Raw genomic sequence first — 57,671 nt, 5'->3', positions numbered from 1 at the left:
GTGGAGCTGAAGGGCTATCGCCTGGGGCTGCTGATCTGCGAAGATCTGTGGTTCTCGGAACCGGTCGATGCGGCGAAAGCGGCGGGAGCAGAGATCCTGCTGTCGATCAACGCTTCCCCGTATAACCGTGAAAAGCCGTATATCCGCAAAACCCTGATGTCCGGCCACTGCCAGCGTACCGGTCTGCCGTTGGTCTATCTGAATCAGATCGGCGGGCAGGACGAACTGATTTTCGACGGCTGTTCAAAAGTCTTTGATGCCGCTGGCAATATGACTCACCGCCTGGCGGCTTTCGCCGAGCAGGTGACTCTGCTTGAGTTCAAAGGCCTGGAAGTGGTACCGATGACGGCTCCGGCGGCAGAGTTGCCACAGCTGGCGCAGGTGTATGAAGCGCTGGTGCTGGCCGTACGCGACTATGTGACCAAGAACGGTTTCAAAGGCGCGGTGTTGGGCTTGTCTGGCGGGATCGACTCGGCGCTGACCCTGGCGATCGCCGTGGATGCGTTGGGCAAAGACAAGGTTCAGGCCTTGATGATGCCGTTCCGCTACACGGCAGATATCAGCATTGCCGATGCCAAGGAAGAGGCCGAAATTCTCGGCATCGAATTTGACGTCGTCTCGATTGAACCGATGTTCGACGCCTTTATGGGTCAGCTCGCCCCGATGTTTGCTGATACCGCACGGGATACCACCGAAGAAAACCTGCAGGCCCGCTGCCGTGGCGTGGTGCTGATGGCGCTGTCCAACAAACGCGGCAGCATCGTGTTAACCACGGGTAACAAAAGCGAGGTGGCTGTCGGTTATTGCACGCTGTATGGTGATATGGCCGGTGGCTTCGACGTATTGAAAGATGTGCCGAAAACCCTGGTGTTCAAGCTTTCCGAATACCGTAATACCGTCTCCTACGTGATCCCTCAACGGGTGATCGATCGTCCACCGTCTGCCGAGTTGGCGCCGGATCAGCTCGATCAGGACAGCCTGCCGCCGTATGACATTCTGGATGCTATTCTGGAAGGTTATGTCGAGCGCGATAAATCGGTCGCCGATCTGGTTGCTGAGGGCTTTGAAGAAGCCATGGTGCGCAAGGTGATCCGCCTGGTGGACATCAACGAGTACAAACGCCGTCAGGCCGCCGTCGGGCCGCGCATTACCGCCCGTAACTTTGGCAAAGACCGCCGCTACCCGATCACCTCCGGCTTTGGCCGTAAAAATTGGTAATTAAGGAATAAAAATGAAAAAAATTGACGCGATTATCAAGCCCTTCAAACTGGATGACGTGCGTGAAGCACTGGCCGAAGTAGGTATCACCGGCATGACGGTGACCGAAGTGAAAGGCTTTGGTCGCCAGAAGGGCCATACCGAGCTGTACCGTGGTGCTGAGTATATGGTCGACTTCCTGCCAAAGGTTAAAATCGAGATCGTAGTGGCTGACGATATCGTGGATACCTGTGTGGAAACCATCATGCAGACGGCGCAGACCGGTAAAATCGGCGACGGTAAAATCTTTGTCTTCGACGTGGCCCGTGTGGTGCGTATCCGTACCGGCGAGCAGGACGAAGAAGCAATTTAATCGCAGACTGTGGAACGGGCGCAGCATGCGGCGCCCCTACGGTCAAACACTTGCGACTCCTACCCAACAATATTCCCATCCCCAGGCTCACCATGCTACGTCCGTTTGGTTGCGTCTGGTGGTTTTTGTGCAACTTGCGACTCCCCTATTCGGCGACATTGTCATCCCCTGGCTCAAAGCGTAGGGGCGCTGCATGCTGCGCCCATTTGGTTACGTCTGGCGGTTTTTGTGCACACCCTCCCTTTTTGCGTTCTAAAAAAGCGAACGATATCGCGTTTTTCACACATTTCCTGATGGCTTACCGGTGAGCATCTACACTCAAACCAACTGTTTTGTTTGAGGTTGCTACCATGATGACGTTACGCCAAATCCGCCATTTTATTGCCGTGGCCGAAACCGGGTCGATCTCGGCGGCGGCGCAGGCGGTGTTTGTGTCACAGTCTTCGCTCACGCTAGCGATCCAGCAGTTGGAAACCGACATTGGCGTCCGGTTGTTCGAGCGCCACGCCAAGGGAATGAACCTGACCCACCAGGGGCACCAGTTCCTGCGCCAGTCCTACCTGATCCTGGCAACGGTGGATAATGCCAAGCGCAGCCTGCAGCTGGGCACCGAAAGCCTGAGTGGAAAATTGACCATCGGCGTCACCAGCTTGGTGGCGGGGTATTTCCTGGTGGAGCTGCTCAAGCGCTTCAAGTCTGCCTATCCCAATGTAACCATCCAGGTGGTTGAGGACGAACGGCCCTATATCGAGCATTTGCTGGTGAGCGGTGAAATTGATATCGGGGTGCTGATCCTGTCGAACATTGAAGACCGCGATGCCTTACAGACCGAAGTGCTGATGCACTCCCCGTATCGCCTGTGGCTGCCGCCGCTGCACCCGCTGCTGGAGCACGAAAGCATCGGTTTGGCAGACGTGGTCAAACAGCCGCTGATCCAACTCAACGTTGATGAAATGGACGTTCATGCCCGGCGCATCTGGGGGCGAGCGGGCCTGAAGCCGGAGATCGCCATGAAAACCGCCTCCACCGAAGCGGTGCGCAGCCTGGTGGCAGCGGGCATGGGCATTGCCATCCTGCCGGATATGGCTTACCGCGCCTGGTCATTGGAGGGCAATATGATCGAAGCGCGCAAACTGGTGGATTTGCTGGAACCGCTGGATATCGGCCTGGCCTGGCGGCGTGGCAGCGCACGGCCTGAATTGGTGACGCCATTCCTCACCATTGCGCGTGAGAACAGCAAAACGAACATGACCGGCCTCAAGCCTTCGATTTAATCGAACGCTGCCTTCAGTATTTAGAATTTGTTGTCCGCAGTGCGCTCGCTTAGTCTGATTAAAACTAACTTATCACATTTGGTTAACGTTTTTGTCACATGAGGCGGCGCAATGGCAGAGTTACAGTTGGTTTCAGGTTTGTCCTGTCGGCAATTCATTAACGGCGAGTCGGTCGAGGGTGAAGGCCATCAGGAGACCATTGTTAACCCTGCCAACGGTGAAACCCTGGTTTCCATTGCTGAGGCAACGCCAACCCAGGTGGGGCAAGCAGTTGCCGCCGCGCAGCAGGCATTTTCCCACTGGTCACGGACCACTCCCGCTTTCCGAGCAACAATCCTGCTGCGTATTGCCGATGCCATCGAACGGCAGGCAGAACATCTGGCGCGCCTTGAAGCGCTGAACTGCGGTAAACCTTTCCATCAGGCACTGAACGACGATCTCCCTGCAGCCATTGACGTATTCCGTTTCTTCGCCGGTGCCGTGCGCACCCAGCAAGGTCAGTTGGCCGGTGAATATGTTGAGGGCCATACCTCAATGATCCGGCGTGACCCGATCGGCGTGGTGGCCTCCATCGCGCCATGGAACTATCCGTTGATGATGGCGGCCTGGAAGATTGCTCCGGCGCTGGCTGCGGGCAACACCGTAGTATTCAAACCCTCCGAACATACCCCATTGACCATTCTGGCCTTGGTGCCTGCGTTGCAGGAAATCCTGCCGCCAGGCGTGTTGAACATTGTCTACGGCGGTGGCGAAGGCGTGGGCAGCCATCTGGTTGGTCATCCGCAGGTTCGTTTGGTTTCCGTTACCGGCGATATCGTTACCGGGCAAAAAATCCTGCAGGCGGCGGTCAAAAGCGTCAAGCGCACCCATCTGGAGCTGGGTGGTAAAGCCCCGGTGATCGTCTGCGACGATGCCGATCTGGATGAGGTCGTCAGCAGCATCCGCACCTTCGGTTACTACAATGCCGGGCAGGATTGCACCGCGGCCTGCCGCATTTACGCCCAGGCAGGCATCTATCCGAAGCTGGTGGAAGCCTTGGGGGAAGCGGTCTCTAGCCTGCGCTTTGCCCGCAAGCGCGACGAAGATAATGAAATCGGCCCACTTATTAGCAGCCGCCAGCGTGACCGGGTGGCCAGCTTTGTCGAACGGGCTCTCAGCCAGCCACATATCGAATTGATCACTGGCGCGGCGGCGCACTCTGGCCCCGGCTTTTACTACCAGCCCACGCTATTGGCTGGCTGCCTGCAAACCGATGAAATCGTCCAGCGTGAAGTGTTTGGCCCGGTGGTCAGCGTGACGCGTTTCGACACCCTGGAGCAGGCGGTGACCTGGGCCAACGACTCCGAATACGGTTTGGCCTCCTCTGTGTGGACACAGAATATCGACCGCGCGCTGCACATCGCGGCGCATTTGCAATATGGCAGCACCTGGATCAATACCCACTTTACGCTGGCGAGCGAAATGCCCCACGGTGGCTTAAAGCGCTCCGGCTACGGCAAAGATCTCTCCAGCGATTCATTACAGGATTACAGCGTTGTCCGGCACGTGATGGCGAAGTTCAAGGCTTCCTTCTAGCCACTCGGCCGATAAAAAATCGGCGGCAACCGTTTCTTGCCGCACTTTAAACATACGCAACACCGAGGTAATTACGATGGGAAAAACACACGCAATCACCACAGTCACCGCGCTCTGTATGACGATCCTTTGCGGTATGGCTCAGGCCGCCGATGCGCCGCAGCAGTTGGGCAAAGGGGAAGGGCGGTTGGACATCATCGCCTGGCCCGGTTACATCGAACGTGGTCAGTCCGACAAGAATTACGACTGGGTGACCCAGTTTGAGAAACAGACCGGCTGTGCGGTGAATGTGAAAACCGCTGCGACCTCTGATGAAATGGTCAGCCTGATGGCGAAAGGCGGTTACGATCTGGTGACCGCTTCCGGCGATGCCTCGTTGCGCCTGATCTTCGGCAAGCGCGTGCAGCCAATCAATACCGCGCTGATCCCTAACTGGAAGAATATCGACCCACGCCTGTTGAACGGCCCTTGGTACAACGTGGCGGGCAAAACCTATGGTACGCCGTATCAGTGGGGGCCAAACCTGCTGATGTATAACACCAAAACCTTCCCGACGCCGCCAGACAGCTGGGCCGTGGTGTTCCAGCAACAAAACCTGCCGGATGGCAAGACCAATCAGGGTCGGGTGCAGGCTTACGACGGTCCAATCTATATCGCCGATGCGGCTCTGTTCCTGAAGGCGACTCAACCTCAGCTCGGTATCACCGATCCTTACCAACTGAACGAAGAGCAGTATCAGGCGGCACTGAAACTGCTGCGCAGCCAGCATGCGTTGATCCACCGCTACTGGCATGACACCTCGGTACAGATGAGCGATTTCAAAAACGAAGGCGTGGTGGCCTCCAGCGCCTGGCCATACCAGGCCAACGCCCTGAAAGGCGAAGGCCAGCCTATCGCTACCGTATTCCCGAAAGAAGGGGTTACCGGCTGGGCGGATACCACCATGTTGCACGCCGAGGCTAAGCATCCAAGCTGCGCCTACCAGTGGATGAACTGGTCGCTGGAACCGAAGGTACAGGGTGACGTTGCGGCCTGGTTTGGTTCGTTACCAGCAGTTCCAGCCGGTTGCAAAGCCAGCACCCTGCTCGGTGACAAAGGGTGTGAAACCAACGGCTTCAACCAGTTCGACAAGATTGCCTTCTGGAAAACGCCACAGGCTGAGGGCGGCAAGTTCGTCCCTTATAGCCGTTGGACCCAGGACTACATCGCCATCATGGGCGGTAGATAACCCTCATTGTTCTCACCTGAGAGCGCCAGACGGCTGCCTCTCCCTTTGGGAGCGTTGGGGTGAACAACTGGACTACATCGCCATTACGGGCGGTAGATAACCACCACCGTTCTCACCTACGAGTGCCTGACGGCCCCCTCTCCCTGTGGGAGAGGGTTGGGGTGAGGGGCAACATTTTGGAGCGTACATCATGACCATTGCAGTGCAATTTATCGATGTCTCGCGCATTTTCGGCGATGTTCGCGCCGTAGATCGGGTTTCTGTTGAAATACAGGACGGCGAGTTTTTCTCCATGCTTGGGCCTTCTGGCTCGGGTAAAACCACCTGCCTGCGGTTGATCGCCGGTTTTGAGCAACTGAGTTCGGGCTCCATCCGCATTCATGGGCAAGAGGCCAGCAATCTGCCGCCTTATCAGCGCGATGTGAATACCGTATTCCAGGACTATGCGCTGTTCCCACACATGTCGGTGCTGGAGAACGTGGCGTACGGGCTGATGGTGAAAGGCGTTGCCAAGCGTGAGCGGCTGGCGCGGGCGAATCAGGCGTTGGAAAGCGTGGCGTTGGGATTCGCCGCCGAGCGCAAACCGGCGCACCTTTCGGGTGGCCAGCGTCAGCGCGTAGCTCTGGCCCGTGCATTGGTTAATCGTCCACGCGTCCTACTGCTGGACGAGCCGCTCGGGGCGTTGGATCTGAAACTGCGCGAGCAGATGCAGGGGGAGTTGAAGAAGCTGCAACGCCAACTCGGCATCACCTTTATCTTCGTCACGCACGATCAAAGCGAAGCCCTGTCGATGTCCGATCGGGTGGCGGTATTTAACAATGGCCGCATTGAGCAGGTAGATGCGCCTCGCGAACTGTATATGCGGCCAAGAACGCCGTTTGTTGCCGAGTTTGTCGGCACGTCCAACGTGGTACGCAGCGCACTGGCGGAGCGGTTGCTGGGGCAATCGGCCACCTTCTCGATCCGCCCAGAGCATATCCGCCTGTTGGATCAAAGCGGGGCAGCGCAGGGGGAAGTTCAGGTTCAGGGTACCTTGCAGGATATCCATTACCAAGGAGCGGCGACACGCTATGAAATCGCCCTGAGCAGCGGTGAGAAACTGCTGGTCAGCCAGGCTAACCCACAGTGGCAGGCCGTGGCACAGCAGCGCCTGATCGGTCAGCCGGTCACCGCCTGTTGGGCCAGAGAGGCAATGGTACCGCTGCTGGAGGAGAGGTGAGATGGACATGAGCATCGAGCAGCCGGCAGCGCCCGGCGGTAAAATTCGCGCGATTTCAACCTATCTGTACCGCAAGCCAACGCTGTATCTGCTGCTGTTGCTGGTGCCACCGCTGCTGTGGTTTGGGGCGGTGTATCTTGGCTCGCTGCTGACCTTGCTGTGGCAGGGTTTTTACACCTTCGACGATTTCACCATGACGGTGACGCCGGATCTGACCTTCGCCAACCTGAGCGCGCTGTTCAACCCGGCCAACTACGACATCATCGTCCGTACACTGACCATGGCGGTAGTAGTTTCGCTGGCCAGTGCGGTATTGGCCTTCCCGATCGCCTATTACATGGCCCGATACACCAGCGGCAAGGTGAAGGCGTTCTTTTATATCGCCGTGATGATGCCGATGTGGGCCAGCTACATCGTTAAAGCCTATGCCTGGACGCTGTTGCTAGCGAAGGACGGCGTGGCGCAGTGGTTCCTGCAACATATGGGGCTAGAGCCGGTATTGGCGAGCATTCTGAGCATTCCCGGCGTTGGGGGTAATACGCTATCCACTTCCGGTCTTGGGCGCTTCCTGGTGTTTGTCTATATTTGGCTGCCGTTCATGATCTTACCGATCCAGGCGGCGTTAGAGCGCTTGCCGCCTTCGTTACTGCACGCTTCTGCGGATCTGGGCGCGCGCCCGTCCCAAACGTTCCGCTATGTGATCCTGCCGCTGGCGGTACCGGGTATCGCAGCCGGTTCCATCTTCACCTTTTCACTGACGCTGGGCGACTTTATCGTGCCACAGCTGGTGGGGCCGCCGGGCTATTTTATCGGCAGCATGGTGTATGCCCAACAGGGGGCGATCGGCAATATGCCGATGGCGGCCGCCTTTACGCTGGTGCCGATCGTCCTGATCGCCATTTATCTCTCGATTGTGAAACGCCTGGGGGCCTTCGATGCACTCTGAACGCGCGCCGTTAGGGCTGAAACTGGCCGCCTGGGGTGGCCTGATCTTCCTGCACTTCCCGATAGTGATTATCGCCATGTACGCCTTCAATACTGAAGACGCGGCGTTCAGCTTCCCACCGCGGGGCTTTACACTGCATTGGTTCAGCGTGGCGGCGGGGCGGCAGGACATTATTGATGCGGTACTGCTTTCGGTACAGATCGCCTGCCTGGCCACGGCGATTGCGCTGGTGCTCGGCACTCTGGCCGCCGCGGCCCTGTATCGCCGGGACTTCTTCGGCAAGGACAGCATTTCGTTGCTGCTGCTGTTACCTATTGCCTTGCCGGGGATTGTCACCGGTCTGGCATTGCTGGCGGCCTTCAAGGCGCTGAATATCGAACCGGGGATCATGACGATCGTCATCGGTCATGCCACCTTCTGCGTGGTGATCGTGTTCAACAACGTGATCGCCCGCTTCCGCCGTACCTCACACAGCCTGATCGAAGCCTCGATGGATTTGGGAGCCGATGGCTGGCAGACCTTCCGTTACGTGATCTTGCCTAACCTTGGCTCGGCACTGTTGGCGGGGGGCATGCTGGCGTTTGCCCTGTCATTCGACGAAATCATTGTGACCACCTTCACCGCCGGGCACGAACGTACGCTGCCGCTGTGGCTGCTGAACCAGCTGGGCCGCCCACGTGATGTGCCGATCACCAACGTGGTCGCGCTGTCGGTGATGGTATTGACGATGTTCCCGATCCTGGGCGCGTACTACCTGACCAAAGGCGGAGAGAGCGTCGCCGGTAGCGGAAAGTAATGCCTCAATCCCTAAATAGCTGATGCCAATATTTTCAAAGGATAACCTTATGCAAAGCCAACTGCTGATTAATGGTCAACTGGTTACCGGCCAGGGCGAAAAGTTGCCGGTCTACAACCCGGCGACGGGAGAAGTGATTGTGCAGGTGGCCGAGGCCAGCGCACAGCAGGTTGAAGAGGCCGTGCAGGCCGCCGATGCGGCGTTTGAACAGTGGGGGCAAACCACCCCGAAAGAGCGCGCCGAACACTTACTGGCGCTGGCGGACGTGATTGACCAACATGCGGAAACCTTCGCCAAGCTGGAGTCCCTCAACTGTGGCAAGCCTTATCACTGCGCGCTGAATGACGAACTGCCAGCGGTAGCCGATGTCTTCCGCTTCTTCGCCGGTGCCAGCCGTTGCCTGAGTGGCATGGCTGCCGGTGAATATTTGGCCGGCCATACCTCGATGATCCGCCGCGATCCGCTGGGCGTGGTGGCTTCGATTGCTCCCTGGAACTACCCGCTGATGATGGCCGCCTGGAAGTTGGCACCCGCGTTGGCGGCAGGGAACTGTGTGGTGATCAAACCTTCTGAACAGACGCCGCTAACCACCTTCAAGCTGGCCGAACTGGCCGCTGGCGTGTTCCCGCCGGGCGTGCTCAACGTGCTGTTTGGCCGTGGTGCCAGCGTGGGCGATGTGCTGACCGGCCACGACAAGGTGCGGATGGTGTCTCTTACCGGCTCTATTGCTACTGGCGAACATATCATTGCTCATACCGCGCCAAGCATTAAACGTACGCATATGGAGCTGGGGGGCAAAGCGCCGGTAATCGTCTTCGATGATGCCGATATTCAGCAGGTTGTTGACGGCATCCGCACCTTCGGCTTTTACAATGCCGGGCAGGATTGCACCGCCGCCTGCCGGATCTATGCGCAAAAAGGCATTTACCCACAACTGGTGAAAGCGCTGGGTGAAGCGGTGGCCAGCTTGAAGATCGGGCCACCGGAGGACAGCAGTACCGAATTAGGGCCGTTGATCACTTCCCAGCATCTGGAGCGGGTGATTGGCTTTGTTGAGCGGGCCAAAGCACTGCCTCATATCCAGGTGGTCACCGGGGGCGAAAAAGTCGCTGGCCCTGGCTTCTATTTCCAACCAACGCTGTTGGCAGGCGCGCGCCAGGAAGATGAGATCGTCCAGCGTGAAGTGTTTGGCCCGGTAGTGACGGTGACGGAATTCGACGACGAGGCGCAGGTGCTGGCCTGGGCCAACGCCTCCAATTACGGCTTGGCTTCCTCTTTGTGGACGCGTGACGTAGGGCGTGCCCATCGCCTGAGCGCGCGTTTGCAGTATGGCTGCACCTGGGTGAACACTCACTTTATGCTGGTGAGCGAAATGCCGCACGGCGGGCAGAAGCTGTCTGGCTATGGCAAAGACATGTCGATGTACGGACTGGAGGATTACACCACCATTCGCCACGTCATGTTCAAACACTAATCTGCTTGATCTGACAGGATTTATACGCACAATAACGCGGCTCTCAGGCTGGCTTCGGCTGGCCTGATAATAATAAAGAATAAAAGGACGCTTTTATGGCTATCACCCGTCGCGATTTTTTAAATGGGGTGGCGATCACCATCGCCGCTGGGCTAACGCCGATGCAGATCCTCCGCGCATCGCCGCAAGCCGCCCATCAAACCCTGTATTACCCACCCGCGTTAACTGGTCTGCGTGGCAATCACCCAGGCTCATTCGAACATGCCCATCAGTTGGGGCGTGATGGCAAAACCTTTGATTTTGGCAGCCTGCCGATCGAGGAAGAATTCGATCTGGTGGTCGTCGGCGCTGGCATCAGTGGCTTGGCGGCGGCCTGTTTCTGGCAGCAGATGAAGGGCAAACAGCAACGTATTTTGCTGATTGATAACCATGATGACTTTGGCGGCCACGCCAAGCGTAACGAATTCAGCAGCGAGAACGGCACCCTCCTCGGCTACGGGGGCAGCGAATCGTTACAGTCGCCACGTTCCAACTTCAGCCCGGTAGCCATGGGGCTATTGAAAAACCTGGGCGTTAGCCTGGACGGTATGGAAAAGGCCTTCGACACTACTTTCTACCCGGATCTGAATCTCAGCCGTGGCGTCTATTTCGATCGCCAGAACTTTGGCGTTGATAAGGTGGTGAGTGGCGATCCGGGCCGAGTGGTGGCGGATGATATTCCGCGTGACCGCCTCAATGGTCGCTCTTATGAAGATTTTATCAACGACTTCCCGTTGCCGCAGGCCGATCGCCAGGCCTTGATTGCGCTGCACACCGTTGAAAAAGACTACCTGCCGGGCCTGAGCCAGGAAGAGAAGATGGCCTGGTTGGACAAGCACAGCTATAGCCAGTTCCTACGCGAGAAAGTGGGGCTGAGCGAAATGGCGATCCGCTATTTCCAGCAAACCACCAACGATTTTCAGGCCGTCGGCATTGATGCGACCTCATGCAGCGATGCCCGAATCTGTGATCTGCCGGGCCTGAACGGCATGAACCTGCCGCCGCTGGATGAGGAATCGCAGGCCGATCTCGACGATCCCTATGTGTTCCACTTCCCGGATGGCAATGCCACGCTGGCTCGCCTGATGGTGCGCCATTTGATCCCGGCGGTGGCACCGGGTGGCAAAGATATGAACGACGTCATCCTGGCAAAGTTTGATTACAGCCAGTTGGATCGCCCCGAGTCACCGGTGAAACTACGCTTGAACAGCACCGGGCTGCACGTGGCCAACGTGGGTGATAAGGCCGAGGTGGCCTATATTAACGGCGAGAAGATGGTCAAAGTACGTGCCGGGCAGGTGGTGATGGCCGGTTACAACATGATGATCCCTTATCTGATCCCGGAAATGCCTCACGAGCAGCAAGAGGCGCTGAAGCAGAACGTCAAATCGCCGTTGGTGTACAGCAAGGTGGTGATCCGCAACTGGCAGCCGTTTATCAAACTGGGGGTGCACGAAGTCTATGCCCCGACTGCGCCTTATAGCCGGGTGAAACTGGACTACCCGGTAAGCATGGGGGGATATCAGCACCCACGCGATCCAAACCAACCTATCGGGCTGCATATGGTGTATGTGCCAACATTGCCCGGCAGCGGCCTTAGCCCGCGTGAACAGTCGCGCAAAGGAAGAGCGCTGTTGCTAGGAACTCCGTTTGAGGTACACGAGCAGATGATCCGTGAACAGTTGCAGGGCATGTTAGGTGATGCCGGATTTGATCATCAGCGGGATATTCAGGCGATCACCGTCAACCGCTGGTCGCACGGTTACTCCTATTTCCTCAACGGCATGTTCGATGATGAAGATGGATCCCAAAAGATTATCGAAACCGCACGCCAGCCGATCGGCAAGATCGTCATTGCCAATTCCGATTCCGACTGGAGCCCCTATGCCAACTCGGCGATCGATCAGGCTTGGCGAGCAGTGAATGAACTGGCTTACGGCAAAGTGGCTGCCAAGGAGGGGGTATGACATTACGTCCGTTGTATCTGATGCTGTTACTGGCTGGTGGCTCGGCTCACGCCATGTCCGCCGGTGAATATGTGGCCAAGGCAGGGGACTGTACGGCTTGCCATACGGCTCCGGGTGGTAAGGAACTGGCGGGTGGGATGAAGTTCCCCACGCCGGTAGGGGATATCTATGCCACCAACATCACGCCGGATAAGCAGCAAGGTATTGGCAGCTACAGCTTTGAAGAGTTCGACCGTGCCATGCGGCAGGGCGTGGCCAAAGATGGGCATCGCCTGTATCCCGCCATGCCTTATACCTCCTACGCCAAAATGAGCGAGCAGGACATGCGCGCTCTGTATGACTACCTGATGCACGAAGTCCCGGCGCAAGGCACTGCCAACCGGGAAAGCGATATCAGCTGGCCGTTGTCCATGCGTTGGCCGTTAGCGGTATGGAATACGCTGTTCCATGAAGACCAAACCTATCAGCCAGACAGTAAGCAAAGCGCCCAGTGGAACCGCGGCGCCTACCTGGTGCAGGGGTTGGGCCACTGTGGCAGTTGCCATACTCCGCGCGGCTGGGCGATGCAGGAAAAAGGGCTGGATAACCAATCCGCTGAGTTCCTGAGCGGCGCAGAGTTGGATGGTTGGTATGCGCCGAGCCTGCGTGGGTTGAAGCCGGATGATGTGGTTGCGCTGCTGAAAAGCGGCCGTAGCCAACATGCGGCAGTGGCCGGGCCAATGAGCGACGTCGTGGCGCACAGCACGCAATACCTCAGTGATGACGACTTAAAGGCTATCGCGCAGTATGTACACAGCCTGGAGATAGAGGCACCGAAACCTGTAGCAACTACGGCGGCATCAAGCGCGAGCATGGCTTCTGGCGGGCAGATCTATGCGATGTACTGTTCAACTTGCCATGGCAATAAGGGGGAGGGGAGCGACAATGTCATACCTGCTCTGGCGGGCAATCTGTCGGTGACGGCGGATAATCCGCTGACTGCGTTGCGCGTGGTGCTGGAGGGCGCTCATACGCCTGTCACCCAACATGCCACGGCGATCGTTATGCCGGGCTATGGCTGGGTGCTCAACGATCAGAAGGCTGCCGATCTGATGAGCTATCTGCGCGGGAGCTGGGGGAACCAGGCTGCGCCGGTAACGGCGGAGCAGGTACGGGATGCTTGGAAGCGGACTAAATAACAGGGTGTAGGGGCGCAGCATTGCTGAGCCCCTTACCTGAAGCCTTACAGCACCTTATGCGGGCCGAAGCATTCGTAGTGGATACGTTCGGCCTCCACACCCATCTCAAGCAACTGCTTACCCACGTGCTGCATAAACGGCACCGGGCCACAGAAGTAGTAATGCATCTGCGGATCGCTCAACTCGCTACGCAATGCGCTCAGATCCATCAGGCCCTGGCTGTGATAATCGCGGCCCTGCACATCATCGGCATTGGGTTCACGATACCAGACATGACGGCTCAGATTAGGCATACGCCCGGCGATATCCGCCACTTCGTCGGCAAAAGCATGCACCGAGCCGTTTTCTGCTGCATGCAGCCAGTGGATGTTGGCCGGATGCTGATTGTCGTGCAGGGTGTTAAGCATCCCCAGCATTGGCGTTTGGCCAACACCTGCCGAGATTAATGCCACCGGCATAGTAGGTTCTACCTGCAGGAAGAAATCGCCGTGTGGTGCCGCGAGATGAATGATATCGCCTTCTTTGGCCTGTTGATGCAGGAAGTTGGAAACGGCGCCCTGTTCCTCACGTTTGACCGCGATACGGTAATATTCCCCGTTCGATGCGGTGGTGAGTGAATACTGGCGGATCTCCTGATGTTGCAGGCTACCATCGTTAATATAAACCGCCAGATACTGACCCGGCTGGTAATCGGCCACGCGGCCGCCGTCTACCGGTGCCAGTATAAAGCTGGATATGACCTCGCTCTGCGGCTGTTTTTTCACGATGCGGAAGGCTCGCAAATCACGCCAGCCGCCGTCACTCTTTTCCGTTTCCTGATAAATCTGGCCTTCACGCTGAATAAACACGTTGGCCAGCACCCCGTAGGCTTTTCCCCAGGCATCAAGCACTTCCTGACCAGGGCTGAGCATTTCGTCCAACGTGGCTAACAGGTGGTGGCCGACAATCTGATACTGATCGGGCTGGATATTGAAGCTGGCGTGCTTCTGGGCAATGCGTTCTACCGCAGGCAGCAGGGCGGCCAGGTTTTCCAGATTGCTGGCGTAAGCGCAGATAGCATCGAACAACGCCTGGCGCTGATCGCCGTTACGCTGGTTGCTCATATTGAAAATATCTTTCAATTCAGGGTTATGAGCAAACATGCGATCGTAGAAGTGGGCGGTCAGTTTGGGGCCGGTTTCGGCTAACAGGGGGATGGTCGATTTAACGGTGGCGATGGTTTGACTATCCAGCATGGTGAGGCTCCTTGGGGATGTTTTTATGATTATCTAATAGATGCATTTTATATGCATCTTATGAAATTTTCTCATGCTTGTAAATATCCCTGTTGTTGTTGCGGGGTTGTTAACCGTCGATCGCCTTCACAGAACTTGAAAAAAGCGCATTTTGTTGATGAGTAAAACTCCGTTGCCAAAATGCGTCCTTTAAGGGTTCAAAGCCTTACGCCACCTGATGCCAATCGTTTGCGTAAAAACCTCTGTCAAGACCTATCTTCGATAGGCCGAAACGGTTTACACTGTGGCCCAGCACCCATAGGGGTAAATTAAGCTAGCTGATTTCAGTCAGGAGATGCCGGATGTTAAAGCGTGAAATGAACATTGCTGATTATGATGCCGAACTGTGGCATGCAATGGAGCAGGAAGTGGTGCGTCAGGAAGAGCACATTGAGCTGATTGCGTCTGAGAACTACACCAGCCCGCGTGTGATGCAGGCCCAGGGTTCCCAACTGACCAACAAATACGCAGAAGGCTATCCGGGCAAGCGTTACTACGGCGGTTGCGAATACGTTGATATCGTTGAGCAACTGGCGATCGATCGCGCCAAAGAGCTGTTCGGTGCCGACTATGCCAACGTGCAGCCGCACTCTGGTTCTCAGGCTAACTTTGCCGTTTATACCGCACTGCTGCAGCCGGGTGACACCATCCTGGGGATGAATCTGGCACACGGCGGCCACCTGACGCACGGTTCACCGGTGAACCTGTCCGGTAAGCTGTATAACGTGGTGCCTTACGGCATCGATGAATCCGGGCAGATTGACTATAACGATCTGGCCAAACAGGCGCAGACCCACAAACCAAAAATGATCATCGGCGGCTTCTCGGCCTTCTCCGGTGTGGTTGATTGGGCAAAAATGCGTGAAATCGCTGACAGCATCGGTGCTTACCTGTTCGTGGATATGGCACACGTGGCTGGCCTGATTGCCGCTGGCGTTTACCCGAACCCGGTTCCTCATGCTCACGTCGTGACCACCACCACTCACAAAACGCTGGCAGGTCCGCGTGGCGGCCTGATCCTGGCCAAAGGTGGTGATGAAGATCTGTACAAGAAGCTGAACTCTGCCGTCTTCCCAGGTGGCCAGGGCGGCCCGCTGATGCACGTGATCGCGGGTAAAGCGGTAGCGTTGAAAGAAGCGATGGAGCCTGAGTTCAAGGTTTACCAGCAGCAAGTGGCCGATAACGCCAAAGCGATGGTGAAAGTGTTCCTGGATCGCGGTTACAAAGTGGTTTCTGGCGGCACCTACAACCACCTGTTCCTGCTGGACCTGGTCGATAAGAACCTGACCGGTAAAGAAGCCGATGCCGCGTTGGGCCGCGCTAACATCACCGTTAACAAGAACAGCGTGCCAAACGATCCGAAGAGCCCGTTTGTGACCTCTGGCATCCGTCTGGGTACCCCAGCGGTGACTCGCCGTGGCTTTAAAGAAGCCGAAGTGCGTGAACTGGCTGGCTGGATCTGTGACGTGCTGGACAACCTGAACGACGAAGCCACTATCGAACGTACCAAGAAGAAAGTGCTGGATATCTGCGCTCGCTTCCCGGTTTACGCCTAAGTACTTCGATTGGTTTGCAGATAAACCCGCTTCGGCGGGTTTTTTTGGCTTTGTTGCAGCGAAACTGTGAACTGCTTTGCACTCTAGCCCTTTGAGCATGAAGGAAGATTGCTGCAAGGTGTGAGCTCTGTCAAAGTATTGCCCTCATCCTGGAGGGAACATGGTTCTGCAATCAACGCGTTGGCTCGCTCTCAGTTATTTCACGTACTTCTTTTCCTATGGCATCTATCTACCGTTTTGGAGCGTTTGGTTAAAAGGTGAGGGCATACCGCCTGAAACCATCGGTATCTTGCTCGGCGCTGGCTTGGTAGCGCGCTTCCTGGGTAGCCTGCTGATTGCTCCACGCGTAAAAGATCCCTCATATTTAATCACTGCGTTGCGTTTGTTGGCATTGCTCTCTCTGGCGTTTGCCGTCGGCTTCTGCTTCGGTAATGGTTGGGCCTGGCTGATATTGGTGATCGCCGGTTTTAACCTGTTCTTCTCCCCGCTGGTTCCCCTGACCGATGCGTTGGCTGCCACCTGGCAACGGCAGATCACTCTGGACTATGGCCGGGTGCGGCTGTGGGGATCGCTGGCCTTTGTGATCGGCTCGGCGTTAACCGGCAAGCTGGTGTCCGTTTGGGGCCATAATGCGATTTTGATCAGCCTGCTGGTCAGCATCCTGGCGATGCTGGTGGGCATGTTGCTGAAACCGAGCGTGCAGCCACAAGGTGAGGCTCGGGCGCAGAATGAACCTAGCCGCTCCTGGCGTGAACTGCTCAGCGAAGGGCCAGTCTGGCGTTTTCTGCTGTGCGTGACGCTGTTGCAAGGGGCACATGCCGGTTATTACAGCTTTGCCTCTATCTATTGGGAAGAGGCGGGTTATTCTGCGGCGACTATCGGCTACCTGTGGTCTTTGGGCGTGGTCGCCGAAGTGGTTATCTTTGCCAGCAGCAATTTCCTGTTCCGCCGCTGGAACGCGCGTAATCTGCTGTTACTTTCCGCAGTATGCGGTCTGTTGCGTTGGGGGTTGATGGCAACCACGACGGAAATCGGCTGGCTGTTGCTGGTGCAGGTGCTGCACTGTGGTACCTTCACGGTCTGCCATCTGGCGGCAATGCGCTTTATTGCGGCGCGTCAGGGGGCAGAAGTCATCCGTCTGCAGGCGGTTTATTCGGCGCTGGCGATGGGCGGCGGCATTGCCGTGATGACCGTGGTGGCCGGCTTCCTATTCGAGCATTATCAGGGCGGAGTGTTCTGGGTGATGGTCGCGGTGGTGGTGCCAGCGCTGTTTATTCGCCCACCGGCGGTGGCGGTTAACAGCAGCCGCTAATGGCTTTCCAGCAGCGCACGGATCGCCTTGCGCTGCTGACGCTCCAGCGGCAATTCGGTAATAATCAGTGTGGGTGGTTGCTCCTGGCTCGGTGTGGCATAGGGGCTGATCACCAGCGTAATCCCTTGTGGCGCGCCTGCGAGCAGATAATCGTGCAACGGCTGATATTTGATATTCAACGGTAATAGCGTCAGTTCGCGGATCTGATATTCCACTTCTTCTTCCAACTGCGGGTTATCCAGCGTCAGCAACAGTATCTGCTTTTCCTGCAGCGCGTTGCCCTGCATCAACCAGGCACCAAAGCTGATCGCCACTAGCCCTGCTTCTTCCCGCGAAAATTGAATCTCATATTCTTGTTCAAACGGTGCTAATGCCTCCTGCGTGGTGCGCATCAGACGGGGATATTTACGGACCACCTCTTCCAGTAGCGTATTGTCGATGCCGATAGCAAACCTGCAGCGTTCCACGGCAGGGGCCAAATGGGCAAACAGCTGGCTGATTAACCCCTCCTGGCTGCTGAAATGCATGCCGGAGATCTGCTGGAAGCGTTCCACCACCTGCCCGATGGCCGCCATCAAGCGTTGGTCCTCTGGCGAATCGCTGCTCTGGTAGCTGTGACTTTTCAGCAGGGTAAACATCAACGCCAGGAAGTCGCATTCTCTACTATCACCGAGCTGGCCAAATAGCTGATTCAGCGCTTGATGCAGTTCCGCTGCCGCCAGGTGCTCTGGCTTGCTTTGCAGCCACTCATGCTGGCGGCGATCAAATTGAGGATGGCGCTGATGCTGGCTAGCCCAGACGCAATAACAAAGATAGTGTTGCAAAAACAGTCGGTCACGCTGCTCAAAACGGCGGTTAAGGCGCTGTTCACATTGGTTGATGCACAATTCCAGTGCCGGAAGCTGTTGGTGCTGAAGCTGCATCGCCCGCTGAAACTGAGGGCCAAAGTGTTGTTCGACAAACTCAGGGCTGCAACGCAAGGCTCGCCGTAGCCATTGGAGCAGACACAACCGTAGATCCAGCGCGCTGCCCTGGATCTGGTAGCCTTCGTCGGGATCGCCGCTGATTTCCAGATGATGGAAATGCTGGATCTCGCTGGCAACCTCGGCTATATCTTGCCGGGTAATGAGCAGGTCTACGCCGTTGATTTGGCCGATTGTCTCCAGTTGTACCGAGGGCACTGGCGCATACAGCATCAGCAGTAAATGACAGCGCCGTTGTTGACCGGAGAACTCAGGCGCAGAAGAAGTCTCCAGGCTCATATCACCTTCTGGCAGGTCGTGTTTAAATTATGTTTAAGCATAGCAAAAGGCTCTGCGGGGCGTGGCAGTTGCCCCTGCTTTTACTTCGGCTTACTACTTTCGTCACAGTTATTCGGCTTGTTCACGCCGGTTGAGGTTTTGTTGATGTTATATTATAACAATAAAAAGTATGCTTGGATGATGAAACTCCGCGCCCTGGTGGCCTGCTTGGTAATGATGATCAGCATGGGGGCACTGGCCCACCCACACAGTTTTATCGATATGAACACCACTTTTGTGGCTAAGGATCAGAAGCTGACCGGTTTAAAAATGGTTTGGGTAATGGATGAGATCACCTCGGCGGATCTGCTGTATGACGCAGAAAATGCCAACAGCGATTCAGAAGTCTGGAAAAAACTGGCGGCGGAAGTGATGGCTAACGTCCTCGGGCAGCACTATTTCACCGATATTTACCGCGCAGGCAAACCGGTGAAATACCTCAACTTGCCAACCGAATACCATCTATCCCGGCAGGGCCATAAAGCCGTGCTGGAGTTTGTGTTGCCGCTGGCGGAGCCACAGCCGCTGGTGGGGAAGCCGTTTGAGATTGCCACCTACGATCCCACCTATTTTGTGGACATGACCTATCAGGATCAAAAGGCGCTGCATTTGCCGCCAGAAATGGCCAAGCAGTGCAAATTCAGCCTGATGACACCAAAGCCAAATGAGTCGTTGCAAGCCTACGCACTGTCTCTCGATAAGAACGACTCGCCAGGCGAAGATATGGCGTTGGGGCAACAGTTTGCCCAGCGGGTGACGTTAACATGTCAGTAAACCTCAGCCAGGCCAGCAAACCTCAGCGCCATTGGGCCTTCAGCCTGTGGCCGTTGTTGCTGTTCTTCATTTTGCTGGCTGCGGTGGCTCAGTGGGTTTGGCATTACTGGCCGCAGTTGTTGATGCAAAGCGTGGTGTGGCAGAAAGGGCTACATCAGGAAATGGCGGCGTTGCTGCAACAGGTAAAAGCGGATCCCCAGCAAGCGGGAGTGGCGCTGATGTTGTTCAGTCTAGGCTATGGCGTATTGCATGCCCTGGGTCCGGGCCACGGTAAAGTGGTGATCGCCACCTATCTGGCTACCCACCCGGCACGGTTGAAAAGCAGCCTGAAGCTGACGTTTGCCGCCTCCGTGGTGCAGGGATTGGTCGCGATTGCCCTGGTCACGCTAGTGCTGGTGGTGCTGCAGCTCTCTTCCCGCCAGTTGCATCAAAGTAGTTTCTGGCTGGAGAAGGGCAGTTTTATTCTGGTGATCCTGCTCGGCGTCTTGCTCAGTTGGCGGGCATTAAAGCGCTTGTTTATGGCGGTGAAAGCCATGCGGCCTCGGCCTGTGCTGCGCATCAACAGCTTGCAGCCTTTGCCAGCCGATCATGTGCATAGCGCGAATTGTGGTTGCGGCCACCGGCATTTGCCGAGCGATGAGGAACTGCAAGCCGGCAATGATTGGCGTACCAAAACGGCGATTGTGCTGGCAATGGGGCTACGGCCTTGCTCCGGGGCGATCCTGGTATTGCTGTTTTCCAAGGTGATCGGCGTTTTTACCTGGGGCGTGTTGTCGGCACTGGCCATGGCACTGGGGACCTCGATCACAATTTCCGGATTGGCGCTGTTGGTGCATTACAGCCGTAAGTTGGCGATACGCCTCAGCCGTCAGCGCGCACCGGCAGCCTGGAGTGCGGTTGCTTGGGGTACGTTGGCGTTAGCCGGAGGTTTGATTCTGCTGTTTGCCGGTGTGCTGCTGTACGTCAGCGCTCAGCCGGAATTTGGTGGCGGGATACGACCTTTTTCCCGTTGATCGCGAGATTAAATATTGAACAAAGAGCTAACATAAGTAAAATAACCTAATGTAATCCCTCAGGATTTCTTATAAGGAAAGAGAGGTTTATCATTAGTTTCTATGAGTTCCAAGCCAGATTCCGGCGTATCTATCAGGAAAATATTGCCTGGAAGTTATTGCGCGCAGATAACGCCCCGTTGATATTGGCTTTCGTCGCCGATCTGTTCAGTGAAGAAAATGAAGTGCCCTATGGGCGAGCCCGCATTCTGTTGGAAAGCATCCTTGAACAGTGCCGCCTCCAGGGCATTTGGATCACCGAAAGTCCAGCGACCAGCTATCTGAACCAATGGATCCAGGCAGGGTGGTTACGTGAGTTGGACGGCCAACTGACCAAAACCGATGCCTGTGAGACAGCCCTACGCTTCAGCCTCTCCTTAGATCAGCACAATGCCACCACCACAGCCTCACATTTACGCATCGTACAAGATGCGGTACGTGATTTTGTCATTTCTATTTCCCCCAATCCCGATCGCCGTTTGGCGGTGCTTGAGCAGAAGAGGCGTGAAATTCAGCGCGAAATCGATGCGGTTAAGGCCGGAGTGATCGTTGAGCTGTCACCTTCTCAGCAACGAGAGCGCTTACGGGAAATCTATCAGTTGGCTTCGGTGCTGACGGGGGATTTTCGCCGTGTCGAAGACGAAATCCGCACCATGGATAAAGATATTCGTATCCAGATGATCGAACAGGGAGCAAGCCGAGGGGAAGTGCTATTGGCGGTGCTGGAAAAAGAACAGCTATTGACCGAGACCGATGCTGGCAGTGCCTTCGAGGGGTTTTTCCAATTATTGTGCGATCAAAACCGTACGACGGAATTTCGTGAGCAGTTACAGGTGATCCTGAATCTCCCGGTCGCAGAATCATTAACGGCCCAGCAGAAGCAGTTTCTTGGGCAACTGATGCGTGAGCTGAGCCGTGAAAGTGAACGGGTATTTCTGATCCGCCGTAAGACCGAAGAGAGCTTGCGTGCTTATATCGAAAGCGGGACATTGTCTGAACAGCGCGCGGTGGATCGTCTGTTGGGGCGGCTGGAGCGGTTGGCGATCCGCTTCAAGGAAGACCAGAACAGCTTGAAAATCAGCACCTCGGTACGTCTACCCACTGGGCATATTCGCTTTTACTCGCCAGATGCGCTGCTGCTGAAGTCTCCCGATGAGCAGTTGGATACCTCTGGCGTAGAAGTTCAAACCAACGGCAGCATTCCCAGCGACGATATGCTGGACTATCTGGACACGGTAAGAATGCTCGAAGTGGCGCAGTGCCTGCTGGAACTATTGCAACGTGGTGGCCCTATGACCCTTGCCGCATTGGCACAGCAGCAGCCGTTAGAGATGGGGCTGGAAGAGTTGGTTGCCTGGTTGCGCGTTGCCAAAGCGGTGAAAGCGACAGAGCTGGATGAAAAGGAAACCATAATGGTGACGGATAAACAAGGTGTGCAACTGAATGCGGTGATACCCGGCTATCTGCTGAGTGCGGCCATGTTTCCCGCGAACTTGGGGGAGCTGGCGCTGTGAGCGAAGAGAAAGTGTCATCAGGCGATTTACTGGATCGCATGCGGCGTTTAAGCCAGCTTAGCAAAGAGCAACGGGAACGCACTCCTGAGCCTGAACCCGTGGCAAAATTGCCGGAAGAGCGGTTGGATTTGGAGCTGGATTTGGTGGTACCAGAGCTTGCTACCGCTGAACCAGAGATAACGGAAGTTGATACCGAGGTGTTAGCTCCGGAGATCCGGCGTACTCTCGTTAGCCTGCTGCGTGTTGGCGTCGTACTGGCCGCGCAAAAGCCCAAGCTGTTTGAAGCCTTATGTCGCCATCAGGCCGTCATCGGTAATCACCTGGCCAATATGTATCTACGTTTATTGCTGGATGAACCGGGCGGAGTGGCTTTTGTCCTGCAGCAAGATCTGGAGGAAGATGAAGAGACGGAAACCATTTCCCTGATTAACCGCCGGACCTTGTCCTTGTATGACACCTTACTGCTGTTGGTACTACGCAAGCATTATCAGGAGCGGGAACGCGCAGGCGAACAGCGTGTGATCATTGACATTGAGCGTATCGAAAGCCACCTGACGCCCTTTCTGCCGTTAACCAATAACAGCAAGGCGGATAGAAAGAAGCTGAATTCGGCGTTAGATAAAATGGCCGAGCGCTATATTTTGTCGGCGATCCGTGGTGAGAGTGAGCGCTATGAAATTACCCCGGTCATTCGTTATGTGGTCAATGCGGCATTTTTGGAGGCTATGCTCGAAGAGTATGAGCGGCTGGCTCTGAACGCGGAAACCTCTCCGGCTAACAAGGAGGAAGCAGATGATGGCGAAGAGTGAACAATTGACGCTGGCTGGTGCTGATTGTGGGCAAATCAGACTGGCTGAGTTATCCGTCTATAACTGGGGCTCATTTCACCAACTGCATACGGCCGTCATCGATCCGTTGGGCACGCTGGTGACCGGGGATAACGGGTCAGGTAAATCGACGCTGATCGATGGCCTGATGGCGCTGCTGCTGCCCGCGGGTAAAGCCTCGTTTAATATTGCCGCGGCGCAGGGGGATCGCACCGATCGTTCGCTGGTGTCCTATATGCGCGGTAGTTTCGGCTCGGAGCATGACGGAGCCAAAACGCGGGTCAAAAGCAAGCGTGAAGGGCCAGTGCTTACCGCATTAAGGGCGTTATACCGTGCCGACGATGGCTCTTGCATCGTGTTGGCAGCGCTATTCTGGACCACCAAACACAGCCACGCGCTGGCGGACATTAGCCGGATCTATCTGGTGGCCCGGCGCGATGTCGCCTTGAAAGAGCTGTTAGATCGCTTTGGTGAAGGCAACGTACGTGGCTTGAACCAATGGTTGAAAGAAGATCCCGCCATTACGCCATGCGGCGATAATTTTAGTGATTATCAGGAAACTTACCGGCGCTGCCTGCATATGGAAAATAAAAATGCTCCGGCATTGCTGGCGCGGGCGCTGGGTTTAAAGAAAATCGATGATTTAACCGAATTGATCCGTGAACTGGTGTTGGAAGCCAGCGGTGTTAAAGACGATGCCCGCCGAGTGGTGGATGAGTTTGCCGATCTGGTGGCGATCCATGAACGTTTGCTGGATGCTCGCAATCAGCGGGATCACCTGATCAGATTCCCCGATTTAGATCGTAGCTTGCGCAGCAGTGAAGCGGAGATCAAACGGCTGACGGCCCAGCTTGATGCCTTACCGGTTTACATGGGGGAATGTGGTTTTCGCCTGTGGGATAGCCGGATCAAAGGGTTACAAAACCAACTGGACGCGCTGGCGCTGGAAATCAGGCAGTTGGATCGCGATGAGCAAGAAACCCAGGAGCAGGTTGAAAAAACGCATACGGATTATATTAACGCCGGTGGCGACCGGATCGAAATCATCAAACAAGAGTTGGCGCAGGCTCAGCGTCAACTGGAAAGCGTGGGAGTTAAAGCCTCGGAGTATCAGCAAGAGGTTAAAGCGCTGGGGCTGGAGACTAGCCTGCGTGAAGGTGTCTTTCTGCATAATCAGGCGATTTCGCGGGAAAAGCTGCAAACCATTAGCGATGAAAAGCGCGCAGCTCAAGATGGATTTGGCGCGCTGAGCGCCGAGTTGGCAAACTTGCAGGGGCAGTTGCGCCAACTTGAACAGGAATTGGAAGGGATACGCGCCCGGCCCGATTCGAATATCGATCTGCGTTTCCAACGTTTGCGTGACGAAATGGTGGCTGCCTTGGCGTTGCCACGTGAACAATGTCTGTTTATTGGGGAGCTGTTGGATGTTGACCCGGATCAGCAACATTGGCAGGGGGCTATAGAACGGGCATTGGGCGGTATACGCACGACGCTAGCCGTGCCGGAGGCGAGTTTTCATTTAGTGACCCGCTGGCTGAATCAGCGCCATACCGGGCTTCATGTTCGAGTGCAGGTGGTTCGGGAAGCTGTCGCGTCAGCCCAGCCCGCGTTCCATCATGATGGCTACCTGCATAAATTAACCTGGCGCGAGCATCCTTACCGCAGCTGGCTGCAACACCATCTGGCGCGTTTTGATTTGCACTGTGTCGATACGGTCGAAACCCTGGATGCCACCGCATTTTCCATGACTCAGCAAGGGTTGATCCATCGCGACCAAGGTCGTTTTGAGAAAAAGGATCAGCATAAGGTTGACGATCGGCGGGCATGGCAACTGGGGTTTTCTAACCAGACGCGTATTGCGTTGTTAGAGCAGGATATCAAGTCATCAGGCAGTGAGCTGAGCAAAACGCAAAAGGCGCTGGAATCGGCGCGCATCGATCTGGATGAGGTGAACCAGCGGGAGGCTTTGTGGCAAAAGCTGCCTCGCTATCGTTGGGAAGATATCGATGCTCCGTTGTGGCAAGGCAAGGTTGGCCGGATTGAGCAGCAGCTTAATCAGTGGGTGGCTTCGGGGAGCGATCTCCAGCAGTGTAAAGCACGTTGGGAAGAGGCCAAGCAGCGTTTAGCCACCTTGCGGGGAGAGAAAGACCGCAAGAATGCCAGCCAAGGCGGGTTGGATAACGAAAAAGCCAACGCGCAGCGCGAGCAGGATAAAGCCAGCAAGGCTGCTGAGCCTGGGATGGAAGACGAAGTGCGTCTTCTGCTGCAACAACGAGTCGGGGCTTTGGACGACGCGGAGCTGTCTCAACTGGCGTTTTTGGCTGAATCACATCGCAAGCGGTTGGTGACAGCTCAGGATAAAGCCAGCGATCGCAAGAACACTGCCCTACGGGAAGCGGTGGGCAGCATGTCATCCTTCCGTACCAAGTGGGAAATTATCGCAGGCAGTTGGGGAGCCGGTGTCGACAGCCTGCCCGAGTATTTGCAACACCTCGAACAGTTGGAGCGCGAAGGTCTGCCAGCCTTGGTGGAGCAGTTCAAAGCACGTCTAAACAAGCACGCCACCCAGTCAATGGTGCGTATTCGTCAGCGCATTGATGCCGAACGCGATGATATTCTGGAGCGGATTGCGACGATCAATAAAGTGCTGGCTCGCACCGAGTTCCGGGCCGGGAGCTACTTGAAGTTGGGTACCAAGACCGAACTGTATCCTCATGTGCAGGATTTTAATCGCCAGTTGGATAAGGTTTTCGCTCAGGCAACCAGTGACGATCATCTGGCCCGCTATCAGCAGCTAAGGCTGGTGGTAGGGATCCTCGAGAAAGCCAGCAATCCGGTTTCTTCGGGAACGCAGGAAAGCCTGCGCCTGTTGGATGCGCGTTATCAAATGTCTTTCTTTGCCGAAGAGCGAGATATGGCCAATCATGAGGTGCGTGACGTCCTGCTATCTTCGGGCGGTAAATCCGGTGGAGAGAAAGAATCCTTCGCTGGCACTATTGTCGCCGCCAGCCTGGCCTATGTGTTGACGCCCGAAGGCCAGGATCGGCCGGTTTACTGTACGGTGTTTCTGGATGAGGCCTTTTCCAATACGGCGGAGGCCGTCAGCCGCCGGGTATTGCAGGTCTTCCGTGAGTTGCACATTCACGTCAATATCATTACGCCCTATAAGAACCTCAACCTGGCGCGTGAATCTGCGCGCTCTTTACTGATTGCCGAACGTGATGCCAAGAACCATGAAAGCCGCCTGTGTGAAGTCACCTGGGCGGAAATCGATCGGCGCTTGGATACGGCACGCCAACGCCGTGCGCAAAACCTGGGCATCGAATTGACCGAGGTTGGCCAACATGGCGGATGATTGGGGGCGTTTGCCTGAGCAGGCTTATGCCATGATCTCGAAGCGTGAGTGGTTTCACCGGGGCAATTTGAAAGCCCGTCTTTTAGGGGAACGCCCTTTTCCCATACGCGTTTCGCTGAAACCACCGACGAATCGGGCAATATTAGCTGACCTGGCCCATTTTCAGCGTTACGTCGGTGCCTGGCGGCAATTTCCGCAGCAGCAATGGCTTGAGTGGGAAGAACGTAATTATCGAACGTTAGGGAGCCAGCGGGTGCCGATGGCGTTGGTGCTTGAGGATATCACCAGCTTGTTGGCTTATCTGGGGAAAGAGGCGCAAGCCCGCAGCGATAGCTGGGTACGAAATATGGCGCCATTATTGGCGATAGAGGCCAAATTGTACCCGGTATTGGTGAATTACCTGGAGTTATTAGCCTCGTTATCCCCAATAGATATTCAGCGGTTACAGCAGTTAATTCCTCAGCTTAAACCCGGCATGGGGAATGGCCAGTATCTGCGTGCTTTACCGCTGCAAGGCGTTGATACCAAATTTGTCGAGCAATATGTTCGCTTGATTAGCGATCTGCTCGATTGCCTGCATGATGGAGCGATCGAAGCACAAGGTGGTTTGGCTAACTGGCTGGATGTTAAAGGCAATCATAAAGGCTGGTTAACGGTACGCCCGCTATGCGCCGCCGCGCAGGCCAGGCTGGGGGGATTAGGGTTGTTGCAGTTAACGGTGGATGAGCTGCGACAACAACCGTTACCGGCCAAACATATTCTGGTGGTGGAGAATGTGCAGTCAGGATTGGGATTACCCTTATTGGCAGATACGATAGCGGTATCCGGCGGAGGGAAGAATGTCAGTTGGCTGGATGCACCCTGGCTGGCCGATAAACAGGTCGCTTACTGGGGCGATATCGACTCGTGGGGATTGCATGTGTTGAGCGATGCCCGCAGCAAATTGCCACAACTGACGGCTCTAATGATGGATCATACTACCGTGATGCGTTATTCAGCGATGATGGTTGATGAGGATTCTTCGATGACCGTAGTGCCAACGCACCTGACGGCGGATGAACTAGTGCTGTTTGAGGCGTTGATCGCGGGAAATTACCCAGGAACGCGTTTGGAGCAGGAGAAGCTGGCGCCGGATTATATCCAACAGCGACTCAGTGAATGGTTGAGCAGTTTGCAGTAGAAAACGTGCTTGTTATTAAACGGGCTCAGCATGCTGAGCCCCTACGGCCGAATCCTACAAATTCAGCAGCATTGCCGACAACCCCACCGGCTCAAAACGTAGGGGCGCTGCATGCTGCGCCCGTCTGGATAATCAAGGGGTAATGCCACATCAGTAGCCTGATGCCGCCCGAGATTAACGCTTCAGCGCTTCACTCAGTTCTTCACGCATATTGGAAAGCAATGCTTTCACCACACGCGGGTTACCGGCAACCACGTTGCCAGAGCTGAAGTGGTTATGCCCGCCAACAAAGTCGGTGACCAAGCCACCAGACTCACGTACCAGCAGTTCGCCAGCAGCAAAGTCCCAAGGCTTCAGGCCAATCTCAAAGAAACCATCAACGCGGCCAGCGGCAACGTAGGCCAGATCCAGCGCAGCGGAACCGGTACGACGGAAGTCGGCACATTGGGTGAACAGTTTGCCCAGCACGTTGATGTAAGCTGGTGCGTGCTGTTTGACTTTGAACGGGAAGCCGGTCGCCAGGATGGTGCCATCCAGATCTTTGGCATTGGTGCCGCGCAGACGGTAACCGTTGAGCTGGGCGCCCTGGCCACGGGTGGCGGTGAACAGTTCGTTGCGCATTGGATCGTAAACCACGGCCACTTCGGTACGGCCTTTAATGCGTACGGCGATGGAAACGGAGAAATGTGGTAGACGTTTGATGAAGTTGGCGGTGCCATCCAGTGGATCAATCACCCATTGTACATCCTGATCTTCACCGGTTAACTCACCGCACTCTTCACCAATTACGGTGTGTTTCGGGTAAGATTTACGGATGATTTCGATGATCAGACGCTCAGCCTCGCGATCGACGTTAGTGACAAAGTCGTTAGAACCTTTTTGTGTCGCTTCTACAGCGTCTGGAGTCTCGTAATTTTTGGCAATCAGGTTGCCAGCCTTGCGCGCAGCGCGCACGGCGATAGTCAGCATCGGATGCATGGGTATCTTCCACAGGATGTTAAAGAACAGGAAACGGCGCGAAGTATAGCAGGTGTTCGGCAAAACACCTACGACTGTGTTAGGATGCTACGATTTTCCGCAACGCTCAGAGTTTGTATGCTGCACAATATCCGCATTGTTCTGGTTGAAACCTCTCATACCGGCAACATGGGCTCTACTGCCCGTGCCATGAAAACCATGGGGTTAACCAACCTTTATCTGGTCAATCCACTGGTGAAACCCGATTCCCAGGCGATCGCCCTGGCCGCAGGCGCCAGCGATGTGATTGGCAACGCCACGATTGTCGATACCTTTGATGAAGCCATTGCGGGTTGCCGCTTGGTGGTAGGCACCAGCGCTCGTTCGCGCACTCTCCCATGGCCGATGCTGGAACCTCGCGAATGCGGCGTACGCGCGGTACAGGAAGGCGAGCAGGGGCCGGTTGCGTTGGTCTTTGGCCGTGAACGCGTTGGGCTAACCAATGACGAATTACAGAAATGCCATTATCATGTCGCCATTCCTGCCAACCCGGAGTACAGCTCGCTGAATCTGGCCATGGCGGTGCAAATCCTGGCGTATGAGGTTCGCGTTGCCTTCCTCGATCGCCAGCAGGAAGAGGCTGCACCGGTGGAAGAGTCGCCGTATCCGCTGGTGGATGATATTGAACGCTTCTATCAGCATCTGGAGCAGACGCTGGTGCGCACCGGCTTTATCCGCGCCGCCCATCCAGGGCAGGTGATGAACCGTTTACGCCGCCTGTTTGCTCGGGCACGCCCGGAAGCGCAGGAGCTGAATATCTTGCGTGGCATGCTGACCTCGATCGAGAAACAGGATAAACAGCAAGGTAATTAATTTTGCTGTCACCCGCAGTTACGCAAGATAGTATTGCTTATCTGGGGGTTATAAGGTGTATTTTATATGCATCGGATAGCAAAGCGCACAAAAAGCACGAATACTTGAGTAAATTAGTAGGTTAAATAGTTGACTGATTTACTCGGGAATGTCAGAATTTGGCCCATGTTTGACCAACAGGTAACCAATTAGCTATGAGACTGACATCCAAAGGCCGTTATGCAGTAACTGCCATGCTCGACGTGGCATTACACTCCCAGGAAGGGCCGGTACCACTGGCGGATATTTCCGAACGCCAAGGTATCTCGCTCTCTTATCTGGAACAACTGTTTTCCCGTCTGCGTAAGAATGGCCTGGTGGCCAGCGTGCGTGGGCCAGGCGGTGGTTACCTGTTGGGCAAAGACGCGGACGCTATCGCCGTAGGCGCGGTGATTTCCGCAGTCGACGAATCTGTAGATGCCACCCGTTGCCAGGGTAAAGAAGGCTGCCAGGGGGGCGATCGTTGCCTGACCCATACCCTGTGGCGCGATCTGAGCGAGCGCATCAGCGGGTTCTTGAACAATATTACGCTGGCCGAACTGGTGAACAACCAGGAAGTGCTGGACGTGGCAGACCGTCAAAATAGCGATACGCGCCGCACGGCCAACGGTCGTCTGCAAGAAACGATCAACGTTAATCTGCGCGCATAAGCAGCTGACGACTAATTTATTGGTTTTTGGAAGTGATGTACGGAGTACAAGAGCAATGAAATTACCGATTTATCTGGACTACTCGGCCACGACCCCTGTGGACCCGCGTGTTGCCGAGAAGATGATGCAGTTTTTGACCCTGGACGGCACTTTCGGTAACCCGGCCTCCCGTTCCCACCGTTTCGGCTGGCAGGCGGAAGAGGCGGTTGATATCGCCCGTAACCAAATCGCTGAACTGGTTGGCGCCGACCCGCGTGAGATCGTCTTCACCTCTGGGGCCACCGAATCCGATAACCTGGCGATCAAAGGCGCTGCCAACTTCTATCAGAAGAAAGGCAAGCACATCATCACCAGCAAAACCGAACATAAAGCCGTGCTGGATACCTGCCGCCAACTTGAGCGCGAAGGTTTTGAAGTCACCTATCTGGCACCGCAGAGCAACGGGATCATCGATCTCCAGGTTCTAGAAGCCGCGATACGTGAAGACACCATCCTGGTTTCCATCATGCACGTGAATAACGAAATTGGCGTGGTGCAGGATATCGCCGCCATCGGCGAAATGTGCCGGGCGCGTGGCATCATCTATCACGTCGATGCAACCCAGAGCGTAGGTAAACTGCCTATCGATCTGAGCAAGCTGAAAGTAGATCTGATGTCCTTCTCCGGCCACAAGATTTATGGCCCGAAAGGTATTGGTGCCCTGTATGTGCAGCGTAAGCCGCGCATCCGCATCGAAGCCCAGATCCACGGCGGTGGCCATGAGCGCGGTATGCGTTCCGGTACCCTGGCAGTACATCAGATCGTTGCCATGGGTGAAGCCTATCGTATTGCCAAAGAAGAAATGGCCAGCGAAATGGCACGCCTGCGCATTCTGCGCGATCGTCTGTGGGACGGCGTGAAAGATATGGAAGAAGTGTATCTGAACGGCGATCTGCAACACGGTGCACCAAACATTCTCAACGTCAGCTTCAACTATGTTGAAGGTGAGTCGCTGATCATGGCGTTGAAAGACTTGGCGGTTTCTTCAGGCTCAGCCTGTACTTCTGCCAGCCTTGAACCCTCCTATGTGCTGCGTGCACTGGGTATGAGTGATGAGTTAGCGCACAGCTCGATCCGTTTCTCCCTGGGGCGTTTCACCACGGAAGAAGAGATCGATTACACCATTTCGTTGGTGCGTAAATCCATTGGCCGTCTGCGCGATCTCTCCCCACTGTGGGACATGTTCAAGCAGGGCGTGGATATCAACAGCATCGAATGGGCACATCATTAATTCTCAGGATCCAGGAGCAACGTCATGGCTTATAGCGAAAAAGTAATCGATCATTATGAAAACCCGCGTAACGTAGGGTCGTTTGATAACGAAGATCCTACCGTCGGTAGCGGTATGGTAGGGGCACCGGCCTGTGGCGACGTGATGAAGCTGCAGATCAAGGTCAACAACGAAGGCATTATCGAAGATGCCCGTTTCAAAACCTACGGCTGCGGTTCCGCCATCGCTTCCAGCTCGCTGGTGACCGAATGGATGAAAGGCAAGTCTCTTGATCAGGCCGAAGCGATCAAAAATACCCAGATCGCCGAAGAACTGGAGTTACCTCCGGTTAAAATTCACTGCTCAATTCTGGCCGAAGACGCCATTAAAGCAGCGATCGCCGACTACAAGAGCAAGCACAGCGCCAAGTAGTTATTATTGAGTCAGTTAGCCAGCTTTGCGGGCTAAGATTGAAGAGGTTGTTATGTCGATTACCATGAGCGACAGCGCCGCGCAGCGGGTTCAGGCATTTTTGGACCACCGTGGCAAAGGTCTCGGCCTGCGTCTGGGCGTGCGAACTTCCGGCTGTTCCGGAATGGCGTATGTACTCGAATTTGTTGATGAAACGAACGACGATGATATCGTTTTTGAAGACAAAGGCGTCAAGGTGATCATTGACGGCAAGAGCCTGGTCTATCTGGACGGTACCGAGCTTGATTTCGTCAAGGAAGGTCTGAACGAAGGCTTCAAGTTCAACAACCCGAACGTCTCAAGCGAGTGCGGCTGCGGCGAAAGCTTTAACGTCTGACAGTCCATCGTGCTCCCCCGTGACCCACGGGGGAACCTCAATCATCACGATAACGCCCCGAGCACGCTATGGATTACTTTACTTTATTCGGGTTGCCGGTCCGCTATAGCGTAGACGGCAGCTTGCTTACCTCACGCTATCAAGATTTGCAGCGCCAATTTCACCCCGATCGCCATGCCCTCCAACCGGAGCGTGAACGCCTGATGGCGTTGCAGCAGGCGGCGACCATCAATGAAGCCTATCAGTCGCTGAAGCACCCGTTAAAACGTGCCGAGTATATGCTATCTTTGCACGGCTTTGATTTGGGCAACGAGCAACATACCCTGCGCGACACCGCGTTCCTGATGGAACAGTTGGAGCTGCGTGAAGAGCTTGATGCCATTGAACGCTCGCCGGATGCGCAAAACGCACTGGCTGCCTTCGCCACGCGCCTGAACAAAACCTTCAAACAGCGTAGCGCGCAGATGGTGCAGGAGCTTGACGAGCAGCAGTGGTCACAGGCTGCCGATACCGTGCGCAAGCTACGCTTTTTGGACAAACTCCAGCAACAGATTGAACAACTCGAAGAAAAATTGCTGGGTTTTGATTAAAACTCCCCTATGGATTTCGAGTTGCAGCTAGGCGGCAAACTATCTCATCCCCAGGAGCTTACGTTTTTGTAAGTGACTGGGGTGAGATAGTGCAGGTAACAACGCTGCAACTTGAAAGACGACGGGGAAACATTCTTGATTGTGGAAGCTTTGTATATGGCCTTATTACAAATTAGTGAGCCTGGCCTCACGGCTGCGCCGCATCAGCGCCGCCTGGCTGCCGGTATTGATCTGGGGACCACCAACTCGCTGGTGGCTACGGTGCGTAGCGGCCAGGCCGAGACGCTGGCCGACCTTGAAGGGCGCTATCTGCTCCCTTCCGTGGTGCATTATCAGGCCACCGAACATCAGGTTGGCTGGAGCGCTCGTGCACAGGCGGCACAAGATCCGGTCAATACGGTCAGCTCTGTCAAACGCATGATGGGCCGCTCTTTGGCGGACGTGCAACAACGCTATCCAAACCTGCCGTATCAGTTCCAGGCCAGCGATAACGGCCTGCCAATGATCGTGACCGCCGCAGGCCTGGTTAACCCGGTTGGCGTATCTGCCGATATCCTCAAGGCACTGGCTACCCGCGCTAAAGCGGCGCTGGAAGGTGAACTTGATGGGGTGGTGATCACCGTTCCTGCTTACTTCGACGACGCTCAACGCCAAGGCACCAAAGACGCTGCGCGTCTGGCTGGCCTGCAAGTGCTGCGCCTGTTGAACGAACCGACCGCTGCGGCTATTGCCTACGGGTTGGACTCAGGTCAGGAAGGGGTGATCGCTGTTTACGATCTGGGTGGCGGTACCTTTGATATTTCCATTTTGCGCCTCAGCCGTGGCGTGTTTGAAGTGCTGGCTACCGGCGGTGATTCCGCATTGGGTGGCGATGACTTCGATCATCTGCTGGCGGACTGGCTGCGTGAACAGGCCGGCATTAGCGATCGTAGCGATCATGGTGTGCAACGCCAATTGCTGGATGCCGCGATTGCGGTCAAAATCGCCCTGAGCGATGCGCAGAGCACCACGGTAGATATTGCTGGTTGGCAGGGTGAAGTGACCCGCGAACAGTTCGAAACGCTGATTGCCTCGCTGGTGAAACGTACCCTGATGGCTTGCCGCCGCGCGCTGAAAGATGCCGCCGTCAGTGCCGATGAGGTGCTGGAAGTGGTGATGGTTGGTGGCTCAACCCGTGTGCCTTTGGTACGCGAACAGGTGGGCGAGTTCTTTGGCCGTACGCCGCTGACGTCGATCGATCCGGACAAGGTGGTGGCGATCGGTGCTGCTATCCAGGCGGATATCCTGGTAGGTAACAAGCCGGATAGCGAAATGCTGTTGCTGGACGTGATCCCGCTGTCGCTTGGCCTGGAAACCATGGGTGGCCTGGTTGAGAAGGTGATCCCGCGTAACACTACCATTCCGGTGGCGCGTGCGCAGGAGTTCACTACCTTTAAAGACGGTCAGAGCGCGATGATGATCCACGTGCTGCAAGGCGAGCGTGAACTGGTGCAAGATTGCCGTTCGCTGGCGCGCTTTACGCTGCGTGGCTTGCCGCCGCTACCTGCCGGTGGGGCACATATTCGTGTGACCTTCCAGGTGGATGCAGACGGCCTGCTGAGCGTGACGGCGATGGAGAAATCCACCGGCGTCGAAGCCTCCATTCAGGTCAAGCCATCGTATGGCCTGTCCGATGCCGAAATTGCCGGCATGTTGAAGGACTCGATGGCCAATGCGCAAAGCGATGTCGGTGCTCGCAAGCTGGCGGAGCAACGGGTAGAAGCTTCCCGCGTGCTGGAAAGCCTGCAAGGTGCACTGGCCAGCGATGCCGCTCTGCTGAGTGACGAAGAAAGCCTGGCTATCAACAACGCGGTAGCCGAGCTCCAGCAAGTGATACAAGGCTCCGATCCTGCTGCGATCGAGGCCGCAATAAAAATAGTCGATGCAACAACCCAAGATTTTGCCGCGCGCCGCATGGATGCCTCCATTCGCCGTGCGCTGGCTGGCCATTCTGTGGATGAGGTTTAACCATGCCGAAAATTGTTTTCCTGCCCCATCAAGATCTATGCCCGGAGGGGGCAGTACTGGAAGCGGAAGTTGGGGAAACTATCCTCGATGTCGCACTGCGTAACGGTATTGAAATTGAACATGCGTGTGAGAAATCCTGCGCCTGTACCACCTGCCACTGCATCGTGCGTGAAGGGTTTGATTCCCTGGCCGAAAGCAGCGAGCTGGAAGACGACATGCTGGACAAAGCCTGGGGACTGGAGCCGGAAAGCCGCTTGAGCTGCCAGGCCCGGGTCACCGAAGACGATCTGGTGGTCGAAATGCCGCGTTATACCGTCAACCACGCACGCGAGCACTAGGAGCTACTAATGGGACTGAAGTGGACAGACAGCCGCGAAATCGGCGAAGCCCTGTACGATGCCTATCCAGATACCGATCCGAAAACCGTGCGTTTCACCGATATGCACCAGTGGATTTGCGATCTGGAAGAATTTGACGACGAACCGCAGGCTTCCAATGAAAAAATACTGGAAGCGATCCTGCTGGTCTGGTTAGATGAAGCAGAGTAAATAGCGAAATGGGCTGCCAAAGGCAGCCCGTTTATTTTGTATCCGACATACCCGTCGTCTTTCAAGCCGCAGCGTTGTTACCTGCGCTATCTCACCCCAGTCACTTACCCAAAAGTAAGCTCCTGGGGATGAGATAGCTTGTCGCCTAGCTGCAACTTGAAATCCATAGGGTATACAATAAAAATCCCCAATGAATTTCGCTTGATAGAGTGAAGAATGAAGGGGGGAATCCGGAGTAAGGCTATGACAACCGAAATCATGCAGATCACGCTATCCCAGCAACCCGCCGATGCGCGCTGGGGTGAAAAGGCGCTGCTGAGCACCAATGACCAAGGCATCACCATCCATCTGAGCAATTCCGGCAAACTGGGCCTGATCCAGCGCGCGGCACGCAGGATTGATGGCCAGGGCATCAAGAAAGTGAAACTGGCCGGGGAAGGCTGGGACCTGGAAAACAGCTGGGCGTTTTGGCAGGGCTATCGCGGGCCGAAAGGGCAGCGTAGCGTTGAATGGGCTGAGCTGCCGGAAGCGGAAAGCCAAGAGCTGCAACAGCGCCTGAAGATTGTCGATTGGGTGCGTGACACCATCAATATGCCAGCGGAAGAGCTGGGGCCAGAGCAACTGGCAACCCGCGCGGTTGATCTGATGTGTGCTGTTGGGTGCGATGCCGTCAGCTATCGAATCACCAAAGGTGAAGACCTGCGCGAGCAGAACTACGCCGGTATCCATACCGTTGGCCGGGGTTCCGATCGTTCTCCGGTGCTGTTGGCGCTGGACTTTAACCCGACGGGCAACCCAGAAGCACCGGTATTTGCCTGTCTGGTAGGTAAAGGGATCACCTTCGACAGCGGCGGCTACAGCCTCAAGCAGAGCGCGTTTATGGACTCGATGAAGTCCGATATGGGCGGCGCGGCCACTATCACTGGTGCATTGGCATTAGCGGTGGCACGCGGCTTGCAGCAGCGCGTCAAACTGTATCTGTGCTGTGCGGACAATATGGTCAGCGGTAACGCCTTTAAACTGGGCGACATTATCCGCTATCGTAATGGCAAAACCGTTGAAGTGATGAATACCGATGCGGAAGGGCGTCTGGTGTTGGCCGATGGCCTGATCGATGCCAGCGCGCAAAACCCGGAGTTGATCATTGACTGTGCGACCTTGACCGGCGCAGCTAAAACGGCGGTAGGAAATGATTACCACGCGCTGTTCAGCTTTGACGATGCGCTGGCGCAAGAGCTGTTGGCCAGTGCGGATGAAGAGCACGAGCCGTTCTGGCGTCTGCCGCTGGCGGAGTTCCACCGCAGCCAGTTGCCGTCAAACTTTGCTGAACTGAACAACGTTGCGGGCCCGGCTTACACCGCTGGCGCCAGCACCGCAGCGGCTTTCCTGTCACACTTTGTGCAGAATTACCAAAAGGGCTGGCTGCATATCGACTGTTCTGCCACCTACCGTAAAGGTGCCGTGGATCAGTGGTCAGCAGGCGCAACGGGTTTGGGCGTGCGTACGCTGGCCAACCTGTTACTGAGCAAAGCCAAGTAACCTGTATTGGCCCCTCACCCCAACCCTCTCCCACAGGGAGAGGGAGCCGTTCGGTGTCGTGGGCAGGTGTAGACGTTAATCTGTAACAGGATGAATGTTGAGGACGTGTACCGTAATAAAGTGGTGGCACGTTCAGTCCCCTCTCCCTGTGGGAGAGGGTTAGGGTGAGGGGAAGATCACTGAAGCAGGAAAACTTCTCACCTCGATTATCCCAAATTTTCCGTAGGGGCCCAGCATGCTGGGCCCCTGATACATTGAAGGAGTCGGCAATGAGTTCCCACCACCATCATGATGATGACGCCGTTGCGGGCGAAAACGAGCTTGAGCGCCTGCTGAGGCTGGCGGCCTCGGAACCGGCGCACCGCCCGGCGTTTTTCCGCGAACTGCTGGATTCAACGGTCTACATTCTGGGTGACAGCGAGCAGGTGCCGCACGACGGTGAAATTACGCTGAATGCCGAGACGCCGGTGAACATTCAGCACTGGGAAAAGCAGGATGGCAGCAGCGTGGTGCCTTTCTTCACCTCGTTGGAGGCGCTGCAAAACGCGGTGGAGGATGAGCAACCCTTTATCGCCATGCCCGCTCGCGTGCTGTTTGAAATCACCCAAGGTGCCGAACTGTTCCTGAACCCGAAAGGCACCCATGGCAAGGAATTCCTGCCAGCCGAGATCGCCATGCTGTTGGCTACCGGTGGCGTAGTGAAACCGGCAGAGCGCTATATCGATACCGAAACCCAGTTGCTGCTGGGGCAGCCTGAAGAGTATCCGGCGGCGATGGTGGATGCGCTGACGACCTTGTTCAGTCAGCGGAAACCGGTACGCCGCGCTTTCCTGGCGTTGATGCACGATCGCGCCGTAGATGAGAAGCCGAACCTGCTGGTGGGTCTGGAAGTGGATGGCGACCCGGCAGAGATTGAAGCGTTGATCAGCGAAGCCGGTATGGTGGCTAGCGAAACTGCGCCGAACGATGAGCCAGTTGATTTTTGCCTGGTAGAAGAGAATGCGCGGGGCGTGAGCCATTATCTGATCACCCATACCCAGGCCTTCTATCAGCGTCGCTGGGGCAGTTGGCTGCGAAATATGATCCCATCGACCGATAAAACCCAGTAAGCCGATAGGTCAGGATCCAATTTGTCGCTGACTATCGAGGATTAAGATAATTTTTTTTTAATGAAATGTTGATTTTCCCGTAGGCAAGCGTTAACAGCGCACATATAATCTGCGCCACTTGAAAGGCCGGCACCTCACCTTATCGCCCGGCCTGTTTTGGAAGACATAATAGAGGCCATCATGACCGTAGAACGTACCTTTTCCATCATTAAACCAAACGCTGTAGCTAACAATGACATCGGCGCTATCTATGCTCGTTTCGAGCGCGCGGGTTTCAAAATCATCGCATCTAAAATGTTGCGTCTGACTCGCGAACAGGCCGAAGGCTTCTACGCTGAGCACAAAGGTCGTCCTTTCTTCGACGGTCTGGTGGAGTTCATGACCTCTGGCCCGATCGTGGTACAGGTTCTGGAAGCCGAAAACGCCGTACAGCGTAACCGTGACATCATGGGCGCAACCAACCCGGACAACGCATTGGCCGGCACCCTGCGTGCTGACTATGCAGACAGCTTCACTGCCAACGCCGTTCACGGCTCAGACGCAGTAGAATCTGCCCAGCGTGAAATCGCTTATTTCTTTAACGAAAGCGAAATCTGCCCACGCTAATTGCGGGCGTTTTTCTGCTGAAATAGGCTATTTACCGGCAGATACAATAAAAATGCCGTGAAAGCCGTTCAGACGTAGAAACCCGCTACTAAAATTTGTACAATGCCGCGCCCCAGGGAAGCTATCTTGCCTGGGGCGTGCTTTTTCCGTTAGTTTTGCCAAACTAATGGGGCGAATCGCTTCGCCGCAGAGAACATGGGCGCAGCATGCAGCGCCCCTACACACTCCTTCAAGCCATAACGTGTAATAACGAGGCTAAGAGATCATTATGTTAGAACCCATCGCGCCCGAGCATACCTTGTCTGAAAATAATTCCCTGACCGTGCAAACGGAACAACCGGCTACCGCCAAAATCAACCTGCTGGATTTGAACCGTCAGCAATTGCGCGAATTCTTCGCCAACATGGGTGAAAAACCTTTCCGCGCCGATCAGGTGATGAAGTGGATGTATCACTATTGCTGCGACGATTTTGAGCAGATGACCGACATCAACAAGGTGCTGCGCAATAAATTACAGCGCGTGGCGGAAATCCGTGCGCCGGAAGTTGCAGAAGAGCAGCGTTCGGCCGATGGCACCATCAAGTGGGCCATCAAGGTGGGCGATCAACAGGTCGAAACCGTCTATATCCCAGATGGCGATCGCGCCACCCTGTGCGTGTCTTCACAGGTAGGCTGCGCACTGGAGTGCAAATTCTGTTCCACGGCTCAGCAGGGCTTTAACCGCAACCTGCGCGTCTCGGAAATCATCGGCCAGGTTTGGCGTGCTGCTAAAATCCTGGGTGCCATCAAGGTCACCGGCCAACGTCCTATCACCAACGTGGTGATGATGGGCATGGGTGAGCCGTTGCTTAACCTGACCAACGTGGTGCCAGCGATGGAAATCATGCTGGATGACTTTGGTTTTGGTCTGTCCAAGCGCCGCGTTACCTTGTCTACCTCCGGTGTCGTACCCGCTTTGGACAAATTGGGCGATATGATCGATGTGGCCCTGGCCATTTCGCTGCATGCGCCTAACGACAAGATCCGCGACGAGATCGTGCCGATCAACCGCAAGTATAATATTGAAACCTTCCTGGCGGCGGTACGCCGTTATCTGGAAAAATCCAATGCCAACCAAGGGCGGGTCACCGTTGAGTACGTGATGCTGGATCACATCAACGACAGCACCGACGATGCGCACCAACTGGCGGAAGTGCTGAAAGATACGCCGTGCAAGATCAACCTGATCCCATGGAACCCGTTCCCTGGGGCACCTTATGGCCGCAGCTCCAACAGCCGCGTCGACCGTTTCTCCAAGGTGTTGATGGAATACGGCTTTACGACTATTGTTCGTAAAACCCGTGGCGATGACATCGATGCTGCCTGTGGGCAGTTGGCGGGAGAGGTGATTGATCGTACCAAGCGTACCCTGAAAAAGAAAATGGCCGGGGAACCTATCAACGTACGAGCGGTCTGAATCCTATAGCATGATTTTTTTGTTATCTAACAGCCTGTTATGTGAGCAGCAATCCTTCAGGCGATCGGGTAACATCGGATAAGGAAATGAGTGCAAGCATGAAGCTGAAACTGTGGGGTGTATTATTGGCGGCCAGTTTGCTGGCGGGCTGTTCCAGCTCGCAACCCGATAACGACGGGCCAGCGGTGGCGGCAGGCCAGACCCGGTTGCAACTGGGCCTGGAGTATCTGAACCAGGGCGATCTACCGGCTGCCAGGCAGAATCTGCAAAAAGCGGTTGATGCGGCCCCACAGGATTATCGTACCCAATTGGGCATGGCACTCTACAACCAGCGGATCGGCGATAACGCCGCCGCTGAACAGCGTTATCAGCAAGCGCTTAAACTTGCACCGGGTAACGGTACCGTATTGAATAATTACGGTGCGTTTCTCTGTAGTTTAGGGCAGTATGTACCGGCCCAACAGCAGTTTAGCGCTGCGGCACTGGCGCCAGAATATGGCCAGGTTGCCGACAGTCTGGAAAACGCAGGTTACTGTTTCCTCAAGGCCGGTCAAAATGATGAAGCTCGTAAGTTATTAACGCGAGCGCTGAAGATCGATCCGGACAAGGGGGCTCCGCTGCTAGTGGAAGCAGAAAAGCAATTTGGAGAAGGGAAGCGCGCGCAGTCGCAACTTTTATTGGACAGTTATCAACATGTTCTGCCGGCGAGTGCCGACAGTCTATGGCTACAGATTCGTTTCGCCGCGTTAGCGGGCCGTCAGGATAGCGTTCAACGCTATGGCAAACAGCTAGCGCGAAGTTTTCCACAATCCAAACAGTACCAGCAGTTCTTAGCTAATGAATACTGAAGATTCCCAAGATAAAACCGTATCTATGACAACAGGTCAACGCCTGCGCCAGGCTCGTGAACAACTCGGGCTGAGTCAACAGGCCGTGGCTGAACGCCTGTGCCTAAAAATGTCTACCGTGCGCGACATTGAAGACGACAATATGTCTGCCGATCTGGCTTCAACGTTCGTGCGTGGTTATATCCGTTCCTATGCCAAGCTGGTGCATTTACCAGAAGATGAACTGTTGCCGATGATGGAAAAACAGGCACCGGTGAGAGCGGCGAAAGTGGCTCAAATGCAGAGCTTCTCTTTGGGTAAGCGCCGTAAAAAGCGTGATGGCTGGCTGATGAGCTTTACCTGGCTGATTGTGTTTGTGGTCGTGGGTTTGACCGGTGCCTGGTGGTGGCAGAATCACAAGGCTCAGCAGGAAGAGATCGCCACCATGGCGGATCAATCTTCCGCACAACTGTCTCAGCATGGTGAAGGCCAGCCAGTGCCATTGACCGACGGTAACGCGGATAATGGCGCATCGGCAGTTGTTCCAGACAACAGCCCTGCGCCGTCAACCAATAACGCTGCTACGACTCAACAGGTTCCGGTTGTGCTTGATCCTCAGGCGGCTCAACAGCCTGCGGTGGTAGCACCAAGCCAGGCTACTATCCCGGATGCGACATCGACTGCGCCAGTCGCCCAGGCTCAGTTGCCTACCGGTGCCGCTGGAGTCAGTGCTTCTGAGGCTGATGCCAACGGGCTGGTGATGGATTTCTCCGGCGACTGCTGGGTACAAGTGGTTGACGCGACGGGGAAATCCTTGGTCAGCGGCATCCAGAAAAGCGGTTCCCGGCTGAATCTGGCTGGCAAGGCGCCGTTTAAACTGACCCTTGGCGCACCGGCTTCGGTACAGGTCCAATTCCAGGGTAAACCGGTCGATTTAAGCCGGTTTGTCAAGTCAAACCGTGTTGCTCGTCTGACCGTTGCCGCGCAGTAATTGCGCGGCTATTGTCGTTATGTCTGAGCAGCAGTGGAGAGTAACTGATGCATAACCAAGCTCCCATTAACCGTCGCAAATCTACCCGTATTTACGTCGGTAACGTGCCTATAGGCGATGGAGCGCCGATTGCCGTGCAATCGATGACCAACACCCGTACCACCGATGTCGAAGCGACGGTTAATCAGATCCGGGCTCTGGAGCGCGTGGGGGTTGATATCGTCCGCGTTTCCGTTCCCACCATGGACGCCGCCGAGGCGTTTCGGCTGATCAAGCAGCAGGTCAACGTACCGCTGGTGGCCGATATCCATTTCGATTACCGCATTGCGTTGCAGGTTGCCGAATACGGCGTTGACTGCCTGCGTATCAACCCGGGCAACATTGGCAACGAATCTCGTATCCGTTCAGTGGTTGACTGTGCGCGTGACAAAAATATCCCGATCCGCATCGGCGTTAACGGCGGCTCGTTGGAAAAAGATATTCAGGAAAAGTACGGCGAACCTACGCCGGAAGCGCTGCTGGAATCCGCCATGCGTCACGTGGATATTCTGGACCGTCTCAACTTTGACCAGTTCAAGGTGAGCGTAAAAGCGTCCGACGTGTTCCTGGCCGTGCAGTCCTACCGGCTGCTGGCTGCCCGTATTGACCAACCCTTGCATCTTGGCATCACCGAGGCGGGCGGAGCACGCAGTGGCTCAGTGAAATCAGCCATTGGCCTGGGCATGCTGCTGTCGGAAGGGATCGGCGATACGCTGCGCATTTCGCTGGCGGCGGATCCGGTTGAAGAAGTGAAGGTTGGTTTTGATATCCTGAAGTCCTTGCGCATCCGCGCCCGTGGCATCAACTTCATTGCCTGCCCAACCTGTTCACGTCAGGAGTTTGACGTCATTGGCACCGTCAATGCGTTGGAACAACGCCTGGAAGATCTCATCACCCCGATGGATGTGTCCATTATCGGTTGCGTGGTGAACGGGCCGGGCGAAGCCCTGGTGTCTACCATTGGGGTAACCGGTGGGCACAAGAAGAGTGGCTTCTACGAAGATGGCGTGCGCCAGAAAGAGCGTTTTGATAACGAACAGATGATTGACCAGTTGGAAGCGAAGATCCGGGCCAAAGCGGCCATGATGGACGAGTCCAAGCGCATTTCGATCAATCTTCTGGAAGAATAAGTCGGCGGCTATTGGCCCGCTGATTGATAATCCGAGGACTGGATTGCGCATCTGCGTTGAATAGCGGGTGGCAAAGTCCCTATAATCGGATCCATTTTATATAAACGGACAGAGAACTCACGTGGCAAAAAACATTCAAGCCATTCGCGGCATGAACGATTACCTGCCGGAAGAAACGGCACTGTGGCAGCGTATTGAAGGCACACTCAAGCAGGTGCTGAGCGGCTATGGCTATAGCGAAATCCGGTTGCCGATTGTAGAGCAGACCCCGTTATTTAAGCGCGCCATCGGTGAAGTGACCGACGTCGTGGAAAAAGAGATGTATACCTTCGAGGACCGCAACGGCGAAAGCCTGACGCTGCGCCCGGAAGGAACGGCTGGCTGCGTACGCGCCGGTATCGAACATGGTCTGCTGTACAATCAGGAACAGCGTCTGTGGTATATCGGCCCGATGTTCCGTTATGAACGTCCGCAAAAAGGCCGTTACCGCCAGTTCCATCAGTTAGGCGCAGAGGTATTTGGCCTGCAAGGTCCGGATATTGACGCCGAGCTGATCCTGCTGACCGCCCGCTGGTGGAAAACGCTGGGTATTGCCGAACACGTCAATCTGGAACTGAACTCCATTGGTTCACTGGAAGCTCGCGCCAACTATCGTGACGCTCTGGTGGCTTTCCTGGAACAGCATCAGGAAAAACTCGACGAAGACTGCAAACGCCGCATGTACAGCAACCCACTGCGCGTGCTGGATTCTAAAAATCCAGAAGTGCAAACCCTGCTTAATGATGCGCCGCGTCTTTCCGACTATCTGGATGAAGAGTCCAAAGCCCACTTTGCCGGGTTGTGTGAACTTTTAGCTCAGGCCGGTATCCCTTATACCGTTAACGAGCGCCTGGTGCGCGGCCTGGATTATTACAATCGCACGGTGTTTGAGTGGGTCACCACCAGCCTGGGCGCTCAGGGCACCGTGTGTGCCGGTGGCCGTTACGACGGCCTGGTTGAGCAACTGGGTGGGCGCGCTACCCCTGGCGTGGGTTTTGCCATGGGGCTGGAGCGTCTGGTACTGCTGGTTCAGGCGGTTAATCCGGACTTCAAGGCACCGGCCACCATCGACGTGTACGTCATATCGAGCGGTGCGGGTACCCAGAGTGCGGCCATGTTGCTGGCAGAGCAGGTTCGTGATGCTGCGCCGCAGATTAAATTGATGACCAACTATGGCGGCGGCAACTTTAAAAAGCAGATCACCCGTGCGGACAAGTGGGGCGCGCGTATCGCCCTGATCCTGGGTGAGAACGAAGTCGCAGCACAGCAGGTGGTGGTTAAAGACCTGCGCAGTGGTGAACAAGAAACGCTGGCGCAAAGCGAAGTCGCTGCGCGTCTGGCTTTGATGTTAGGTTAAGGAGAAGGACACCGTGGAAGTCTATACCACTGAAAACGAACAGCTTGACGCCGTGCGCAACTTTTTTGCCGAAAACGGTAAAGCTTTGGTTGTGGGTGTGGTGCTCGGTATTGGTGCCCTGGTTGGTTGGCGCTATTGGCAGAGCAACCAGACCTCCAGCATGATGGCTGCCTCACAGTCTTATCAACAGGTTGACGTTGCCTTGGCATCGGGTAAAGCCGAAGATGTGGCAACGGCAGAGAAGTTTATCCAGGCGAACGACAACAGCTACGGCGTGTTCGCGGCTCTGGATTTGGCTAAACACTTTGCAGAACAAGGTGATTTTGCCAAGGCAGAACAGCAACTGGTGGTGGCACAGGGCCATGCCAAAGATGAAAACCTGCTGGCGTTGGTAAACCTGCGTCTGGCTCGTATTCAGATGCAAGAGAAAAAGCTGGATGAAGCGCTGAAAACGCTGGATGGCGTGAAAGGCGAAGGTTGGATGGCAATGATGCAAGACGTACGCGGCGACGTGCTGTTGGCCAAAGGCGACAGCAAAGGTGCACGCGAAGCTTACAGCAAAGGCATCGAATCCAATGCTTCTCAGGCGCTTGCGGCAGTGATGCGCATGAAATTGAATAACTTGTCCAGCTAAGGGGAATTCCCATGCAATTGCGTAAAACACTCTTGGTCGGACTGGTTTCCGTGACTTTGTTGAGTGGTTGCTCGCTGTTTAGTGGCGAAGAAGACGTGGTTACCATGTCGCCGCTGCCAACGGTTGAAAATCAGTTCACGCCGAACAAAGCGTGGAGCACGTCGGTCGGTGATGGCATTGGCGAGTACTACTCTCACCTGCGCCCGGCTTATCAGGACAGCACGGTTTATGCTGCCGATCGTCGCGGTACGGTGAAAGCGATGGACCTGGCCGACGGGAAAGAAAAATGGAAGGCCGATCTCTCAGAGAAAACCGGCTTCTTCTCCAGTAACCTGCCTGCGCTGCTGTCTGGCGGCCTGACGGTGTCTGGCTCCAACGTGTACGTTGGCAGTGAGAAAGCGGTGGTGTATGCGCTGAATACCGAAGACGGTAAAGTCGCCTGGCAAACCAAGGTTGCGGGTGAAGCGATTTCCCGTCCGGTGGTCGCCGAGGGGCTGGTGCTGATCCATACCTCCAACGGTCAGCTGCAAGCGCTGAACGAGTCGGATGGTGCCATCAAGTGGACGGTCAACCTGGATATCCCTTCACTGTCACTGCGTGGTGAGTCTGCTCCGGCAACGGCCTTTGGTGCAGCGGTAGTTGGCGGTGACAACGGTCGCGTCAGCGCCGTGTTGATGCAGCAGGGTCAGTTGATCTGGCAGCAGCGTATTTCCCAGCCAAGCGGTGCGACCGAGATCGACCGCCTGAATGACGTAGATACCACGCCGGTGATTATTGACAACGTGGTCTATGCCTTGGGTTACAATGGCAACATGGCGGCGCTGGATCTGCGCTCCGGCCAAATCATGTGGAAACGTGATATGGGCTCGGTGAACGACTTTATCGTCGACGCAGGCCGTATCTATGTGGTCGATCAGAATGACCGTGTAGTGGCAATGAATACCGAAGGTGGTGTTAACCTGTGGCGCCAGAGCGATCTGCTGCACCGTAACCTGACTGCACCAACGCTGTATAACGGCTACCTGGTCGTCGGCGATGCCGAAGGTTATCTGCATTGGATCAATACCACCGATGGCCGTTTTGTGGCTCAGCAGAAAGTGGATAGCTCCGGCTTCCTGTCCGCGCCAATTGTGGCCGGTGACAAACTGCTGATCCAGGCGCGTGGCGGCAAGGTTTACGCCTTCACTCGCTAACAGTTTTTACTCAGTAGATCGCAAATTGCGGTTAGTGATATTTACTACACGCCGTTTGATAGGTCTTACCCTATGGATTTCGAGTTGCAGCTAGGCGCCAAGCTATCTCATCCCCGGGAGCTTACTTTTGGGTAAGTGACCGGGGTGAGATAGTGCAGGTAACAACGCTGCAGCTTGAAAGACGACGGGTAATGGGATAACGGCTCCTGCTATCAGGGGCCGTTTCGTATTTTTAAGCTATGCCGCTGCTGTCTATTGCGCTGCATAGTAACGCATTGATTATTAAGTAATGAGGCTTCAACATGATACCTGTCGTTGCGCTGGTCGGGCGCCCGAATGTCGGTAAATCCACCTTGTTTAACCGTTTAACACAGACGCGCGATGCGCTGGTGGCGGATTTCCCCGGGCTAACGCGAGACCGCAAGTATGGTCGTGCTGAAGTTGAGGGCAACGAATTTATTATCGTCGATACCGGGGGTATTGACGGGACGGAAGATGGCGTTGAAACGCGTATGGCCGGCCAGTCGCTGCTGGCGATCGAAGAGGCCGATATCGTCCTGTTTATGGTCGATGCCCGTGCCGGGTTGATGCCTGCCGATCAGGGGATTGCCCAGCACCTGCGTAATCGCCAGAAGGCGACGTTCCTGGTTGCCAACAAAACCGATGGCATGGATCCGGACACCGCGACGGCAGATTTCTATTCCTTGGGCCTGGGCGACGTCTATGCGATTGCCGCTTCCCATGGCCGTGGCGTCACGCAGCTGATTGAGCACGTGCTGGTGCCATTTATCCCGGCAAAACCGGAAGAAGTCGAGCTGACCGAAGAAGAAGCCAATGCCGCCTATTGGGCCGAGCAGAGTGGTGAGCTGGAAGACGGTGAATATGAAGATCCGGAAGACGACTTCAACCCGCAGGATCTGCCGATCAAACTGGCGATCGTTGGCCGCCCTAACGTAGGTAAGTCGACGCTCACTAACCGTATCCTCGGCGAAGAGCGTGTCGTTGTGTTTGACATGCCAGGCACGACTCGCGACAGCATTTACATTCCGATGGTGCGTGACGAGCGCGAATACGTGCTGATCGACACCGCCGGGGTGCGCAAGCGTGGCAAGGTTACCGAAACCGTAGAGAAATTCTCGGTGATCAAAACGCTGCAGGCGATCGAAGATGCCAACGTAGTGTTGTTGGTGGTCGACGCCCGCGAAGGCATTTCCGATCAGGATCTGTCGCTGCTGGGCTTTATCCTCAATAGTGGGCGCTCACTGGTGATTGCGGTCAACAAGTGGGACGGCATGAGTGAGGAAGATCGCGATCACGTCAAAGAGATGCTCGATCTACGCCTGGGCTTTGTCGATTTCGCGCGTGTGCACTTTATCTCTGCGCTGCACGGCAGCGGTGTGGGTAACCTGTTCGAATCTGTGAACGAAGCCTATGAGTGTGCTACTCGTCGCGTAAACACCTCGATGCTTACCAAGATCATGCAGATGGCTGCCGAAGACCACCAGCCGCCGTTGGTGCGTGGCCGCCGCGTGAAGCTGAAATACGCGCACGCAGGGGGTTATAACCCGCCTATCGTGGTGATCCACGGTAACCAGGTATCCGATCTGGCCGACTCTTACAAACGTTACCTGATGAACTACTTCCGTCGTTCACTCAAGGTGATGGGGACGCCGATCCGCATCCAGTTCAAAGAGGGCGAAAACCCGTTTGCAGGTAAGCGCAACACCTTGACGCCAAACCAGATGCGCAAGCGCAAGCGCTTGATGAGCCACCTGAAGAAGTCAAAATAACAATCGTAGGGCGTGGAATTGATACCACGCCCTATTTTTATCCTGCTTAAACCGTTCTATTATCTGCCAATCTCACTTCTTCACCGACCCTGCAAAGGAACCTCATGTCCTGGGAAACCTGGAGTTTTGCCTTTAGCGTCACCGTACCCAACTTATTGATGATGCTGCTGGGGATCCTGCTGCGCCACTGGCGGCTGTTGGACGATCGCTTTATCGATGGGGCCACCAAGCTGGTATTTAATCTGGCGTTGCCCTGCCTGTTGTTCTTCAGCATTGCCACTAACCACCCGCAACTGCGCGATAATTTTGCTCTGGTGATCTACGGTGCGGTAGGGACGATTGTGACCTTCCTGTTGCTGGAGATCGCAGCCAAGTGGCTGGTGAAAGAACCACGCGAGCGTGGCGTGTTCGTGCAGGGAGGATTTCGGGCGAATACCGCGATTGTCGGCCTGGCTTATGCCATGACCGCCTACGGCGATGAGGGCGTCGCGATTGCCTCGCTGTATCTGACCGTGACGGTGATCCTGTTTAACGTGCTGTCGGTCATCACCCTGACGCGTAGCCTGCAAGGCGGCAACGGGCAGAAGATCAAACATCTGTCATTGCTGCGCAGTATCGTGACTAATCCGCTGATCTTGGGGCTGCTGAGTGGTCTGGCCTATGCACAGACCGGGCTGGGGATTGCGCCAGTGCTCAAGCAGACCGGCAGCTATATCTCAGGCTTGTCATTACCGCTGGCCTTGCTGTGTACCGGGGCCAGCCTCGATCTGCGAGCCATGTTCCGCTCTTCTAACGTCGCGGCGTTGTCGTCGTCGGCTAAACTGTTTTTGGTACCGGTGTTGATGACGTTTGGGGGTTGGCTTTGCGGTTTCGAGGGCGCTACGCTCGGCATTATTTTTATGTTCTCGGCGACGCCAACCGCCTCCGGCAGCTATGTGATGACGCGTGCCATGGGGGGCAACGCGACGTTGGCCGCCAATATTATTGCGATCACCACGGTGGGATCCTTCTTTACCACCGCGTTGGGGATCTCTTTCTTGCGCTCGTGGGGCGTGATTTAAACCAGGAGGAAAGATGGACGCCTTATGTCCGGTTTGTGCCCAGCCGATGAGCTGGGTGAATGGCCACTATCATTGTGACGGCTGCAACAGCGATTACCGGCAGCTTGCTGAGTGCCCCGACTGCGGGCAACCGTTGCAAGAACTGAAAGCCTGTGGCGCCGTGGATTATCTTTGCCAGCATGGCCACGGGCTGATCTCCAAAAAGCGGGTGAAGTTCAGCTATCAACCGGTGGAATGACCTCATGCATCATAGAGCCGATGGTCGTGCGTGCTGACCGCTGGCGACACCTTGTTTTGGCTGAGGCGTTTAACCGAGGCCCGTACCGCCAAGCGCCCGTGCAACAGCATATTGCTGGGTGGCGCATCCGGGCGCAGCATACGGCGCTGCAATAGAGCGATGGCCTCTGCACCCAGCTCATCACGAGGAACGTGAACCGAGGTCAGCGGCACGTCGTGGATCTCCGCCAGATTAAAACCATCCGTACTCATCACCGAAATGTGCCCCGGCACGTTGATATGCATCTTCTTTAGCGCATTAACCGCACCTACCGCCATATAGTCACCCCCTGCCAGGATCGCCGTCGGCAATTGTGCCCGATCGGTAACGCTGTTGATAAAGGCCGTGATGGCCTGCTCGGCTTCTTCGCTGCCGAAACCGGAAGTGGTGACCAGATGCTGGCGATCATCGAAGGGAATATTGTGCCGCATATAGGCCTGTTTGATCCCCGCCAGCCGCAGCTCCATGGTATTGCGCCGCAGACATTGCAGATTGAGGATACGGCTGTGGCCCTGTTGCAACAGATAGTTGGCGGAATATTCCCCAATCAGTTGATGGTCGGGGGAGACGCTGTCTAGCCGCATCTGGCGATCGGTGCAGTTAATCAGAATGCAGGGCTTGTTCAGATCGGCGGCCAGCGTATGGATATGCTCGTCATCAATACCGATGATCAGCACGGCTTCGGTTAACGGATCGCTCATCTTTTCCACAAACAGCATGCTATCGCTATGTTGCTCCTCTAACCCGCAGTAGCGGATCCTGACATCATGTTGCGCCAGTGCGGTGGTTATCCCCTGGATCACCTTGTAGTAGAAAATATCGGTGCGGACATCAAAAGCGCGCTGCGGGGCAAATACCATCACGTTGTTCAACATCAGCCTGCCGTTAGAAAGCCCCTGCAAAATACCGTTTTGCTGAGCGCAGGCCAGCACCCGTTGCCGCGCCTCGGCGCTGGTGTTGGCTTTCCCGGCCAACACGCGTGAAACGGTGCTGATCGAAAGGCCGGTTTGGCGTGCAATTTCCTGTATTTTCAGCTTTCCGTTCATTTTGTGATCTCCTTCAAATTCGGTCGTGAGAATATTTTCACGGCGTATATCTATCTTTCAGACGGCTTTCTATGGCTATAACGGCGAAATTTTAACTATCGTATGAAAATTTTTGCAAAATTCGCCATTTCACTCGCACTCTCCGCTGGTTAGTCTGCGTTGGTACACCAATTTTATAGATTTATCAGTCCAATTTATTGGATGGAATACAAGTAAAACAACATTAAATCATAGGGTTGTCGCAGCATTGACGTTGTATTTGTGGCCGGCGTCACAAATAACGCTGTTAACACCTCCGTTAGCAAGAGTTGCCCTACCAAAAAGGCGTATGGTCGCCGCGGAGATCAAGATGAGTGTAGAAATCAATCAAACGGTAGTCGCCAGCAGCCGCCGTAAATTCAAATCGTTGCGCTGGTGGATGTTGGCCCTGTTCCTATTGGGCGTCACGGTTAACTACATTACCCGCAACTCGCTGGGGATTCTGGCACCTGAGCTGAAAACCAGCCTCAACATGACCACCGAGCAATATTCTTGGGTGGTCGCCTCCTTCCAACTGGCTTATACCCTGTTCCAACCGATCTGCGGTTGGCTGATAGACGTCATAGGTCTGAAGATGGGGTTCCTGGTTTGTGCCAGCATCTGGGCGGTGGTATGCATGATGCATGCTGGCGCGGGCAGTTGGTTGCAACTGGCGATCCTGCGTTTCTTCATGGGTGCAGCTGAAGCGGCGGCTACCCCGGCTAACGCCAAAGCGATTTCTGACTGGTTCCCGAAAAAAGAACGGCCGATTGCTGCTGGCTGGGCAGGGGTCGGCTTCTCGATAGGTGCGATGTTGGCTCCGCCGATCATTGTGATTGCCCACGTTTCCTTCGGCTGGCAGGGGGCATTTTTGTTCTCCGGTGCTCTGGCGCTGATCTGGGTGGTGTTGTGGTGGGTGTTTTACCACTCGCCGCAACAGCACCCGAACCTGAGCCAAAAGGAGTTTGATCTGATCAACGAGGATAATGAACCGGTACTGCCGAAGCTGCCGTTCTTTAAATCGTTGGCGATCCTGTGCAAAAACAAAAAATTCTACGGTATCGCCATCCCAGCGTTTCTGGCTGAACCGGCTTGGGCAGTATTCAGCTTCTGGGTGCCGCTTTACTTGGCCACCGAGCGCGGAATGGATCTCAAACAGATCGCCATGTTTGCCTGGCTGCCGTTCCTGGCGGCGGATATCGGCAGCGTCGCCAGTGGTTATCTCACTACGCTGTATCGCAAATGGTTCGGCTGTTCCCGCGTGAACTCGGTGGTGGCCAGCTCGGTGACCGGGGCTTTCATGATGGTGTCGCTGGCGTTTGTTGCGATCACCAAAGATCCCTACATCGCGATCGCGCTGATCTCCATTGGTGGCTTTGGACACCAAGTGATCTCCTGCATGTTGAGCGCACTGGTAGTGGAATCCTTCGATAAAAACCAGATGGCGACGGTAAACGGTATGCGCGGCTCCAGCGCCTGGATCGCCAGCTTCCTGTTTACGCTGTTGATTGGTGCCGTTTCCGACACCGTCGGCTTCAACCCGCTCTTCGTCGCCATGGGCTTCTTCGATCTGATTGGTGCGATGTTCCTGATCGGTTTGATCGCCGAGCGCGGCAAAAAACCTTCACCTACTGTGTAAGTTGGATAATTATGAAAACGTTAAAAAACTGGACGCTGGCTGGGCAATATGCCGACCGTGTTGAACTGCTGGTGGACGAGCAACACCTGTTCTGCTTGTACGTGTTGGAAAACAATCTGTTCCGCGTGCTGATTAAACGCCACGGCGAACTGGCACTGGATCGCACCTGGAGTATCGCCCCGCAAGAGGATGTGCCTTGGGAAGGACGGGATCGCCTCAGCGTCGCCGGTTTTGGCCTGCCGGGCTATCAACTTAGCCAGCAGGCAGACAGTTTGACGGTCGCGACCCCGCAGCTGCGCGTGACGATACATCAGCCGCTATGGCTGGAATGGGAATACTGCAATGCGGCGGGGGAATGGCTACCACTGGCTGCGGATCGCCCAACCAGTGCCTATCTGCTCAATGCGCACGGCGACGGCGTGGCGCACTATCAGCGCCGCCATCAGGGCGAACGTTACTATGGGTTAGGTGAAAAAGCGGGCGATCTGGAGCGTACCGGCCGCCGCTTTGAAATGCGTAACCTGGACGCGATGGGCTACAACGCCGCCAGCACCGATCCGCTCTACAAGCATATCCCTTTTACCATCACGCGCCGGGAAGAGGTCAGCTTTGGCCTGTTCTATGACAACCTGAGCAGCTGCTGGCTGGATTTGGGTAATGAGATCGACAACTACCATCTGGCCTATCGCCGCTATCAGGCCGAGGCGGGCGATCTGGATTACTATCTGTTCCTGGGGCCAAAGGTGCTCGACGTCACCAAAGCCTTCGTGCGCCTGACCGGTAAAACCCATTTTGGGCCGAAGTGGAGCCTGGGTTACAGCGGATCGACGATGCATTACACCGACGCACCGGATGCCCAGCAGCAGTTGCAGCAGTTCATCCAACTGTGCCGTCAGCACGCCATCCCGTGCGATTCGTTCCAGCTCTCTTCCGGCTATACCTCGATCAATAACAAACGCTACGTCTTCAACTGGAACTACGACAAGGTGCCGCAGCCTAAACAGCTTAGCCAAGCCTTTCACGATGCTGGGCTGAAGCTGGCGGCGAATATCAAACCCTGCCTGTTGCAGGATCATCCCAAATATCAGCAGGTGGCGGAACTTGGCTTGTTTATCCGCGATTCGCAAAGCGACGGCCCGGAACGTTCCAGCTTCTGGGATGACGAAGGGTCGCATCTCGACTTCACCAACCCGGCAGCGGTACGCTGGTGGCAGCAGGGGGTGACGGAGCAACTGCTGGAAATGGGGATTGACTCCACCTGGAATGATAACAACGAGTATGAAGTGTGGGATGGAGAAGCGCGCTGCCACGGTTTTGGCAAGCCGATTGCCATCAAGCATATTCGCCCGGTGATGCCGTTGCTGATGATGCGCGCCTCACTTGAAGCACAGCAGCGTTTTGCGCCGAACCTGCGGCCTTATTTGATCTCGCGCTCCGGCTGCGCCGGTATGCAGCGCTATGTGCAAACCTGGAGTGGGGACAACCGCACCAGTTGGCAAACCTTGCGCTACAACACTCGTATGGGGGTGGGCATGAGTCTGTCCGGGCTGTTTAACGTTGGGCACGATGTGGGCGGTTTCTCCGGTGATAAACCGGACGCGGAACTGTTGGTGCGTTGGGTACAAAACGGGGTCATGCACCCGCGCTTTACCATCCATTCCTGGAATGATGATGCTACCGTCAATGAACCCTGGATGTACCCGGCGGCTACGCCGATGATCCGTGATGCTATCAACCTGCGTTATCGGCTGATGCCGTACTTCTACACGTTGCTGTGGCAGGCAAGCCATGATGATGAACCGATGCTGCGGCCAACCTTCCTCGATCATGAGCACGATGATCGCACCTTCGGAGAAACCGATGATTTCCTGATTGGCCGCGACCTACTGGTGGCCAGCGTGGTGGAGCAGGGGCAGCGCCAGCGTAAAGTCTACCTGCCGGATAACGTTGATGGTTGGTACTGCTTCTATAGCGGCCAATGGTACAGCGGTGGCCAGAGCATAGTGCTGGAGGCTCCGCTGGAACGCTTGCCGTTGCTGGTACGCGCTGGGGCAGGGCTCCCGATGTCACAACGGTTGGGGCACGTAGACAATGCAGCAGACGATCGCCGTGAACTGCGGCTGTTCCCCACCAAGGGCTGCGGATGGTCCTCAGGCCTGCTGTTTGAAGACGATGGGGAAAGCCATGGCTGGCAGCAGAATAATGCGCTGTGGCTCCGCTGGGAGGCGGTGAGTGACAATCAGCGCATCGAACTGATCTTCACCCACGAGGGGCATTTCAAACCGACGTGGCAGGTGCTGAACATTGTGTTGCCAGCAGGCGAGACTCGCGAGCTGTGGGTGAATGGGGTTTGTTGCGATAGCTATGTGCTGTGACTAATGCCATATCCCAACCCTCTGCAGAGGGTTGGGGAAGTATCAAACTGGATGAAGTTTTGCCTAAAAAAGAAGAAGTCGATCAGCTCTGCCACTAACCGCTATTCCACCACGCGTTTCTTACGCGGCTTTTTCGCCACGGTGACGGTTTTGACTTCACTCTCCACCCAGCCATCCTGCAGACGGGTTTTCAGCATTTCCCCAACCTGTGCCTGCTTGGTGGTTTTCAGTAACTCACCTTGTGGCGTCTGCGTTACGCTATAGCCGCGAGCCAAGGTTGCCAGCGGGCTAACCGCCTCCAGTTGGCTACAGGCGACGCCAAAGCGTTGGCGATAGCCATTAAGTTGCCGCTCCATCCCCTGTTGCAAACGGTATTCCTGCTGCTGAACGCGCTGCTGCAAGCGGTGGATGCGGCCCATCGGCTGGACCTGCGCCAAGCGCTGCTGCACACGTTCACTGCGGCGAGAAGATAGCCGTATTTGCTGCTGCATCCCATCTTCCAAACGGCGCTGTAGCTTGAATAGCAGCGTTTGCTGTCGGGCCAGCCGCAGGTGTGGATGCTGCTGTTGCAGACGGTGATTGATGCGGGTGAACTGCTGCTGGCGCTGCGCCAGATAATAGTCCATCGCCATTTCCAGCCGCTGTTGCTGTGACTGCAATTGGCGCAGCAGCTCAAGCTGATTACGGCTGACCAACTCTGCGGCCGCTGAAGGGGTGGGAGCCCGCAGGTCGGCAACAAAGTCGGCAATGGTGACGTCGGTTTCATGGCCGACGGCGCTGACGATCGGGATACGGCTGGCAAAAATTGCCTTCGCGACGCGTTCGTCGTTAAAACTCCATAAATCTTCTAACGAGCCACCGCCGCGCCCGACGATCAGCACATCACACTCATCGCGGCGGTTGGCGGTTTCGATCGCGCGAACGATCTGCAACGGAGCTTCTGCACCTTGCACGGACGTGGGGTAAATCACGATCGGCAGTGAAGGATCGCGCCGCTGTAGCACCTGCAAAATATCGTGCAGCGCTGCGCCGCTGGCGGAGGTGATCACCCCAACGCATTTGGCCGGGCTTGGCAATGGTTGCTTGAACTGCTGATCAAACAAACCTTCGGCTGCCAGGCGCTGTTTCAACTGCTCGAATTGCTGTTGCAGCAGGCCGTCACCGGCAGGCTGCATGCTTTCGGCGATCAGTTGGTAATCACCGCGTGGTTCATACAGGGTGATGCTGGCCCGCACCAGAACCTGCTGGCCATTTTGCGGGCGAAAGGTGGTGCGCCGGTTGCTGTTGCGGAACATCGCACAACGCACCTGGGCACGGTCATCTTTCAGCGTGAAATACCAGTGGCCGGAGGAGGGCTGGGAGAAGTTGGAGATCTCGGCGGAGAGCCAAATCTGCCCCATTTCCATTTCCAGCAGCTGTCGAACCGTCTGATTGAGGCGGCTTACGGTAAAAATGGACGGTGAAGTAGGTAGTGACATGTGACCCAGATCAAATTTCAAAACAAGCACTTAATTGGTCGATATTACAGCTCGGCGAAAGGTAATCAAGAGTTTTTGTAAGAAAGTGCTGGAGGCAACCGATTACGCTCTGTATAATGCCACGGCAATATTTTATCTTTTCTGCATCCACCTTGGTGAGATATTGCCCATGCTACGTATTGTAAAAGAAGCTCTAACGTTTGATGACGTTCTCCTGGTTCCAGCCCACTCCACAGTTCTGCCTAATACCGCAGATCTTGGCACCCAACTGACCAAATCCATCCGCCTGAATATCCCTATGCTGTCCGCAGCCATGGATACCGTAACCGAATCCAACCTGGCTATTGCGCTGGCGCAGGAAGGCGGTCTGGGCTTCATTCACAAAAACATGTCCATTGAGCGCCAGGCGGAAGAAGTTCGCCGGGTGAAAAAACATGAAAGCGGCGTGGTCACGGACCCACAGGCCGTTACTCCTTCCACCACACTGGCAGAAGTGAAAGAGTTAACCGCGCGTAACGGCTTTGCCGGTTACCCGGTTGTGACCGAAGAAAACGAACTGGTGGGGATCATTACCGGCCGTGACGTGCGCTTCGTAACCGATCTGACTCAGCCTGTCACCGCAGTGATGACGCCAAAAGAGCGCCTGGTCACCGTCAAGGAAGGCGAAGCGCGTGAAGTCGTGCTGCAAAAAATGCACGAAAAACGCGTTGAAAAAGCGCTGGTGGTGGACGACAGTTTCCACCTGCTGGGCATGATCACCGTCAAAGACTTCCAGAAAGCAGAGCGTAAACCTAACGCCTGTAAAGATGAGCATGGCCGTCTGCGCGTAGGCGCTGCGGTAGGTGCCGGTGCTGGTAACGAAGAGCGTGTTGATGCGTTGGTCGCTGCCGGTGTTGACGTACTGCTCATCGACTCTTCACACGGCCATTCCGAAGGCGTGTTACAGCGCATCCGTGAAACCCGTGCCAAATACCCAGACCTGCAAATCCTTGGCGGTAACGTTGCGACCGGGGCTGGTGCCAAAGCCTTGATGGAAGCCGGCGTGAGCGCGGTGAAAGTGGGGATCGGTCCTGGCTCTATCTGTACGACTCGTATCGTCACCGGCGTAGGTGTTCCGCAGATCACCGCTATCGCCGATGCGGTAGAAGCGTTGGAAGGGACTGGTATCCCAGTTATCGCTGACGGTGGTATCCGCTTCTCTGGCGATATCGCCAAAGCGATTGCTGCCGGTGCGTCCTGTGTGATGGTTGGCTCAATGCTGGCGGGTACGGAAGAATCTCCGGGCGAAATCGAGCTGTATCAGGGCCGTTCGTTCAAATCTTACCGTGGGATGGGTTCTCTGGGCGCAATGTCCAAAGGTTCCTCGGACCGTTACTTCCAGACCGATAACGCCGCTGATAAACTGGTGCCGGAAGGTATCGAAGGCCGTGTGGCCTACAAAGGCATGCTGAAGGCGATCGTACATCAGCAGATGGGCGGCCTGCGTTCCTGCATGGGCCTGACCGGCTGTGCGACCATCGACGAACTGCGTACCAAAGCCGAGTTTGTGCGCATCAGCGGTGCCGGTATTCAAGAAAGCCATGTGCATGACGTGACCATCACCAAAGAATCACCAAACTACCGCATGGGCTAATGCTTTAACCTCTCTCCTGCGGGAGAGGGGCAGGGATGAGGGGGCAACCTCTCATCCCAAATACCCTTTTTGCTCTTTTTCTCTGTTGCTGGAATTTGCCTCACATGACAAAAAATATTCATAAGCATCGCATCCTGATCCTGGATTTCGGTTCACAATACACTCAACTGATTGCCCGCCGCGTGCGTGAGATTGGTGTTTACTGTGAGCTGTGGGCCTGGGACGTCAGCGAAGAGCAGATCCGCGAATTCAATCCAAGCGGCATCATTCTCTCCGGTGGCCCGGAAAGCACCACCGAACTG

The 57,671-nt window shown here is 55.5% G+C and carries 50 protein-coding genes (2 of these 50 running past the window's edge); 45 read left to right on the top strand and 5 right to left on the bottom strand.

Going from position 1 to position 57,671, the window contains the following annotated elements; genetic code table 11:
• From WN53_RS00905 to WN53_RS00855, 11 genes are all read left to right on the top strand, one after another.
• Window positions 1–1,218, top strand: the 3' portion of a protein-coding gene (locus WN53_RS00905; protein ID WP_024484264.1) for an NAD+ synthase. 405 nt of this gene lie to the left of the window's left edge; only the last 1,218 of its 1,623 coding nucleotides appear in the window; its start codon lies off the left edge, out of view; it ends in the stop codon at window positions 1,216–1,218.
• A 13-nt stretch (window positions 1,219–1,231) separates the two neighbouring features.
• On the top strand, window positions 1,232–1,570 hold the full coding sequence (glnB, locus tag WN53_RS00900; protein WP_004847623.1) for a nitrogen regulatory protein P-II: 339 nt from the start codon (window positions 1,232–1,234) through the stop codon (window positions 1,568–1,570).
• A 350-nt stretch (window positions 1,571–1,920) separates the two neighbouring features.
• Window positions 1,921–2,844 carry a LysR substrate-binding domain-containing protein gene (locus WN53_RS00895; RefSeq protein ID WP_024484263.1) on the top strand — a complete coding sequence of 308 codons (924 nt, stop codon included), beginning with the start codon at window positions 1,921–1,923 and terminating at the stop codon, window positions 2,842–2,844.
• A gap of 111 nt (window positions 2,845–2,955) precedes the next feature.
• Complete coding sequence (locus WN53_RS00890) at window positions 2,956–4,419, top strand: gamma-aminobutyraldehyde dehydrogenase (protein ID WP_024484262.1); 1,464 nt, start codon at window positions 2,956–2,958, stop codon at window positions 4,417–4,419.
• Window positions 4,420–4,537: 118 nt separating this feature from the next.
• A complete protein-coding gene (gene ydcS / locus WN53_RS00885) occupies window positions 4,538–5,647 on the top strand; it encodes a putative ABC transporter substrate-binding protein YdcS (protein WP_425313909.1) in 1,110 nt (369 codons plus the stop codon).
• Window positions 5,648–5,837: 190 nt separating this feature from the next.
• Window positions 5,838–6,866, top strand: coding sequence for an ABC transporter ATP-binding protein (locus WN53_RS00880; protein ID WP_024484260.1), 1,029 nt, complete (start codon window positions 5,838–5,840; stop codon window positions 6,864–6,866).
• Between the two features lies 1 nt (window position 6,867).
• Window positions 6,868–7,812, top strand: a complete 945-nt coding sequence (locus WN53_RS00875; RefSeq protein ID WP_021807702.1) for an ABC transporter permease — start codon at window positions 6,868–6,870, stop codon at window positions 7,810–7,812.
• Window positions 7,802–8,608: an ABC transporter permease gene (locus tag WN53_RS00870; protein WP_021178881.1), complete on the top strand. Its 807-nt coding sequence runs from the start codon at window positions 7,802–7,804 to the stop codon at window positions 8,606–8,608. Before WN53_RS00875 ends, WN53_RS00870 begins: the two co-directional genes overlap by 11 nt.
• A 49-nt stretch (window positions 8,609–8,657) precedes the next feature.
• Window positions 8,658–10,082, top strand: a complete 1,425-nt coding sequence (gene patD, locus WN53_RS00865) for an aminobutyraldehyde dehydrogenase (RefSeq protein WP_024484259.1) — start codon at window positions 8,658–8,660, stop codon at window positions 10,080–10,082.
• A 95-nt stretch (window positions 10,083–10,177) separates the two neighbouring features.
• On the top strand, window positions 10,178–12,088 hold the full coding sequence (locus WN53_RS00860; protein ID WP_024484258.1) for an NAD(P)-binding protein: 1,911 nt from the start codon (window positions 10,178–10,180) through the stop codon (window positions 12,086–12,088).
• Entirely contained in the window at window positions 12,085–13,266 is a 1,182-nt protein-coding gene (locus tag WN53_RS00855) for a cytochrome c (protein ID WP_024484257.1), read from the top strand. The genes WN53_RS00860 and WN53_RS00855 overlap by 4 nt, the downstream gene beginning before the upstream one ends.
• A 44-nt stretch (window positions 13,267–13,310) precedes the next feature.
• Here the strand turns inward: WN53_RS00855 and hmpA are convergent, their stop codons facing one another.
• A complete protein-coding gene (gene hmpA / locus WN53_RS00850) occupies window positions 13,311–14,501 on the bottom strand; it encodes an NO-inducible flavohemoprotein (RefSeq protein WP_024484256.1) in 1,191 nt (396 codons plus the stop codon).
• Window positions 14,502–14,842: 341 nt separating this feature from the next.
• On the opposite strand from hmpA, the gene glyA reads away from it, so the two are divergent.
• Both glyA and WN53_RS00840 read left to right on the top strand, forming a co-directional pair.
• Window positions 14,843–16,096, top strand: coding sequence for a serine hydroxymethyltransferase (gene glyA, locus WN53_RS00845; protein WP_024484255.1), 1,254 nt, complete (start codon window positions 14,843–14,845; stop codon window positions 16,094–16,096).
• Between the two features lie 160 nt (window positions 16,097–16,256).
• Complete coding sequence (locus tag WN53_RS00840; protein WP_024484254.1) at window positions 16,257–17,408, top strand: 3-phenylpropionate MFS transporter; 1,152 nt, start codon at window positions 16,257–16,259, stop codon at window positions 17,406–17,408.
• Here WN53_RS00840 and csiE read toward each other — a convergent pair.
• Complete coding sequence (gene csiE / locus WN53_RS00835; protein ID WP_024484253.1) at window positions 17,405–18,670, bottom strand: stationary phase inducible protein CsiE; 1,266 nt, start codon at window positions 18,668–18,670, stop codon at window positions 17,405–17,407. The genes WN53_RS00840 and csiE overlap by 4 nt on opposite strands.
• 144 nt (window positions 18,671–18,814) lie before the next feature.
• On the opposite strand from csiE, the gene WN53_RS00830 reads away from it, so the two are divergent.
• The 6 genes from WN53_RS00830 to WN53_RS00805 all read left to right on the top strand — a co-directional run bounded on the left by WN53_RS00830 (window position 18,815) and on the right by WN53_RS00805 (window position 27,411).
• Window positions 18,815–19,483, top strand: a complete 669-nt coding sequence (locus WN53_RS00830; RefSeq protein WP_024484252.1) for a DUF1007 family protein — start codon at window positions 18,815–18,817, stop codon at window positions 19,481–19,483.
• Window positions 19,474–20,496, top strand: coding sequence for a nickel/cobalt transporter (locus WN53_RS00825; protein WP_024484251.1), 1,023 nt, complete (start codon window positions 19,474–19,476; stop codon window positions 20,494–20,496). Before WN53_RS00830 ends, WN53_RS00825 begins: the two co-directional genes overlap by 10 nt.
• A 158-nt stretch (window positions 20,497–20,654) precedes the next feature.
• Complete coding sequence (locus WN53_RS00820) at window positions 20,655–22,049, top strand: DUF3375 domain-containing protein (RefSeq protein WP_235166952.1); 1,395 nt, start codon at window positions 20,655–20,657, stop codon at window positions 22,047–22,049.
• Window positions 22,046–22,858, top strand: a complete 813-nt coding sequence (locus WN53_RS00815) for a DUF4194 domain-containing protein (RefSeq protein WP_024484249.1) — start codon at window positions 22,046–22,048, stop codon at window positions 22,856–22,858. Before WN53_RS00820 ends, WN53_RS00815 begins: the two co-directional genes overlap by 4 nt.
• Window positions 22,842–26,231: an ATP-binding protein gene (locus tag WN53_RS00810; RefSeq protein WP_200865460.1), complete on the top strand. Its 3,390-nt coding sequence runs from the start codon at window positions 22,842–22,844 to the stop codon at window positions 26,229–26,231. Before WN53_RS00815 ends, WN53_RS00810 begins: the two co-directional genes overlap by 17 nt.
• Window positions 26,221–27,411: a DUF3322 domain-containing protein gene (locus tag WN53_RS00805; protein ID WP_024484247.1), complete on the top strand. Its 1,191-nt coding sequence runs from the start codon at window positions 26,221–26,223 to the stop codon at window positions 27,409–27,411. Before WN53_RS00810 ends, WN53_RS00805 begins: the two co-directional genes overlap by 11 nt.
• Window positions 27,412–27,585: 174 nt before the next feature.
• On the opposite strand, the gene suhB is transcribed toward WN53_RS00805, so the two are convergent.
• Window positions 27,586–28,389 carry an inositol-1-monophosphatase gene (gene suhB, locus WN53_RS00800; RefSeq protein ID WP_021178863.1) on the bottom strand — a complete coding sequence of 268 codons (804 nt, stop codon included), beginning with the start codon at window positions 28,387–28,389 and terminating at the stop codon, window positions 27,586–27,588.
• A gap of 117 nt (window positions 28,390–28,506) precedes the next feature.
• Here suhB and trmJ point away from each other — a divergent pair, with 117 nt between their 5' ends.
• The 22 genes from trmJ (at window position 28,507) to WN53_RS00690 (ending at window position 49,141) form a co-directional block, all read left to right on the top strand.
• On the top strand, window positions 28,507–29,241 hold the full coding sequence (gene trmJ / locus WN53_RS00795) for a tRNA (cytosine(32)/uridine(32)-2'-O)-methyltransferase TrmJ (RefSeq protein WP_024484246.1): 735 nt from the start codon (window positions 28,507–28,509) through the stop codon (window positions 29,239–29,241).
• A 194-nt stretch (window positions 29,242–29,435) separates the two neighbouring features.
• Window positions 29,436–29,930, top strand: a complete 495-nt coding sequence (gene iscR, locus WN53_RS00790) for a Fe-S cluster assembly transcriptional regulator IscR (RefSeq protein ID WP_021178861.1) — start codon at window positions 29,436–29,438, stop codon at window positions 29,928–29,930.
• Between the two features lie 55 nt (window positions 29,931–29,985).
• The gene (locus WN53_RS00785) at window positions 29,986–31,200 is read left to right on the top strand and encodes an IscS subfamily cysteine desulfurase (RefSeq protein WP_024484245.1); all 1,215 of its coding nucleotides are present in this window, start codon (window positions 29,986–29,988) and stop codon (window positions 31,198–31,200) included.
• 24 nt (window positions 31,201–31,224) lie between these two features.
• Window positions 31,225–31,611, top strand: a complete 387-nt coding sequence (gene iscU, locus WN53_RS00780) for a Fe-S cluster assembly scaffold IscU (RefSeq protein ID WP_004952090.1) — start codon at window positions 31,225–31,227, stop codon at window positions 31,609–31,611.
• A 52-nt stretch (window positions 31,612–31,663) separates the two neighbouring features.
• Window positions 31,664–31,987, top strand: coding sequence for an iron-sulfur cluster assembly protein IscA (gene iscA, locus WN53_RS00775; protein ID WP_021178859.1), 324 nt, complete (start codon window positions 31,664–31,666; stop codon window positions 31,985–31,987).
• 68 nt (window positions 31,988–32,055) lie between these two features.
• Window positions 32,056–32,577, top strand: coding sequence for a co-chaperone HscB (gene hscB, locus WN53_RS00770; RefSeq protein WP_024484244.1), 522 nt, complete (start codon window positions 32,056–32,058; stop codon window positions 32,575–32,577).
• Between the two features lie 156 nt (window positions 32,578–32,733).
• Window positions 32,734–34,584: a Fe-S protein assembly chaperone HscA gene (gene hscA, locus WN53_RS00765; RefSeq protein WP_024484243.1), complete on the top strand. Its 1,851-nt coding sequence runs from the start codon at window positions 32,734–32,736 to the stop codon at window positions 34,582–34,584.
• Between the two features lie 2 nt (window positions 34,585–34,586).
• Window positions 34,587–34,922 (top strand): ISC system 2Fe-2S type ferredoxin, encoded by a 336-nt coding sequence (gene fdx / locus WN53_RS00760; RefSeq protein WP_021178856.1) that lies wholly within the window; start codon window positions 34,587–34,589, stop codon window positions 34,920–34,922.
• A gap of 9 nt (window positions 34,923–34,931) precedes the next feature.
• Window positions 34,932–35,132, top strand: a complete 201-nt coding sequence (gene iscX / locus WN53_RS00755) for a Fe-S cluster assembly protein IscX (RefSeq protein ID WP_021178855.1) — start codon at window positions 34,932–34,934, stop codon at window positions 35,130–35,132.
• A 243-nt stretch (window positions 35,133–35,375) separates the two neighbouring features.
• Window positions 35,376–36,671 carry an aminopeptidase PepB gene (pepB, locus tag WN53_RS00750; protein WP_024484242.1) on the top strand — a complete coding sequence of 432 codons (1,296 nt, stop codon included), beginning with the start codon at window positions 35,376–35,378 and terminating at the stop codon, window positions 36,669–36,671.
• 269 nt (window positions 36,672–36,940) lie between these two features.
• Window positions 36,941–37,780, top strand: coding sequence for an enhanced serine sensitivity protein SseB (sseB, locus tag WN53_RS00745; RefSeq protein WP_024484241.1), 840 nt, complete (start codon window positions 36,941–36,943; stop codon window positions 37,778–37,780).
• 180 nt (window positions 37,781–37,960) lie between these two features.
• A complete protein-coding gene (gene ndk, locus WN53_RS00740; protein ID WP_004952077.1) occupies window positions 37,961–38,386 on the top strand; it encodes a nucleoside-diphosphate kinase in 426 nt (141 codons plus the stop codon).
• Between the two features lie 268 nt (window positions 38,387–38,654).
• Window positions 38,655–39,842 (top strand): dual-specificity RNA methyltransferase RlmN, encoded by a 1,188-nt coding sequence (gene rlmN, locus WN53_RS00735; RefSeq protein ID WP_024484240.1) that lies wholly within the window; start codon window positions 38,655–38,657, stop codon window positions 39,840–39,842.
• Window positions 39,843–39,940: 98 nt separating this feature from the next.
• Window positions 39,941–40,690 (top strand): type IV pilus biogenesis/stability protein PilW, encoded by a 750-nt coding sequence (gene pilW / locus WN53_RS00730; protein WP_021807187.1) that lies wholly within the window; start codon window positions 39,941–39,943, stop codon window positions 40,688–40,690.
• Window positions 40,680–41,660 carry a cytoskeleton protein RodZ gene (gene rodZ / locus WN53_RS00725; RefSeq protein ID WP_024484239.1) on the top strand — a complete coding sequence of 327 codons (981 nt, stop codon included), beginning with the start codon at window positions 40,680–40,682 and terminating at the stop codon, window positions 41,658–41,660. Before pilW ends, rodZ begins: the two co-directional genes overlap by 11 nt.
• 47 nt (window positions 41,661–41,707) lie before the next feature.
• A complete protein-coding gene (ispG, locus tag WN53_RS00720) occupies window positions 41,708–42,829 on the top strand; it encodes a flavodoxin-dependent (E)-4-hydroxy-3-methylbut-2-enyl-diphosphate synthase (protein WP_024484238.1) in 1,122 nt (373 codons plus the stop codon).
• A 121-nt stretch (window positions 42,830–42,950) separates the two neighbouring features.
• Complete coding sequence (hisS, locus tag WN53_RS00715; RefSeq protein ID WP_024484237.1) at window positions 42,951–44,225, top strand: histidine--tRNA ligase; 1,275 nt, start codon at window positions 42,951–42,953, stop codon at window positions 44,223–44,225.
• Between the two features lie 13 nt (window positions 44,226–44,238).
• Window positions 44,239–44,859, top strand: coding sequence for a YfgM family protein (locus WN53_RS00710; RefSeq protein WP_024484236.1), 621 nt, complete (start codon window positions 44,239–44,241; stop codon window positions 44,857–44,859).
• An 11-nt stretch (window positions 44,860–44,870) separates the two neighbouring features.
• Window positions 44,871–46,052, top strand: a complete 1,182-nt coding sequence (gene bamB / locus WN53_RS00705) for an outer membrane protein assembly factor BamB (RefSeq protein ID WP_024484235.1) — start codon at window positions 44,871–44,873, stop codon at window positions 46,050–46,052.
• Window positions 46,053–46,354: 302 nt separating this feature from the next.
• Entirely contained in the window at window positions 46,355–47,842 is a 1,488-nt protein-coding gene (gene der / locus WN53_RS00700; protein WP_024484234.1) for a ribosome biogenesis GTPase Der, read from the top strand.
• A 104-nt stretch (window positions 47,843–47,946) separates the two neighbouring features.
• Window positions 47,947–48,903: an AEC family transporter gene (locus tag WN53_RS00695; protein WP_024484233.1), complete on the top strand. Its 957-nt coding sequence runs from the start codon at window positions 47,947–47,949 to the stop codon at window positions 48,901–48,903.
• Window positions 48,904–48,916: 13 nt separating this feature from the next.
• The gene (locus tag WN53_RS00690) at window positions 48,917–49,141 is read left to right on the top strand and encodes a zinc ribbon domain-containing protein (RefSeq protein WP_024484232.1); all 225 of its coding nucleotides are present in this window, start codon (window positions 48,917–48,919) and stop codon (window positions 49,139–49,141) included.
• Window positions 49,142–49,143: 2 nt separating this feature from the next.
• On the opposite strand, the gene WN53_RS00685 is transcribed toward WN53_RS00690, so the two are convergent.
• Entirely contained in the window at window positions 49,144–50,226 is a 1,083-nt protein-coding gene (locus tag WN53_RS00685) for a LacI family DNA-binding transcriptional regulator (RefSeq protein ID WP_024484231.1), read from the bottom strand.
• A 349-nt stretch (window positions 50,227–50,575) separates the two neighbouring features.
• Between WN53_RS00685 and WN53_RS00680 the strand changes: the two genes are divergently transcribed.
• Window positions 50,576–51,883, top strand: coding sequence for an MFS transporter (locus WN53_RS00680; protein WP_024484230.1), 1,308 nt, complete (start codon window positions 50,576–50,578; stop codon window positions 51,881–51,883).
• 11 nt (window positions 51,884–51,894) lie between these two features.
• A complete protein-coding gene (locus WN53_RS00675) occupies window positions 51,895–54,258 on the top strand; it encodes a glycoside hydrolase family 31 protein (protein ID WP_024484229.1) in 2,364 nt (787 codons plus the stop codon).
• 101 nt (window positions 54,259–54,359) lie between these two features.
• Here WN53_RS00675 and xseA read toward each other — a convergent pair whose 3' ends face one another.
• Window positions 54,360–55,736, bottom strand: coding sequence for an exodeoxyribonuclease VII large subunit (gene xseA, locus WN53_RS00670; RefSeq protein ID WP_024484228.1), 1,377 nt, complete (start codon window positions 55,734–55,736; stop codon window positions 54,360–54,362).
• Window positions 55,737–55,905: 169 nt separating this feature from the next.
• Between xseA and guaB the strand changes: the two genes are divergently transcribed.
• Together guaB and guaA are read left to right on the top strand one after the other, a co-directional pair.
• Entirely contained in the window at window positions 55,906–57,369 is a 1,464-nt protein-coding gene (guaB, locus tag WN53_RS00665; protein WP_037411907.1) for an IMP dehydrogenase, read from the top strand.
• Between the two features lie 104 nt (window positions 57,370–57,473).
• Window positions 57,474–57,671, top strand: partial view of a glutamine-hydrolyzing GMP synthase gene (gene guaA / locus WN53_RS00660; RefSeq protein ID WP_024484226.1) — the 5' end (the start) only. It continues 1,380 nt past the right edge of the window; 198 of the gene's 1,578 nt are visible here — the first part of the coding sequence; its start codon is at window positions 57,474–57,476; its stop codon lies beyond the right edge, outside the window.

The organism is Serratia fonticola (genome assembly GCF_001006005.1).
In the GTDB taxonomy this organism is placed as follows: domain Bacteria; phylum Pseudomonadota; class Gammaproteobacteria; order Enterobacterales; family Enterobacteriaceae; genus Chania; species Chania fonticola.
This window is presented reverse-complemented; position numbering and strand designations above follow the sequence as displayed.

What these genes read in the sequence shown, in the direction of transcription:
- pepB (WP_024484242.1), top strand. Translation starts at nt 35,376, where the DNA reads ATGACAACCGAAATCATGCAGATCACGCTATCCCAGCAACCCGCCGAT.
- WN53_RS00680 (WP_024484230.1), top strand. Translation starts at nt 50,576, where the DNA reads ATGAGTGTAGAAATCAATCAAACGGTAGTCGCCAGCAGCCGCCGTAAA.
- hscB (WP_024484244.1), top strand. Translation starts at nt 32,056, where the DNA reads ATGGATTACTTTACTTTATTCGGGTTGCCGGTCCGCTATAGCGTAGAC.
- rlmN (WP_024484240.1), top strand. Translation starts at nt 38,655, where the DNA reads ATGTTAGAACCCATCGCGCCCGAGCATACCTTGTCTGAAAATAATTCC.
- fdx (WP_021178856.1), top strand. Translation starts at nt 34,587, where the DNA reads ATGCCGAAAATTGTTTTCCTGCCCCATCAAGATCTATGCCCGGAGGGG.
- WN53_RS00690 (WP_024484232.1), top strand. Translation starts at nt 48,917, where the DNA reads ATGGACGCCTTATGTCCGGTTTGTGCCCAGCCGATGAGCTGGGTGAAT.
- rodZ (WP_024484239.1), top strand. Translation starts at nt 40,680, where the DNA reads ATGAATACTGAAGATTCCCAAGATAAAACCGTATCTATGACAACAGGT.
- iscX (WP_021178855.1), top strand. Translation starts at nt 34,932, where the DNA reads ATGGGACTGAAGTGGACAGACAGCCGCGAAATCGGCGAAGCCCTGTAC.
- iscR (WP_021178861.1), top strand. Translation starts at nt 29,436, where the DNA reads ATGAGACTGACATCCAAAGGCCGTTATGCAGTAACTGCCATGCTCGAC.
- bamB (WP_024484235.1), top strand. Translation starts at nt 44,871, where the DNA reads ATGCAATTGCGTAAAACACTCTTGGTCGGACTGGTTTCCGTGACTTTG.
- WN53_RS00685 (WP_024484231.1), bottom strand. Translation starts at nt 50,226, where the DNA reads ATGAACGGAAAGCTGAAAATACAGGAAATTGCACGCCAAACCGGCCTT.
- WN53_RS00810 (WP_200865460.1), top strand. Translation starts at nt 22,842, where the DNA reads ATGATGGCGAAGAGTGAACAATTGACGCTGGCTGGTGCTGATTGTGGG.
- WN53_RS00675 (WP_024484229.1), top strand. Translation starts at nt 51,895, where the DNA reads ATGAAAACGTTAAAAAACTGGACGCTGGCTGGGCAATATGCCGACCGT.
- WN53_RS00895 (WP_024484263.1), top strand. Translation starts at nt 1,921, where the DNA reads ATGATGACGTTACGCCAAATCCGCCATTTTATTGCCGTGGCCGAAACC.
- hscA (WP_024484243.1), top strand. Translation starts at nt 32,734, where the DNA reads ATGGCCTTATTACAAATTAGTGAGCCTGGCCTCACGGCTGCGCCGCAT.
- xseA (WP_024484228.1), bottom strand. Translation starts at nt 55,736, where the DNA reads ATGTCACTACCTACTTCACCGTCCATTTTTACCGTAAGCCGCCTCAAT.
- csiE (WP_024484253.1), bottom strand. Translation starts at nt 18,670, where the DNA reads ATGAGCCTGGAGACTTCTTCTGCGCCTGAGTTCTCCGGTCAACAACGG.
- glnB (WP_004847623.1), top strand. Translation starts at nt 1,232, where the DNA reads ATGAAAAAAATTGACGCGATTATCAAGCCCTTCAAACTGGATGACGTG.
- ndk (WP_004952077.1), top strand. Translation starts at nt 37,961, where the DNA reads ATGACCGTAGAACGTACCTTTTCCATCATTAAACCAAACGCTGTAGCT.
- ispG (WP_024484238.1), top strand. Translation starts at nt 41,708, where the DNA reads ATGCATAACCAAGCTCCCATTAACCGTCGCAAATCTACCCGTATTTAC.
- WN53_RS00870 (WP_021178881.1), top strand. Translation starts at nt 7,802, where the DNA reads ATGCACTCTGAACGCGCGCCGTTAGGGCTGAAACTGGCCGCCTGGGGT.
- WN53_RS00875 (WP_021807702.1), top strand. Translation starts at nt 6,868, where the DNA reads ATGGACATGAGCATCGAGCAGCCGGCAGCGCCCGGCGGTAAAATTCGC.
- WN53_RS00695 (WP_024484233.1), top strand. Translation starts at nt 47,947, where the DNA reads ATGTCCTGGGAAACCTGGAGTTTTGCCTTTAGCGTCACCGTACCCAAC.
- suhB (WP_021178863.1), bottom strand. Translation starts at nt 28,389, where the DNA reads ATGCATCCGATGCTGACTATCGCCGTGCGCGCTGCGCGCAAGGCTGGC.
- WN53_RS00840 (WP_024484254.1), top strand. Translation starts at nt 16,257, where the DNA reads ATGGTTCTGCAATCAACGCGTTGGCTCGCTCTCAGTTATTTCACGTAC.
- guaB (WP_037411907.1), top strand. Translation starts at nt 55,906, where the DNA reads ATGCTACGTATTGTAAAAGAAGCTCTAACGTTTGATGACGTTCTCCTG.
- WN53_RS00825 (WP_024484251.1), top strand. Translation starts at nt 19,474, where the DNA reads ATGTCAGTAAACCTCAGCCAGGCCAGCAAACCTCAGCGCCATTGGGCC.
- WN53_RS00805 (WP_024484247.1), top strand. Translation starts at nt 26,221, where the DNA reads ATGGCGGATGATTGGGGGCGTTTGCCTGAGCAGGCTTATGCCATGATC.
- iscA (WP_021178859.1), top strand. Translation starts at nt 31,664, where the DNA reads ATGTCGATTACCATGAGCGACAGCGCCGCGCAGCGGGTTCAGGCATTT.
- WN53_RS00860 (WP_024484258.1), top strand. Translation starts at nt 10,178, where the DNA reads ATGGCTATCACCCGTCGCGATTTTTTAAATGGGGTGGCGATCACCATC.
- ydcS (WP_425313909.1), top strand. Translation starts at nt 4,538, where the DNA reads ATGACGATCCTTTGCGGTATGGCTCAGGCCGCCGATGCGCCGCAGCAG.
- pilW (WP_021807187.1), top strand. Translation starts at nt 39,941, where the DNA reads ATGAAGCTGAAACTGTGGGGTGTATTATTGGCGGCCAGTTTGCTGGCG.
- WN53_RS00785 (WP_024484245.1), top strand. Translation starts at nt 29,986, where the DNA reads ATGAAATTACCGATTTATCTGGACTACTCGGCCACGACCCCTGTGGAC.
- patD (WP_024484259.1), top strand. Translation starts at nt 8,658, where the DNA reads ATGCAAAGCCAACTGCTGATTAATGGTCAACTGGTTACCGGCCAGGGC.
- WN53_RS00890 (WP_024484262.1), top strand. Translation starts at nt 2,956, where the DNA reads ATGGCAGAGTTACAGTTGGTTTCAGGTTTGTCCTGTCGGCAATTCATT.
- trmJ (WP_024484246.1), top strand. Translation starts at nt 28,507, where the DNA reads ATGCTGCACAATATCCGCATTGTTCTGGTTGAAACCTCTCATACCGGC.
- WN53_RS00830 (WP_024484252.1), top strand. Translation starts at nt 18,815, where the DNA reads ATGTTATATTATAACAATAAAAAGTATGCTTGGATGATGAAACTCCGC.
- iscU (WP_004952090.1), top strand. Translation starts at nt 31,225, where the DNA reads ATGGCTTATAGCGAAAAAGTAATCGATCATTATGAAAACCCGCGTAAC.
- der (WP_024484234.1), top strand. Translation starts at nt 46,355, where the DNA reads ATGATACCTGTCGTTGCGCTGGTCGGGCGCCCGAATGTCGGTAAATCC.
- hmpA (WP_024484256.1), bottom strand. Translation starts at nt 14,501, where the DNA reads ATGCTGGATAGTCAAACCATCGCCACCGTTAAATCGACCATCCCCCTG.
- WN53_RS00855 (WP_024484257.1), top strand. Translation starts at nt 12,085, where the DNA reads ATGACATTACGTCCGTTGTATCTGATGCTGTTACTGGCTGGTGGCTCG.
- WN53_RS00880 (WP_024484260.1), top strand. Translation starts at nt 5,838, where the DNA reads ATGACCATTGCAGTGCAATTTATCGATGTCTCGCGCATTTTCGGCGAT.
- glyA (WP_024484255.1), top strand. Translation starts at nt 14,843, where the DNA reads ATGTTAAAGCGTGAAATGAACATTGCTGATTATGATGCCGAACTGTGG.
- sseB (WP_024484241.1), top strand. Translation starts at nt 36,941, where the DNA reads ATGAGTTCCCACCACCATCATGATGATGACGCCGTTGCGGGCGAAAAC.